This window comes from Actinoplanes sp. NPDC049802, assembly GCF_040656595.1.
Taxonomy (GTDB): Bacteria; Actinomycetota; Actinomycetes; order Mycobacteriales; family Micromonosporaceae; genus Actinoplanes.
In genome coordinates, this window is the sequence record NZ_JBFAMR010000044.1 from 1 (window position 1) to 55,810 (window position 55,810).

The following is a 55,810-nucleotide window of genomic DNA, read 5'->3' on the forward strand; positions in this document are numbered from 1 at the left end:
TCATGGGTCCTTCGCAAGAACCATGATCACGCAAGGGCTGCCCTCGTGATCGACCTGGGTCACATCGACGAACCCCGGCAGGTTAAACGGCAAGCTTAGGACGGTCGAGGTGAAGTCAAGAGCTAGATGATCATTACGCCCTTGCGGAGGTCGTGCGCCCCGGTCAGACGCTTGCCTCCGACGAGCCGTTCCTGTTCAAACTCGAGGTGGCGGCATTGCTACGTCGCCGACACCGCGATTGACGTCAATCCGCGACGCGCCACGTCAGGCTCGGATTCAACCCACCGGACCCTGATGTGGAGCAGAACGTGCCGGCGAGTGTACGTCGGGTAATGCGTCAGTGCTCGTGTCGGTGGAGCGCGCATTTATCCGGCCGAACGAACACCTCTTGAGTTGGTCATAAGTCCCGGCAATGGGTCGCCGGTGACGGTGGCCGGGCGGTTCGTATGGTGCCACGTCCGGTCCACGTTGATCTTGCAGGCGAACCGCTGGCCCTGATGTCGGGTCGGCGGTTCGTTGCAGCAGGTATGGTGCGGAGTGCTGAAGAGGTAGGTCCCGTCGCCTGTTCTGTGGGCGTCTTCGGGTTGTGGTGGCGCGGCGCCCTGGAGTTGTTGCGTGCGATCAGCCGACTACCAGTCGCTCGCCGCCGAAGTCGGCGACGATCTCCATTCGGCCGCCGAGTGCTGTGATGTAAGCGGCAAGGGTTCTCAACTCGCTCGCGTCGACCTTGGCGCGTTCGATGGCGGAGACCCGTTCCTGGCGTACGTTCATCCGTTCGGCGACCTCGGCCTGGGTGAGTCCGAGACGTTTACGCATCTCGGCAAGTCGGTGGGCTCGGCTGACGTTGATGAGGACCTGAGCGCCGGCCTCGACCTCAGCGCGATCCTCGGTGTCGGGAAAGAACTCAGCGAGGAAACCATCACGGTCGTACCCGTGGGTGCTGCTCATGACTCCTTCTCCTTCAGATAGGTCGCATACCTCGCCTCGGCGAGGGGAATCGCTTGCCGGTACCAGCCGGTCCACTGTCCGGCCTTGTCGCCGGCGACCAATAGGACCGCATTGCGCGCGGGATCGAAGATGAACAGGATCCGCATCTCTGTTGTCCCGGCCGAGCCGGGACGGAGTTCTTTGAGGTTGTGCAGGTTTGAGCCTTTGATCCGGTCGACCAGTGGTCTGCCGAGGCTTGGGCCCTCTTCGAGTAGCGCGGTTATCGCCTGGCCGACCAGGATGGCGCTGGCGCGATCGGTACGGCGAAGTTGATGGAGCCACTCCCGCACCTCGGTGACGAGTTCCAGGCGATAGGTCACGCAGGCCATGGTACCGGAGCGCAGTACTTATGAGTACTGAGAACCGGGCCGGATCCGGCGTCCACGGCATGCGTCCGCTATCGTCTCTCGGCGCTATCACTGGCCCGTGAGCTGGTCAAACGTCCCGGCAGTGGGCCTCCCGGGATGGCTATGGTGTGGTTCGCATGGTGCAACGTCCGGCCCAGGTTGATCTTGCATGCGAACCACCGCCTGGGTTCGCTGTCGTCGGCTGCTGGTGGAGCGGCGGAGGCGGTTCTCTATCCTGCGCGGGTGTCTTCGCTCAGTGATTCCGAGCTCGATGCCTTGGTCGCCGAAGCGGTCGTGGACTGCTACGACGAGCATGAGCAGCTCAGTGCCTCTTCGCCATAGTTGAGGACGACCTGGCGGTGCCGTTCGAGACCGAGGTTCTCGGTGTGCCGGTGGTGGTCCGGAAGGTGGATCTGCGTTCGTCGGGGATCGTGGCGATCTGTCATCGTGGCGGGCTGCGGCAGGCGATCGGGGTTCTGGACCTGCCGTTACCGGATCCCGCGCCGGAGGGTGCGCATTGGATCGAGGCGTACCGGTGGTGGGCGGGAGCGCGGTGAGCGAGTACCAGTATTACGAGTTCGTGGCGCTTGACCAGGCGTTGTCGGCGAAGCAGCAGGGCGAGTTGCGGGCGGTGTCGTCGCGGGGGCGGATGACGTGGTCGAGTCTGTCAACGACTACCGTGGGGCGATCTCAAGACTGATCCGGCGAAGTGGATGGAGCGGTACTTCGACGCGCACCTGTATCTGGCGAACTGGGGCACGCGGCGGATCATGCTGCGGTTGCCGAAGGAGGCATTGGCTCCGGAGACGGCGGAGGTGTTCTGTGTCGGGGAGTCGGCCGGCTGCTGGACGACTCGTACCCATGTGATCCTCGATCTTCGTAGTGAGGATGAGGACGGTGATGAGGAGTGGTGGGACGAGGAAGGGCGGCTCGCGGCGATCGTGCCGGTCGGGGCGGAGTTGGCCTGTGGTGATCGGCGGCTGCTTTATCTGGCCTGGCTGCTGTGTGTGCAGAACCGGGAACTGGATGATGACGTGCCGGAGCCTGCCGTCCCGGCAGGGCTGGCGAAGCTGAGCGGGCCGTTGCAGGCCCTGGCCGATTTCCTTCGTCTCGATCCTGATCTGCTGGACGCGGCGCCAGCGGCGAGCCGGCCTCTGGCCGGGAAGAAGCCCTCGGCCACCGAGTTGCGCCGTTGGGTGGCGGGTCTTCCAGGGGCGGACAAGGACGAGATGCTGCTGCGGGTGCTGCGTGGCGACGCCGGGTTGCTGCGGTCGGAGTTGCTGCGGCGGTTTCACGGTGCAACAGAGGACCCGCCTGCCGGCGAGCGGCGGACCGCCGGGGACCTGCTTGCTGCCGCTGAGGAACGCTGGGCGGCACGGCAGCAGCAGAAGCGGGAGCGAGAAGTGGCCGAGCGTCAGCGTCGTGAGGAAGCGGCCGCGGCGGCTCGCGAGCAGCGCTTGGACAAGCTGGCACGGAACCCGGTCCGCACCTGGAACCAGATGGCCGAACTGATTGCGACGAAACGTCCGAAGCACTACGACACGGCGGTGACACTGCTTCTGGATCTTCAGGCGTTGGCCGTGCGGGAGGGTGAGATCTTCGAGTTCGCGGAGCAGATGATCCGGCTGCGGGAGCGTCATGCCCGCAAGCCGAGCCTGATTGACCGTTTCGACCGGGCTCGGCTTGACTGAGTCGGCTGTCGGGCTTGCGGCTGCTGGCGTGTGAAGATTGGCCGGTGGTGTCCGTTGACGCGGTGACTGACGACGAGGTTGCTCGGCTGCGTCGTGAGCTGGAGCGGTTACGGACGGAGAACCATCGGCTGTCGCGTCTGCTGGAGTTGCGGGGCCAGGACACCACTCCGGCTCCGGAGCAGCTCGCCTCGATGGCCACGCCGGGGCCGGTCACGATGGCGTCGCCGGTGCCGGAGAAGCTGGCGTTCTACGCCAGCCTGTTCAGGGCGCGGCGGGATGCTTATGCGAAGCGGTGGGAGAACAACCGGGTCGGTACGTCGGGGTGGTCTCCCGCTGTGGCGGGTGGCTGGCGTAAGGGGATGGACCGGCGCACGGCGGCCCATCTGCCGCTCGCCCCGGAGGTCATTGCCGCCCATCTCGTCGGTGACGTGTTCATGGGCCTGTATCCGCTGTTCACCGACAACACCTGCCAGTTCTTGGTTGCGGACTTCGACGGCAGCACTGCGATGCTCGATGCGCTGGCTTACTGCAAAGCCGCCCGCGCCAGCGGTGTCCCGGCGGCATTGGAGATTTCCCAGTCAGGACGTGGGGCGCACGCCTGGGTCTTCTTCACCGACCCGACTCCTTCTGCTACGGCCCGATCGATGGGAACGGTCCTGGTGCATGAGGCCATGGTGCTCCGCGGCTCGATGGACCTGCGCTCGTACGACCGGCTGTTCCCGAACCAGGACGTCCTGCCCGACGGCGGCCTCGGAAACCTGATCGCGGCGCCGCTGCAGGGCCGGCGCCGCAGAGACGGCCTTACGCTCTTCCTCGACCTGGCAACCCTGGAGCCGTACGAGGACCAGTGGGCTTTCCTGTCAGTCCTCGACCGGCTCAGCCCAGGCGACGTGGAAAGAGTCGCCCGTCGTGCGAAACAGGCCGTCGTCGGCACCGGGGTGGCGAAGATGAGCAGGTCGGATGCCACCAAGGTCCACCCGCCGCTGCCAACGACGGTGCAGGCAGATCTCGCGGCGGGCCTGAGTATCGACACCTCGCAACTGCCGCCGGCCGCGTTGGCCACGTTGGCCACGCGGCCTCACTGGCCAATCCGAAATTCTACGAGTTACAGCGGCTTCGCAAGTCGACCTGGGACACGCCACGATTCCTTCGCGGGTACGACATCACGCTGGACGGTCGCCTGGTCCTACCGCGCGGATTGCGGCACGCAGTCGGACGAATTGTCGAGGATGCTGGATCCCGATTGGTGATCACGGATACGCGGGACGCCGGCAGGGAGATCGAGGTAGCTTTCACCGCTGAGCTGACCACTAGGCAGAGCGTCGGGGTGAGTGCGATGCTCGCCCACGACGACGGCGTGCTGGTGGCTCCGCCGGGCTCCGGCAAGACCGTGATGGCCTGCGCGATGATCGCCGAACGCGCCACCTCGGCCCTGGTGCTCGTCGATCGCAAAGCATTGGCCGAACAGTGGCGATCACGTATCGAGCAGTTCCTCGGCGTACGGCCGGGGCAGATCGGCGGCGGCCGGCGCAAGCTCACCGGTGTCGTGGATGTTGCGATGCTGCCCTCACTGGCCCGGCGTGCCGACGTCGCGGACCTCACCGCCGGATACGGGCACGTGATCGTCGACGAATGTCACCACCTTGCCGCCGCCGCGTACGACCATGCGGTCAAGCGGATCGGCGCGCAGTTCTGGCTCGGGCTCACCGCGACACCGACCCGCCGCGACGGCCTCGGGGAACTCGTGACCTGGCAGCTCGGCCCTGTCCGGCATACCGTGACCGACGAGGACCCGGATACGCTCGCCGCCGTCTGGCAGGAAGAGACCGGTCCTCGCCGCCTGTTGTTCGTGCACGAGACCCAGTTCCGGGCCGATGAGGAGGACCTGTCGTCACCGGGCGCACTGGCGGCCGTGCACCGATCCCTGATCAGGGATGAAGCACGAAACACCCAAATCGTCGACGACGTCGCGGCTGCCGTCGCCAAGGGGCGCAACTGTCTCGTGTTGACCCGTCGGGTCGCCCATGTCGAGACTCTGGCTTCGTCCCTCGCGGATCGCGGATATCAAGCACTTCTGCTGCAGGGCGGAATGACCACCGCGGATCGGCGTGCTGCAGTCGACCGGCTCGCCGAAACGAAGGCCGGCGACGGAATCCTGGTCATCGGCACCACGCCGTTCATCGGCGAGGGTTTCGACGCACCCGTACTCGACACCCTGTTCCTGGCCGGGCCGATCTCCTTCGACGGCCTCTTGATCCAGTGCGCCGGCCGGGTCATCCGCGCGGCGCCCGGCAAGGACGTCGCCGAGGTGCACGACTACCACGACCTGGCGACGCCGATCCTGGCTGTTTCGCTGCAGCGCCGAATGCCCGGCTATCGGGCGCTGGGCTTCGGCAAGCCGTAGCGGTTTTCGTATTTTTCGAATAGCGGTATGCTCGCTTCATGTCGAGCACCCTGCGTGAACGAACCGTTCTGCCACCCGACGACCCCGCCGACCTGGTGCGCTTCGCGCGGGGTCTGGCCGACGCCGAGGCCCCCGCGCGAGCGAAGCTGGTGGGCCCGGATGGATCGCAGCTCGACATCCCGGCCGAGCTCTACGAACTGCTGCGCGACGTCGTCGGCGCCCTGTCCCAGGGCATGGCCATCTCGATCGCCCCGCACAACACGATGTTGACCACCCAAGAGGCCGCTGACCTGCTGAACATCTCACGACCCACGCTTGTCCGCCTGCTCACCGACGGCGAGATTCCGCACAGTCTGCGCGGCCGGCATCGACGAGTCCTGCTGCGTGACATCATCGACTACTCCGAGCGCACCCGCACCGAACGCCGCCGAGCCTTGGACCAGATGGCCGCCGATGCCGAGGACGACGACCTGTACGAGATCACCCTCGACTCCCCGCCGTCGAGGTGACAGCCGGTCATGGTGGCGTTCCCGGCGTTCCTTGACACCTGCGTGCTCTACCCTGCCTACCTGTGCGACACGCTGCTTCGCCTCGCCGAAGCCTCCGCATACCGGCCGCTCTGGTCAGCCGACGTCTTCGCCGAACTGCGTCGCAACCTCATCGAGCGTGGGCTACCACCGGATCGGATCGATCGGCGGCTCGGCCAGATGAGCCGGTCATTCCCCGACGCCCTGGCACTGGTTACGAATCACTCATTGACGGTATGGCGAACCATCCGAAGGACCGGCACGTTCTGGCCGCCGCCGTACGCGCCAACGCCGAAGTCATCGTCACCTTCAACCTCAGCGACTTCCCCGAGCCGGCCCTCAAGCCGTACGACATCGCGGCCATCCACCCCGACGACTTCCTCCTCGACCAACTCGATCTCTACCCCGGCTTGACCATGGATGTGCTCCGCCACCAAGCCGCGTCCTACCGACGAGCGCCGAACACCGTGCCGGAGGTCCTCGTCCTTCTGCAGCGCACCGGTGTACCCAGATTCGCGGCTGAAGTACGACGCCATCTCGGCCTTCCGGCTTGGTAGCGCAGCCGTCCGAGGCGGCTGAAGGCGGGTGCAAATCAGGCTAACGGGCTGGCCGAATACCCCTTGAACTGGCCAAACGTCCCGGCAATGGGCCGCCGGTGACGACGGTCAGGTGGTTCGCATGGTGCAACGTCCGGCCCACGTAACACTTGACCTGGGCGTATGCGCGGGGCGAGTGAGGCATTGCGCGAACCGCGCCGGTGTGGCTCTGTGGCGCGGGGCGTTCAGGCGCTTCTGGTGGCGATTTCGCGGGCCCGGTCGGGCAGTTGCCTGTTGATGGCGGTGGCGAAATCCAGCATTCCGCAGTGCTCTGGAAGCCTGGTCAGGGCGGTCATCACGAGTATGCGGGCGGCTTCGATGCCGCCGCACTGGGTCAGCTTGACCACAGGCTGGCGATGGGGACGGCGAGGATCCGTTCGCTCAGTGCGAAGACTCGGGGGCCGGTGTGGACGAGAAGTCCCACGGTGAGCCTCGCGCCGAGCCGGTCGCGTAGCCATTCCAGGTGGCGGGCGTCTGCATGGGTGGGGGCCGCCGACGCCTTGATCTCGATCGCGATGATCTGACCGTCGCGTGCCTCGATGAGCAGGTCGATCTCGTGGCGACCGTTGGCGTCGCGTAGGTGGTACATGTCGGCGCCGACGACGCTGATGGCGCATTCGGCCCGGAACTGCGCGGCCACCAGGGTATCGAGGATCCGGCCTAGCAGGTCGCTGTCGCGAAGAGTGCGGCGGTGATCGACTCGCAGGAGCGGGCCGAGTAGTCCCGGGTCGATGAGGTAGCGCTTGGGCAGGCGTACTGCACGGTCCATGAAGTTGCCGGCCCAGGCCGGGACTCGTTGAGTGATCATGAGACTGTCGAGCAGGTTGTCGTAGTTGACGGCGGTGTTCCGGTCGATACCGGCCGCGTCGTAGAGCAGCTTGTGAGTCGGAACGCCACCGGTATTGGCAGCGATCACGTGCAGGTATTTCCGCATGCGACCGGGATCGCGCGCTACGCCGAGCGCGGGTGCTTCCCGGGTGACGAGATGGTCGACGTAGCCGGTCAGCCATCGGTCTCGCGCGCGATCGCCTGGCATCCGCAGCGCCTCGGGCCAGCCACTCGTGAGCGCTTCGTCCACGTAATCGTGCAGGTCCCAGTGGGACGTCGGGTTGCCGAAGGCATCGGCACCGTCGCTCAGGATCCTGTCGACCAGTGATGCCAAGGCCGGATCGCCATGGCGTTCCCGGCCGACGAGTGGATACATCGTCAGGCGGACGATCCGTCCGGTAGCAGGCCAGCCCGACGTCGTAAGGTCGGCTTGCGATGAGCCGGTCAGTACGAATCGTCCTGGCCTGGGGTCATCGTCCACGGCCCGCTTGACTGCGCCGAGAACCTGCGGAGCCAACTGCCACTCATCGATCAGAATCGGCTCGTCAAGTCCGCGAAGTGCGGCGTCGGGGTCGGCTGTTACCACGGCGGCCTGCGCGGGGACATCCAGGCGCAGGACCGAGCCCGTGTGACGTCGGGTCGTGGTCGTCTTGCCGCAAGCGCGCGGACCGACGACGAGGGCGGCGGGGTGGGCGGCCACGACCTCGCGAAGCTCCGAGTCGAGAAAGCGGGGCACATAGGCGGTCATCGAGGCTCCAATCCGCAACTAGCACAGCGAGCAATCACAAGATAGCACGACACCTAGACACGATTTAGCACAGCATCGGACCATGATCGAGCACATATAGCCGGACCGCGGGGGTCAGAGCGTCGGTGACCGTCTGCTCGTTGATCTGGTCAAACGTCCCGGCAGCGGGTCGCCGAGAATGCTGATGGGGCGGTTCGCATGGTGCAACGTCCGGCCCACCCCTCCGATGAGCAGGACGTTCGCAAAGGGCCGGGTGAACTGCGCGAACCAAGCGGAGGGCGGTCCCCGGTTACGGACGCCCTCCGCTGCTGTAGTGCGCCGTCACCGGTCGTCGTCGGTGCTGTTGAGGCTGGCGAGGTGCCGGTTGGTTTCGGTGAGATCGAACGGCTCGGGTTCTTGCGGATCGTCCTCGGACCAGTATTCGACGGGGGAGTCGCCGGAGAAGCCGGTGCACAGCGGGTAGGTGGTGCCGGGGTCGCGTTGCGTGGTCCGTTCCAGGGTGATCTCGTGCCACCAGCTCGCGCCGAAGTCGTACTCGTAGCGGATCTTCTTGGCCGCCCCGTTGAACACGTCCCGTAGCCGTACGCCGGATTCGTCTTGTTCGTCGCCGCCCAGGTCGAAGAACGGGTCGCTGTAGCGTTTGCCGCCGATTTCGAACTGGTGCAGGTGGTCGCCGTCCCAGCCGAACAGGATCTGGATGACGGCATGCAGGTAGTCGAGCGTGATGGTGGAGGGCGCCAGGATCCGCCGCCAGATCGGTGGGCGCCAGCGCATCAGTCCCACCTTGAGCTGGTAGACCTGGTTGATCGACGGGATGGCGCCCGAGTCCAGGAATGCTGTATCGCTGCGGTGACGCGGGCGGCGTCCGGGTGATCGAGGCCCGCCGCCATGTTCATGCGGGCTTCCAGGTCTTCTCCGGGGAGGCGGTCGAACAGTACGGTCAGCGCTTCGTCCGGGCCGGTTCCGTCCAGCGCGGCCGTGGCGAACTCGACCGCCAGCCAATGGGCATCGGCGGGCGTGATGGGCGGCTCTTCATCGGCGAGGGCGGTCAGGGAGACCCGGGCATGCGCTCCGAGGTTCGGCAGATGCGCCACCGTCTGCCAGATGGCCAGTGCCTGGTCGCCCAGGCTGTCGGTCACGTCGCCGGCTCCGATCCGGGCCGCTGCCGAGAGGCTGGCGGCTGCGGTCAGCAGTTCTCGGGCTGCGTCGGCCGGGTGCCGGTACTCGAGCCACCGCCGGGCCGCCGGCCACGGGTCCGTGCCGCGGTGCACATGGTCGGCCAGCACCTCGACCACTGCATCGGCCGGCATGTCGAGGGTGACGGTCCGCGGTCGGCCAGTCTGAGCCTGGGTCAGGGACCATCGGCCCAGCGCGGTCACCGCGACGGTCGTGCTGTCGTCGCCGGTCACCACGCCGAGCCGCCGGAGCAGGTCCACCAGACCGGCGAACGGATCGCGGGTCTCGTGATCCGTGTACTGGGTGAGCGAACGGACGTACCCCCATCCCAGCGGGTCCTCGTCATCCTCGCGCCGTTCGACGATCGCGACCACCCGGTTCCAGAGGCTGTCCGGGCCGGTGCCGTCGGGCATGGTCACCGCCTCCAGGAACGCGAGCGCCAAGATGAGCACGCTTCCTTCGCGCCGGGTGTCGGACTCGGCCGTGCACACCGCGCGGAACCCGGCCCACCACGCATCGAGGGTTTCGGTGTCCGCCGAGGACGACCACTGCTCCCATGCCGGCCCGGCCGTGGCGACCGAGCCGCTGATCTTCAACAAGCCTGAGCCGAGGGCGAAACTCCATGGCCGGTGCAGGGCCGGCACGTCCGCTGCCGTGCGCACCCTGTCCGGCACCGGAACTCCCACCGCGGTCCCGGCGGCAGCGACATCAGCACGACGTACCACCAGGCCGGCCGTTACCGTCCGGCCTGGACGGCCCACCCATCTGGCCAGTGCGCTGGCTTGCTCGGCCATCAGGCAGCCGAGGGCCAGGCGTGCCGCGCCGGCGACATCGACAGGAGTACTCACCGGGAATGGCTGCGAATCCATCCGCGAACGCTATCCGCATCGCGGCATCCCGCCGAATTCGGGATCCGAACGATGGACGTGAGCCGGAGTACCGATGAAGTCAGGGCAGCGGTGGATCGGGATGCTCGGCGAAGAAGCGGTCCGCGGCAGCACTGCCGATCAGCGATTCGTCGAGTAGCCACTCGACGGCCCGGCGGGCGGCCCGGGTGTCACGGAAGTCGTACCAGGGCTGCAAGAGGTGGGGGCATTCCTCATTGAGCTCGATCTTGAACCGCCGGAACGCGCCGCGACCGCTGATCGCATGGACGAGACGACGAGATGCTCGATCGTCGCTGACGAGGTCGATGAAATCCGCCATGTCCTGGTACCAGACGTATGACGGCAGGGGCCTGATCACGAGAAGATCCAAATCGTCGAGATCGACGGGGGTCGTGCCGTCGATCCCACCTTCCCGGGTCCACAGGACGATCTTTCCGGTGCCCGGGTCGATCAGATGCCGATGCTCGTCGTCGAGGTTCTGGTCCGACAATGCGAACGCGATCTCGTCGAGGTCGAATCGCTCGATCTCTAGCACTGCTCCTCCGTTCCTGCCTGCCCTACGCCGGTCACCCGCCCGGCCTTCCAGCGATCATCACGGTGGCGATACGGCGGTTGGCATCGGCGGGGCCGAAACATAGGGATCGAAGTTGGCGCCCTGCTCCAGGTCCAGCCATCGTCGTAGCTCGTGGTGATCAGGATGGCGTGGGCCGGCGAGCGCGTCGAGCAGTTCCTGATAGCCGGTGGTGCCGCCGCAGTCTTCTGGCGGGCAGGCGCGAGCACCGTCGGTGCAGGCCGGGTATTGCCCGGTCTGCTCGACAGGCAACAGCTTCTCCAGCAGTACCTCGTGTGTCCAGCTGTCGCCTGAGTCGTACTCGTACCCGAACGTGTCTCCCTCGCGGGCAGCCAGGTCGCGGAACGTGGCCTTGCGTTCGTCGCGCATCGGAAACCTGCTGAGGAAGCGGGAATGACTCAGTCGGCTGTCGCTCTGTTCGAGGCGGGCGGGACCGTGCCGACCTTGCCAGTGCTGGAGCGGTTGGCGACGCCAGATGGGAACCCACCATACAAGAGTATGGTAATCCTATGGCGGTAAAGAAGGTGACGGTGACGCTCCCGGAGGAGCTGGTCGAGGCCCTCAGTTCGGCGGCCCGCGAGGACGGGGTTCCGTTGTCACGGCTCGTGGCGAGCGCGGCGGAAAGTGAGCTCCGGCGGCGGGTGGGCCGAAAGGTCGTCGCGGACTGGCAGGCCGAGCACGGGGCGTTCACTCTTGAGGAGCTCGCGGCAGCACGGGCGGAGATGGCTGCGGCGGACGTGGAAGCCTTTGACGTCTCCGGGCCGGCGGCGGCGTGAGCATTCCGTACGTGTACGACGCTGGTGTGCTGCTGGCGATCGACAGCAATGATCGGCGGATGTGGGTCATTCATCATCTGGCGCTGGAAGAGGGGCGCCGTTTGCTCGTTCCTGCCGTTGTCGTGGCCCAGGCCTGGCGTGATGCTCGCCGTCAGGTGCAGCTGGGAAGGTTCCTGCATAGCTGTGAGGTGCTCCCGATAGGGATGGAGACGGCGAAAGCGGCTGGCGTGCTGTGCGGTAAGGCGGGGACCCGTGACGTCGTCGACGCCACGGTGGTAACGGTGGCACTGGCGTACGGGGCGATCGTGTTCACCAGCGATCCGGACGACATCACGCACCTGGGCGCCGCGGCCGAGGTCAAACCGGGATTGGTCGTACGCCGGGTGTGACCCGACGGCTCGGGCATTTGCGGCTATCGCTTCTCGACGCTGCCACTGGCGCGTGAGCTGGTCAAACGTCCAGGAAGCGGGTTGCCGGGAACGGCCGTGGTGTGGTTCGCATGGTGCAACGTCCGGCCCACTCTCAACAAGCGGCATTGAGCTGCGGCTTCTTGATGGCACGGGGATTACTGTGCGTGCTTGTCGATGCTTTTCCGGCGGGTTGTGAGCCCGAGGTGAGCCCGGCGGTGCGGTTGCCCGTCCGGCGGGGGATCAAACGGGCCGCCGCCTCAGCCGCTTCCCGCGCCACTTCCGGCAGAACACTGGTGTAGGTGTCCGCTGTGAGATTGAGCGTCGAATGGCCCAACATCTCCTGGACCACCTTCATTTCGGTGCCCGCCGCGAGGGCGATGGTTGCGCGCCGTGCCGGAGATCGTGCAGGCGGATCGGTGGCAGGCCGCTCGACCGCACCAGCCGGTCGAAGTGATCGGACAACCAGTCGGGTGGCAGCCATTCGCCGGTCGCCCGCGTGAACACCCGGCCGCTGTCCACCCACGCCTCGCCGGCCGCGAGCTGAGCCTTGCCCTGCCGGGCTCGATGCTTCCGCAGGACGGCGATCGTTCCCACGTCGAGGGCGACGACGCGGTTCCCGGCGTCGCTCTTCGGTGCACTCTCGCCGATCACGCCGCCGTTCTCCTCGACGAGCTGGGTGGCGATCGTGACGGTTTTCGACTTGAGGTCGACGTCCTCCCACCGGAGACCGCACGCCTCGCCGCGACGGAGGCCGCGCAGTGAGACCAGGTGGAAGAGTGCGTACAGCTCGCCCTTCGCGACGAAGTCAAGGAGGGTGAGAAGGCGAGGGAGGGAAGGGCGGGAGGGGGCATGTGGGCCTACGGCCCGGTCCCCCTCCCGCCACAGTGCACATCCATGCCTCTGATGCCTCAGCCCATCCACGGCCAGCTTCGGTGATCACGACAGAGCCAACCATTCGTACGGTGCGAGCACTATGCGACGGATTGGGTATACCGAGATCGCTCGCAGGCTTGCTTGACGACCAGGAGGACGACACGAAACGCCGCCAGTTCCTTGCAGGTACCGCCGGTGCCTCGGGGCTCGCGTTGATCGGCACTGTCGAAGGTGACGTTCCCGTCGAGACCCACGATGAGGAACGCCTTCTCACGATCCCGTCCGCCACCTACCGCAGGTTGGAGCAGCGGCTACCGTCGCGCACCCTCACCGCTCCGGTGACCGCGCACCTCGGCCTGGTCCGCCAGCTCGCGACCCGTCCCGGTCTCTCTCCGGCGCACACCCGCCGCCGCTTCGCGGTCCTGAGCGAGACGGCTGGCCTGGCCGCATGGCTGCACCTCGACATCGAGGACCGGGCCGGCGCACGGCGCTTCTACCTGCTCGCCGTCCGTGCCGCCGAGCGCTCCGGCCATCCGCTGCTGCCCGCGTACATGCAGGCCAGCATGAGCCAGTTCGCCGCCAACTGCGGAGACGCGGCGGAGAGCGTACGGCTCGTGGCCGACGCACGTCAGCGGCTGCCTCGTTCCGCGCCCCTCATCGCCGGGATCTGGATGGACGCCATCGAGGCGCTCGCCTTGGCCCAGGTCCGGGACCGCAGCGCCCTGACGAAGCTGGATCAGGCCGAATCCAGGTTGGCCCGAGCCGCCAGCGATGAGCCGGTCTGGCCATGGATCTTCCGGTTCGATGAGCGGAAGCTCGCCGGATTCCGAGCTCAGGTAGCGGGCAAGCTCGGCAGGCACGGCCTCGCCGCGAAGTCTTTGCTGCTCGCCCATGATCCCGAGCAGGCGCCGAAGCCCCGAGCCGTTGTGGACGTGCTCCGCGCCGATGTCCTCGCCCGCTCCGGCAAGGTCGACGAGGCGTGCGCCGTCGCCGTCGCAGCGTTCGATGTCGGGCAGACTTACGACTCGGAACGCGTGATCAGGGCGGTGGCCGGCTTCCGTAACTCGCTCGGCTCCCAGGTCGGCCGTGTGACCGCTGAACTCGACGAGCGGCTCTACGGCACCTACCGAGAGGAACTTTGATGCGCGTAGCGGTCAGCGGCCACCGCGGCCTAACGCCCGAGGTCGAGTCCTACGTCACCGAGGGGATCATGCAAGAGCTACAGCGCCTCCAAGCCGAAGGCCACGAGCTGACCGGCCTCTCCTGCCTCGCAGACGGCGCCGACCAGCTGTTCGCCCGCGCGGTCCTCAACGTCGGCGGGACGTTGGAGGCAGTCATCCCGGCCGACGAGTACCGCGCCAACCTTCCAGACGAGGCCAAGCCGGAGTACGACGACCTGCTGAGCCGCGCGGCCACCATCCACCGTTGCCAGCACCGCGCCTCGACGTCCGAAGCCCACATGGACGCCAGCCGCCTCATGGTCGACAAGGCAGACCGTCTGATCGGAGTCTGGGCGATGCCGTGACCGGCTGACCGGCTCGCGCCGTGGCGTGACCGTCGTGGGCGGGCCGTATCGCCATGGCCGAGATGCAGCAACGGTCGGTGGCTGCCGGTTCGCTACGGATCTGGGTGCAAGGAGCCCGGGAAAGTGAGTGCTGCGGGGTGCGTTGGGGTGCCGGCGTGCGAATCGGGATCGATCAGGGCGGGTCGGTTTACTGCCAGGGCCGGGGTGCGAGAACGAGCCCATCCACTTGCACGGCACCCCAGTCGTACAGTTGCCGGCCGACAGCGTGTAGCTGTGCGCCGGTGGTGAAGACGTCGCCTACGAGAAGCGCTCGGGCGCCTTCTGGATCTCGTTAGGTATCGCGGGTCATTCCCACTTCAGCTGCGTGCTGCTCGGCCGCGTTGATCTTCGATGTTAGCCGACACCTTGTCGTGCAGAGATGAGTGCATTTCAGAAGTTGCTGCTTGATTTGTCTGCCGACGCATCATGTAAGGCTTCCGCTGTGGAGGCGTCAGCCGGCAGGAACGCCTCAATCTTGAGTTCCGCGAGTGTGATGTCGGTCGCCGTTGCGAACGTCATCACGGTAGTTATCAGCTGCAGCCGGCCGTAGGGTGAGTCCAGTTGCAGCGGTACCGCGAACCCCAGCTGTCCGGAAGACGGTTCCAACTCGGGCACGTATTCCGACAGCTCGTCGCGAAGCTCCTGTGAATGTCCGAGGCGATCAAGAATGTGATGCCCCCATTCGGCGAGGTTGCGGATGCGCGGCGCGATGCCGTCCGGGTGCAGCGCCAGGCGATACACGTTACGACCAGGGCCGATCAAATCGGCTGAGGCGCCCTGAACAATCAGGCCGAACGCGTCGTTCGCCGCAATCATGGCCCCGGTACGGTCGACGATCAGAGCAGGGTACGGCTGGTGCCCGTCAAGGACGTGACCAAGCGCGGTCCGCACCGGTTCCAAGGCGACATCGTCCAGCGTCGACTGAGGGTAGGCGGGTGCGTACCCGGCCGCCAACAGCCACTCGTTGCGTTCACGCAGCGACAAACTCAGCGTTTCCGCGAGGCGTAATACCATGCTGCGCCCTGGAACGGACCGGCCCGACTCGATGAAGCTCAGGTGCCGCTGGGTGGTACCGGCCCGCAAGGCCATCTCGAGCTGGCTGATCCGCCGCTCGGTACGCCGCTCACGCAGCACCTTGGGAAAGTCCATGGGTCCGTTTCTAACCGCACCTGTGCCAGCCAGGCCATACCCTCCAGGGAATTGCTGAGTGGCTCGGCCGCCGGTGAGCATCATCGCCGTGGACATAGGTGTGCTTCTTCCAACCGGCATGGCACAGGGTGCCGCCGACGACCCGCGTGGTCTGCTCGCCTTCGGTTGTGAGGCCGAGAAGCTCGGCCTCTCCTCGCTGTTTGTCAACGACTCCCTGATCAGCCCCCGCGTCGAGGCCCTGACGATGTTGGCCGCGTTGGCCGCGACCACGGCCGACGCGACGTTGGGCACAGGTGCGCTGCTTCCCTTCCTGCGCCGGCCGCTACAAGCCGCACAGTCGCTGGCATCGATCGATCTTCTCTCCGGCGGTAGGTTGGCCGTGGCGGTCGGTGCCGGCTTTCCCGGCCGCTTCGGGCGACCGTTGTACACACTGTCCGACGTTCCGTGGCCGCGGCGCTTCGCCCGGCTGGATGAGACCGTCGCGCTGTGGCGCGCGCTGTGGGCCGGTGCCGTCAGTTTCCATGGCGAGTTCTTCCAGTACGACAACCTCCCGCCGGCGACACAGCCGTTCCGTGCAGGGGGACCGCCCATCTGGCTCGGTGGCGCCACACCTGCCGCCTTGGTCCGCACCGGGCGCCTGTACGACGGATGGTTGCCGTACCCGCCCGACGCAGCCGACTATGCCTCCAGCCTGCTTGAGATACACAAGGCTGCAACCGACGCGGGCCGCGCGACCGATGTGATCACGCCAGCGCTCTTCATGACCGCACTGATCGACGAAGACGAAGACAGCGCCGTCAAGGAGATGGACCAGTACGTCACCGCTACCTACGGCATGCCGCTCAGCGAGATCGAGAAGATCCAAGCCGTCGTCGCCGGCTCGTCCGATAGAGTTCGCGCGGCCGTCAAGCACTACATCGACGCCGGGGCCCGCCACATTGTGTTCCGTCTCGGAGCGGTCGGCCTACGCTCTCAACACAAGCAGCTGGAACGAGTAGCGAGCCTCGTCCCCGGGTGGAGGAACTACGCAGAGAACCGGCCGGGACCCATGCCGCGGAAGCAGTCGAGATCTAGCCTGCTGAACAGCGTTTGAACGCACTCTCGTGCCGCTGTCGGGCACGCCGATGATCTCCTCGGGCGCTGCGTATCACGTTGAGCGGTCAGTTCTGGCGACGATCGCGTCGATCGGCTGGTGAGGGCTGTTCTCCGCTTCGATCCAATCGGAGAGGTTGAAGGTGCTGCTACACAGGCCGCAGGTGGCCTGCCCGAATAGGTAGGTCAGCCCTTCGGCAAGGAGCATGTCGCCGCCCGTGACAGCAGTGTCGTGCATCCATCGGCCGATCCCGGGCAACTCCTCTGGTAGAGCCGGCTTCAGCGAAATCCGGTGAATGTCGCCGTCGTTGTAGTCGCGGAACGCCGAGTAGCGGCCGTACTCGCCGATGACGATCGCCAGGCGGGTGAAACAGTGGGGGCAGCCCACGTGGTAGTGCTCATCGGTGAAATCCAGGCTGATCGAAGCCCAAAAGGTGTAGCCGGCGAAGGCCAAGGTGTCCTGCAGCAGTGTGGTCAGCGGGAGGTTGCCGCTGTCGGTCAGGCGGGCTTGAGCGAGGCGGTGAAGAGCCGCTACAGCCTCTGAGTTCGCCCGGACCAGTTCGTCGTACAGGAGAACTCGAGAAGCGCCCGTCCGTCCTTGTTGTTGTTCTCCCAGTGAATTGGCCGGGCTGATCCGTGTCAATTCCTCCAGTTGCCCGCCGAATATTCATGCGTTGTTGTTGACGCTCGGGCGCCTTCGTATGTCGAAACAAACAGATACTCATCGCACTCGCGTCGGTTGGGGTCAATGGCTGGCACCCCGGGCGCTTGGCATAACTCGGCCCCAGGCGTCTAGGCAGACCTGTTGGGCTGTCGCGTTGTTGTCCAGCGGCCCATGTATCGGGTGAGCCTGGCAGGAGGCGACTTGCTGACGAATCTTGGAAACGTCCGGCCGGGCCTGTGTATCCCGTCGTAAACGTGAAGTTCTTCTTCCTGATAGGGGGTACCAGGAGCAGGGCTATTGCGTTCTGATGTAACTGCTGGTCACCGCGGTTATGAGGTCGTGTGATCGGCGGTTGGCACGTCGGTTGGCGCGGGCGATGTTGGTGTCGCCGTTGATGCGGTGCCAGCCGATCGCGGTGTTACGCAGGGTCGCCATGACGGCGGGTCCGGTGCCGGTCCGGGCCTGGTGAAGATCTTCACGGAAAGTCACGTCTCGCACGTTGTGGACCTGGTTCTCGATCAGCCACTCCGCTCTCGCCCATTTTTGCAGGTCAGCGGGTTGAGCGTCGGTGGCGGTCAGGGATGTGATCAGGTAGGCGGTCTCGCGGCTGGTCTTGCCGGCCACGGTGCGGGTCCTGATGATCCGGGCGGCCTGCTGGGCGTGTGGAAAGGCGATCCCGCCCGGGATGTGCAGGGTGACGGCCTTGACCGTGCGGGTCTCCTTGCGGCCGTGTCTGCGGTCGCGGGTGCGGTCACCGACCGGGATCTGCGCCCACGGGACGGTCTTGAGCTGGGCGTGAAGGGTGGGTTGGTTCCCCTTTGCCTGTAGGAGAAGGTGTGCTCCGCGGCTGGTGATCTGCTCGGCGTGGCCGGTCTGGGTGTGCAGCGCGTCGGCGACGAACAGGACCCCGGTCAGGGTGCCCAGCACGTTTTCGACGGCGTTGAGCAGGGGTGTGAAGGCCGGGATCTCGTTGCTCTTGGTGTCGACGGTGACCTGGGCCAGGACGATGCCAGTGCTGGTGTCCAGCGCGGACAGCAGATGCACCTGACGGCCCTCGGGCAGGCGGGCGGCCCGCAAGGTTTTGCCGTCGACGGCGATCACTGTCCGGTAGCGGCGTGGCCGGGTGGGTGCCGGAGGTGTCCGCGACCGCAGCCAGCCGGCCAGCACCGTGCTGACCATGTCGGCGTCGAGGCGGGTCAGTAGCCGCCATATCGTCGTGCCGGCCGGTACGCCCCGGGTGAATCCGAGCCGGACCTGGTCGTGCTCGTCGAGGTCGTACAGCCAGTCGATGATCGCGGCGAATGAGGTGGCGCCGGCCAGGACCGCGCAGACCGCGACGCTCAGCAACGCCACGAGGGGATATCGGGTCCCGTGGGGGTTTCGTGGGTCCGGGATCCGGCCCAGGGCTTCGGCGAGCCCGCGGTGTTCACTATCGGTTACCGGTGGTGCGGGCGTGTCGGGGCCGGGGGTTGTCACGGTCAGTGCGCAGATCAGAGATGATGCCATCGGCGGGTGGAGTTCCTCGGTGGTCGTGCAGCGTCAAGAACTCCATGATCACCTTGAGGGCTTCACCCGCTTCCACTGCCTCCACAGAGGCCACTCACACCACGAAATCCCAGCTCAGCTCACCGCCTCGCGAGAACGCAAGAGCCCTGGTACCAGGAGCGGCACTCAACTCCAGCTTCGGAATGTTGTTAGGGAAGACGGGGCCATGGTGTGCAGCATACCCAATAGCGCCCTTTGCCGAGTCAAAACAAATATCGGAACGTGAGAATTCGCCCCCCCCCGCCCGGAGCTGTCCTGCCTTCCCTGATACCGAACTCGAGATGCGTCATGACCTGCGTGTGAGTGATGAAATACGGTGCGATACCGGTGACGTCACGTTCACCGTGTAAACGGTGTCCGCGTTGTCCTGCCAATCGTCGACGTCCTGTTCGATGTCCGTGGCGCCGGAGCAGGTGACGTTCGAGACAGCCGTGCAGGCCGTCGAGATGCCGATGTACGGCTTGTCTTGGCTTGCTGTGACCTGCACGTTCCGTAGATTGATGGTGAACGACGCAGCGGGTCGTATAGACGTCGGCCACCATCTCCAGGCCGGGCATCGTGGCGATGTACGGATTGTGGTGTGTGGGGAGTCCCATGATGGCGGCCAGGGTCGCCGCTCGAGGCAGATCACGGCATGAGTCGACGGACACCCGCGCCCACCGTACCGGCCTTGCGTTCATGCTCTCCTGAACCCGACGGTTGGCGTCGGCGCTCTGGTGTTCCGGGTGGCTGGAGACGCCGCTCGCGAGCGGCAGATAGGCGGGATGAGATGAGAAGGAGCTGCCGGAGCCCAGACCTTCCACACGAAGATCGATTGCTCTCGTCGGGTGTGTTTCAGGCGCTCAACCGGCGGTCCTTACGCGCCGCGAGGATCGTGCCCATCACACCCATGCCGAGTACCGTGCCGCCGAAGACCGTGGCCCCTGCCGCACCGAGCACCGCTCCCCGGGCATACGCGCGGCTGTCGTCCCAGGGAAACATCGTTGCCTCGACGGTCGTGCCGACTTGGTCGGTGCCCTGGACGCTCACTGTGCGGGTAACTCCGTCCGAGGTGGTGAACACGCCATTGCAGGCGAGACCGCCGCGGGAAACCTTCCCGCAGTGCGACACGGTGAGCATGCCGGCGTCTCCCACCGCTGGTACCTGTGCGAGCAGGCTGAGAGCGCCGTGCCAGGTCAGAAATGCGCCAATGATCGAGAATGCGACTGAGCCCACGAGGAAGAGCGCACGGCGAGCCATCCGGCCAGCATAGTGTCCGGGGCCGCTTGCCGATCATGGGCGAGCGATGTCGATGCTGCTCAGGGCGGCTGGATTCGTACGCGCCACGGGCGGATGCCGAGGCTCGACGCGCTGTCGAGTTGTCGCGGTGGGTGGCGACGGTTCCTCCGTCGCATCGGCAGCCTTGCCGGAAGCGGCTCTGGGTGACCCGTACCCATGTGGTCATGGATCTTCGTATCGGGCTGGAGCCGAATCCAACGTGCCGGGGCGTCGATGGGTGCGGGTCCGTGCCGGAAGTCCTCGTCCTTCTGCAGCGCGCCGGCGTGCCCGGATTCGCGGCTGAAGTACAACGCCATCTCGGCCTTCCGGCCTGGTAGCGCAGCCGTCCGAGGCGGCTGAAGGCGGGTGCAAATCAGGCTAACGGGCCGGCAGAATACCCCTTGAATGGCCAAACGTCCCGGCAGTGGAACGCCGGTGACGATGATCGGGTGGTTCGCGTGGTGCAACGTCCGGCCCACGCTGATCTTGAATGCGAACCACAGCCGGGTGGTCGGTGCTGTCGGGTACCAATGTGCCGATTTCGTGGCGCTTGATCGGTCGCGGATCGCTCAGGTCGCCAGACCCCGGCGGTACGCGTACACCACGGCCTGCACCCGGTCGCGCAGGTCGAGTTTGGTGAGGATGCGCGACACGTACGTCTTGACCGTCTCGTGGCTGATCACCAGGGCGGCGGCGATCTCACTGTTGGACAGGCCTTCCGCAATGAGCCGGAGCACCTCCAGTTCGCGCGGGGTCAGCGCGCCACCGTCAGGGTCGCCGTCGACCGGTCGGATGCGTGCCGCGTACCTGCCCACCAGTTGCCGGGTCACCTCCGGGGCCAGTAGCGCGGCGCCCGTCGCGACCGTGCGGATGCCGCCGAGCAGCTGCGCCGGTGGGGCGTCCTTGAGCAGGAAGCCGCTGGCACCAGCGCGCAGCGCCTCGTAGACGTACTCGTCGAGGTTGAACGTTGTCACAACGAGGACTTTCACCGGCTCGGGGACCCCGGCGCCGGCCAACAGCCGGGTCGCCTCGATGCCGTCAAGTACCGGCATCCGGACGTCCATCACCACCACATCCGGCCGGAGCCGGGCTGCCAGGCCGACCGCCGCTTGCCCGTCGCCGCACTCGCCGACAATCTCCATGTCGGGCTGGGCGTCGATGATCGTTGCGAAGCCGGCGCGGATCAGCTCCTGATCGTCGCAGACCAGCACCCGGATCGGCGCGGTCACGACGGGTTCCCGGCCGGGATGCGGGCCCGTACGAGGAAGCCACCGCCGGTCTGCGTGCCCGCGCTGAAGTCGCCACCGAGGACGGTGACCCGCTCGCGGAGCCCCGCGAGGCCGCGCCCGCTGCCGCCCGGGGATGCCCCACCGGATCCGGGGCCGTCGGTGCTGATCTCCACGGTCGTCTCCCCTTCCCCATGATGAACGTGAACCCTGGTCCGGCTGCCGTGCGCGTACTTCATCGCGTTCGTCAGCGCCTCCTGTACCACCCGGTACGCCGTCGCCTCCGCGCTACCGGTGGCGGCCGCCGGCGTGCCCTTGCGGACGAACTCGACCGGCTGCCCGGCCTGCCGGGTCTGGTCGACGAGGGTGTCCAGGTCGCCGACGGAGGGCGTGCGCGGGTCGCCTGTGCTGTAATCCGGGTTGAGCAGGCCGAGCAACTGCCGCAGGTCGCCGACGGCGCGGCGGCCGGTGCCGGTGATCGCGGTCAAGGCCTGATCCAGCTTGTCCGGGGCACCGGTCAGGTAACGCGCCGCCTCGGCTTGCACGACCATCGCGGTCACGTGGTGGGTGACGACGTCGTGCAGCTCCCGGGCGATGCGCGTGCGCTCCGCCGTACGGGCGGCCTTCTCGACATGGCGACGGCGTTCCAACTCGGCGGCCCGGTTCTGGCGCAGCCACGCTCCCACGCCCCATGCGAACGCCGACAGCAGGTAGAAGGTGGTGAACCCGGCGACGCCCTCACTGGAGCCGAGCTGATCGAGGGAGATCGCCAGAGACAGGTATGCCGCCGAGGCCAGAACCACGGCGACCCAGCGGCGCCGTTCCATGTGGGCGCCTGCACTGACGAGCGCAACGGCCAGTCCCGTACCCGCGAAGGTGTGGTAACTACGGAGCTGATCGACGGCGAAACCGAGCGACACCAGCGCGACGCAAACGGTCGGCCACTGACGGCGGACGGCCAGCGGCAGGCACTCCATGAGGATCACACCGACGGTCAGCGCATCATACGGGCGGTCCGGCAGATCGCCGAGCTGTGTACCGCGCCGCTCCAGCGCCGGGACCACCGCCGCGACGGCGAAGGCGAGGGCGAGCGGGAGATCCCGGACCGTGAACGGCCACTGCCGCCACAGATCCGGGAGTCTCCGGAGCTTGATCACTGGGTGACTGTAGCCGTTGCCGGGGCCTGCGCCGTGCGGCGACGGCTCGCGACGATGTGCCCGCGGCGCTTGGCCAGCCACAGGAACACCACGGTCAGCATCACGCCGGCCGACACCGCGTACAGGCTGCCCTCCGGGCCGAAGGCGCCCCCGCTGAGCGCGACCGGGCCCGACGTCGAGGCCTCCAGCAGCCCCTTCGACTGGCCGTTACCCGACACCACGACACTGAAGATGCCGCCGGCGGCGATGTTCCAGCCGAAGTGCAGGCCGATCGGGATCCACAGGTTCCGGGTGGCGGCGTAGCAGGCGGCCAGCATGAAGCCGGCCTCGATCGCGATGGCGATCGCTCCCCACAGGCTGGCGTCCGGGTTCGCCAGGTGCATCGCGCCGAACACCACGCCGGTCAGAGCGAGAGCTGTCCAGGTGCCTGTACGTTCCTCGATGATCCGGAACAGCACCCCCCGGAACAGCAGTTCCTCGGTGACCGCGGCAGCCGCCATGAACCCGAGCAGACCCAGCGCTCCCGTCGGCGATCCCCAGCCCTCGACGTGGTATCCGTCCAGGAACGCGATGCTGGCGATGACTGACCCGAACATGGCGAAGCCGATGAGCATCCCGCGGCCCAGCTTCCCGCCCCAGCCGTCCAGGCCGAGCTCGGTCGGCTCCCGGCGCTCGGTACGCCGCACGAGCCACCGGTAGACAACCACGCCCAGCACGGCCGTCACAGAGCCGATCACCAGGGTGAGCAAGAAGCTATCCGCGACGGCGGCGACGCTCTGGCCGCCGACGACGGCGACGGCGGCGAGGGCGAGAAGCTGTTTGACCAATCGCATGATGACTCCTTCGCGGGCCGCGACCGGAGCGCCGCGGCTACGAAGAAACCTATGGATTCGCGACGGCACGATCATCACCGTGCGGTGGACACTTGCGGGTAGCTCGCACGGGGGACAAGCCGGGCCGTCGCGATCCGGGTGATGTTCGTGTTCGGCCTTTGGCCGCGGGCGGTGCTGCTGGTGGCGGGGAACAAGGCCGGCGACTGGACCCGGTGGTATCGGACGGCGATTCCGATCGCTCAGACCGCGTACGACGGCCGGCTCGCTGCGGAGAGGAAACGAAGGGAGAACTCATGAGCGAGTTCCACGACGGGGAGGATCTCCGTGCGGAGTCGCACGACGGGGACGACGAAGCCGTCGAGCGGGAGAGGACCCGTCCCGGCGCATCCCTCTCCACCTCGATGTCCTCAACAGGACATCGAACCCGATCGGTGTCCTGAGGCGGCGGCGCGCCGCCCCGCACCGGGCATACTGTGTACCGCATCGCCGTCCGAGGAGCCGCTTGTGCCGCTGCCCACCGCCCTGCCGGCGGCCGTCCGGCCGTGGGCCCGGCCGCTCCGGCTGCCGAACCAGGCCACGCTCTGGGTAGACGCGGTGATCGCGGCGGCGGTGTTCGCCGGAACCGCCCTGCCGGTGCTGCTCTCCGACGACGGCCAGTGGTGGCACGTGCTGGTGGCGGCCGCCGGATCGCTGCCGCTACTGTGGCGCCGCCGCTACCCGCTGCTCACCACGGTCGTGGTGGGTCTGGCGATCAGCGTTCTGGGGCTGGCGCACCAACTGCCGCCGCTGCCGTTCGGGCCGCTCGTCGCGACGTACACCTTCGCGCTGCTCAGTCCCTCGCCCTGGCGGCAGATCGCGATCGTGGTGCAGTCCGTGGCCGTCGTGGTCTCGCTGGTGGTGCCGGGCGAGAACCCCGCCACCTTCGGGTACGTGGGCATGGCTTACGTGGCGGCGTACAGCCTGGGAGCGGGCGCCCGAGGACGGCAGGACCGGATGGCGATGCTGGAGGAACGGGCCGCCCGTGAGGAGGAGGAACGTGTCGCCGCCGCGGCCCGGGAGCGCAACCGGATCGCCCGCGAGGTGCACGACATCGTCGCGCACACGGTCGCGGTCATGGTGGTGCAGGCCGAGGCCGGGCCGGTGGTGACCCGCAACGATCCGGCCCGGGCGGAGAAGACCTTCGAGGTGATAGCGGAGAGCGGGAGAGCCGCGATCGCCCAGCTGCGCCGCTCGCTGAAAGCGCTCCGCGAAGCCGACGCCGACGGCCCGGCGCGCCCGCTGCACGGGGTGGCCGACGTCCAGGATCTGCTCGGTGAGGCCCGGCGTGTCGGACTGGAGGTGGCGCTGCGCTGGCGCGGGCCCCGGCGGACACTGGCGTCCGACGTGGACGCCACCGTCTACCGGGTCGTCCAGGAGTCGCTGACCAACACCATCCGGCACGCACGGGCATCCGGAGTGGACGTGCTGATCGAGTTCAGCGCGAGCGCGGTCGAGGTCACGGTGACCGACGACGGGGTCGGCGCGATGAACATCGGCGGGGGCTACGGGATGATGGGCATGCGGGAACGGGTCACCGCGTGTGGTGGCGAGCTGAACATCGGGTCGGGGCCCGGCGGCGGCGGCTTCGTCGTCAACGCCGTCCTGCCCGCGGAGTGAGCCGTGGACGACCGGGGAGTGCCGTCGGAGATGTTGCGCATCGTGGTCGTCGACGACCAGGATCTGGTGCGTGGGGGATTCATGATGATCCTCGACGCCGAGCCGGACATGACCGTCGTCGGTGAGGCGGCCGACGGCCTCGACGCGGTCCGGGTGGTCGCCGGGACACAGCCCGACGTGGTGGTCATGGACATCCGGATGCCCGGCCCGATCGACGGCATCGAGGCCACCCGCCGGATCTGCGAGACCACCGGCGCCCGGGTGCTCATCCTGACCACCTTCGACCTCGACGAACACGTGCATGACGCGCTGCGGGCCGGTGCCAACGGGTTCCTCCTCAAGACCATGCGCCGGGCCGAGCTGGTCGACGCGGTCCGGGTCGTCGCCAAGGGTGAGGCGCTGCTCGCCCCGACGGTGACCCGCCGGGTGATCGCCGACCTGGTCCGCCGGCCCCGGGCGGCGACCCGTCCGCCGGCCCTGCTGGACGAGCTGACCAACCGGGAACAGGAGACGTTGCGGCTGGTCGCGCGGGGACTGTCCAACGCCGAGATCGCCACCCGGCTGTCGGTCAGCGATCACACCGTCAAGACCCACGTGAGCAACGTGCTCACGAAGCTCGGCCTGCGGGACCGGGTGCAGGCAGTGATCTTCTCGTACGAGGCCGGACTGGTCAGCCCCGGCGACGAACCGGACTGACCGGTTCTCACCCGCGCGGGGGAGAGCAGATCTCGCTCTCGTCGGCGATCCGCTCGACGACCCGGATGACCAGGCTGAAGCGGTATCGATCTTCTGGCCTGAGGAGTCCCGTGATGATCCGTGCCATCACCCGTTCCGCGCGCCGGCACCCCGCCGTCGTGCTCGTCATCTGGCTGGTGATTGCGGCCGCCGGCTTCACCGTCGGCAACGGCGTCTTCGCCCGGATGACCACGACCGTCGGTGCCGTCGCCGGCAGCGAGTCGCAGCAGGGCGCCGAGGCGATGGGCGACGCCGACCTCGCGCCACCCGTGATCAACGCGGTGGTCTCCGGTGCCTCGACCGACGACCCCGCTTTCCGTACCGCCGTCTCCACCGCGGTCTCCGACCTGCGCGGCATCGACGGGGTCCTGGCTGTCAGCGACCCGTTCGGTGAGCAGGCGCCGGTCGCCGCCGACGGCAAGGCCGTCCTGATCAACGTGGAGCTCGCGCACCAGGGCGACTTGCTGGCCGACCGGGTGCAGCAGCGCCTCACCGACATCGACGGCGCGACCGTGGTGGCCTCGGGCGGTCCGCTCACCGACCGCGAGTTCAACAACCAGGCCACCTCGGACACCCGCCGTGCCGAGATCATCTCCGCGCCACTTCTGCTGCTCCTGCTGCTGCTCGTCTTCATGTCGCTGATCGCCGCCGGGCTGCCCCTGCTGATCGCCGTGGTCGGTGTCGGCGGGACGTTCAGCGCGCTGCTGGTGATGAGCTTCTTCACCGACGTCTCGATCTACTCGATCCAGGTCACCACGATGCTCGCCATCGGCCTCGGCGTGGACTACGCGCTGCTGATGGTCAGCCGCTTCCGGGAGGAGCGTGCGGTCATCGCGGATCCGTCGGAGGCGCTGGCCGTGGCGGCTGAACGGGCCGGCCGTACCATCCTCTTCTCCGGTCTGACCGTCGCGGTCAGCCTGGCCAGCCTCGTTGCCTTCGCCGATCCGTTCCTGCGGTCGATCGGCGTGGCCGGCGCCGCGGTGGTGCTCATCGACATGCTCGCCGCGATCACCCTGCTGCCGGCGCTGCTCCAACTGCTGCGCCACCGGATCAAGCCGGCCCGCGGACGGGGCGAACGCGGGCGGGCCTTCGCCGCGGTGGCCGCCGGGGTGCAGAAGATGCCGGCGCTCACGCTCTTCGCGGTGCTGATCGGCCTGGTCGTCGCCGGACTGTCGGTGACCGACCTGCGGCTCGACACCAGCAACCCGAAGTCGCTGCCGGCCGACAGCGCCACCCGCCGGCTCACCGAGGAGCTGCGGGAGCACTTTCCGGCCCTGGCCGGACCGAGCGCGATCACCATCGTCGCGCACACCAACCCGGACAGCCCGGAGCTCGCCGACTTCCAGCGGCGTGCCGCCGAGGTCCCCGGAGTGTCGGTGGTCGACCCCGGCCGTAGCGGAGGCGGTCTGACCGTCCTACAGGCCACCCCGGACGAGCCGACGAGCAGCCCGGAGACCGCGGGCGCGGTACGTGCTCTCCGTGACCTGGAGGCGCCGTTCACGGTGCAGGTCACCGGTGACGCGGCCCGCCTGGCCGACTACGAGCAGCAGCTCAAGGAGCGTCTCCCGATCACCGCCGGGATCGTGCTGCTGGCCACCTTCATCCTGCTGCTGGCCTTCACCAGGTCGGTGCTGATCCCGCTCAAGGCACTGATCACCAACCTGCTGAGCCTGGTCGCGTCGCTCGGCGTGGTGGTCTGGGTGTTCCAGGAGGGGCACCTGGTCGGACTACTCGGCGGGGAGCGCATGGACGGGATCGACCTGACCGTGCCGGTCGTGGTCGCGGCGATCGCGTTCGGTCTCTCCACCGACTACGAGGTCTTCGTGCTCTCCCGGATCCGTGAGCGCCGGCTCGCCGGTGCCGCCCCGGACCAGTCCGTTCGAGAGGGTCTCCAGCGCAGCGGGGGCATCGTGACGGCGGCTGCCCTGCTCCTGGCGGTCACCTTCGCCGGCTTCATGACCGGGGGCTTCGCGCCGATCAAGGAGGTCGGTCTGGGCCTGGTGCTGGCCGTCGCGATCGATGCGGTGATCGTTCGGATGCTGCTGGTGCCGGCGACGATGACGGTCCTCGGGCGGGCCGCCTGGTGGGCGCCGCGTTTCCTGGGCGGCCGGCCGCCGGCCCTCTCCGCTTCGCCCACCAAGGAACCGGAGCCTCAACTCACCCTGACAGACAGGGCTCGACGGTGATCAGGACCTACGTCCCAGGCGGCGGTGGTGTGCCCTCGTACCCTTCTTCACCGGTACCAACCGGCCGTGCACGACTCGGAGAAGCCCGACCGCCTTGGCCCAGGCGCCCACGATCGCCAGGCGGGGAAGTTCGGCGCTGCTGCGGGTGCGGAACATCCGGGTCCGATCACCGGGTCGATCTCGTCTCCGGTTTCCAGAAGACCGACCAGGTGTCGGGCGTCGGCCATGGTCGACTGGCCGGTCTGGGTCAGTTTGCGGCCGGGGCCGAACCAGTGGCTCAAAGCGACCACCTGCCGTAAGGCGGGTGCCGATGCTGCTGCGGCGGCCAGGTCTTCTTCAGTCCTTCGGCTGGCGTGCTGTGCGGCAAGGCGGGGACTCGTGACGTCGTCGACGCCATGGTGGTGACGGTGGCACTGGCGCACGGGGCGGTCGTGTTCACCAGCGATCCGGACGACATCATGCACCTGGGCGCCGCGGCCGAGGTGAAACCAGGATTGGTCGTACGCCGGGTGTGATCTGGCGGCTCAGACATCTGCGGCTATCGCTTCTCGACGCTGCTATTGGCGCCGTGAAATGGTCAAACGTCCAGGAAGCGGATTACCGGGGACGGCCGTTGTATGGTTCGCATGGTGCAACGTCCGGCCCATGTTGATCTGCCGGGTCGGCCGTCGTTCGCGCGGGGTATCGCGTTCGGGACGACTTCATCGGCAGGCTGATGCCCAGTTCTGCCAGGCGGCGCGCCATCGGTCGTTGGCGGCTGCCCGAGTGCGGGGTTCGGCGTCGATCGCGGTGGCGCGCCGCCATTCGTCCTGGGCCGGCCGACTGCGGACATCGGTCTCCAGGCCGGTGCTGTAGAACAGGATTTCGGTGACGGCTCGGCCGCGAAGCTCCTCGTCGGTGCGGAACCATTCGTACTCGTGGAAGAGGCTGGCCAACTCGGATGTCATGGCGCGGACGGCTTCGGCGGCTTCGGCCTCATCCCGGCCGCTCAGTTGCATCTGGCGCTGCACCGCGGCCTGCCAGAGTGCGGACCACCAGGCGGGCAGTTCGGGTGCGGGACCGCCGTCGGCCTGCCAGGCGGCCTGCGCGGCTGCGTTGCGTAAGACCGCGTCGGCCAGGGCCCGGTGAGGTTCGCGGCGCAGGCCGGCGGGGAGAGGTTCCGCCTCGCGAGCCGGTGGGGCGGCTCGGTGGGCGGAGTGGCTGCCGCGAAGGCGGTCGAGGATGGGCACGGGATCGGCGACTGTCTCGACGGCGCACGATTCCGGTTGCCAGTCCCTGCCGACGACGGTGATCTCGATGCCGGAGCGCTCGCCTCGCAATACCCACCAGCGGTGACCTGCGCGGAGCTGTCGGGCGTCGACGCGGTGGCCGTCGACCAGCAGGGTGGCCGGGCTCTCGTCCCAGGTCAACGCGGAGAGGCGGTCCCCGGCGCGGCGAACATGGTGTTCCAGAGCCTCGCGAAGGGGAACGGGGCCGATCGGCAGATCGGTCCAGCGGGCCGTCTCCACGTCGGCCCACGGGCCGTCGGGTGTGGGATACACCAGGTGTACGGCGGTGACCGTGCCGTCGAAGGTTTCCAGTCCCCCGAAGTGTTCCTGGGCGGGCCGCGACCCTTGGGTGAGGGTGTAGAGGGGCAGGCCGCTGGCACGCAGTTCGGCGTGGATGCGCTCGGTCTGACGGGCGAACCGTTCGTCGCGCCGGTTCGTGTCCTTGAACTCCACGTCGTGCCTTCCTGGTGTCGGTGGTCGCGCCGTTCCATCGATTATTCCGTGTGAGGGACGTGCCGATGGTGCCGTACGGCGCCATCGGCCGCGTATCAGGTGACGGTCGCCGAAGCCGTCGGCGAGTGGGAGAAGCAGACCCAGCCTGCCTCGGTGATCGTGTAGCTTCCGGCGGGTCACGGTGGCGTTCGCCCGCCGTCACCGGCCGACCTGGACGGCCTACCCACCCCCAGCGCGCCGGGCTGCTCGGCCATCAGGCAGCCGCGGGCCAGGTGCGCAACACCGGAGACGTCGACAGGGCACTCACCGGGAATGGCTGCGACTCCATCCCGCGAACGCCGGCCGCATCGCGACGCCCGCCGAAACGGGGACCCCGGACGATGGACGTGAGCCGGAGCAACAGTGGAGTCAGGGCACTGGCGGGTCGGGATGCTCGGCGAGGAAGCGGTCCGCGGCGGCGTCGTTGATCAGCGATTCGTCGAGCAGCCACTCGACGGCCCGGCGGACGGCCCGGGTGTCGCGGAAGTCGTACCAGGGTTGCAGGAGGTGGGGGTATTCCTCGTTCAGTTCGTTCTTGAACCGGCGGAACGCGCCGCGCCCGTCGATCGCACGGGCGAGCCGGCGGGATGCCCGATCGTCGCTGACGAGGTCGATGAAGTCCTCCATGTCCTGGTACCAACGTACGACGGCAGGGGCCGGATCACCTGAAGATCCAGATCGTCGAGGTCGACGGGATTCGTGCCGTCGACGCCACCCTCGCGGGTCCACAGGACGATCTTTCCGGTGGCCGGGTCGATCAGATGCCGGTGCTCGTCGTCGAGGTTCTGGTCCGAAAGCGCGAACGCGATCTCGTCGAGGTCGAACCGCTCGATCTCCAGCACTACCCCTCCCAGTGAATCCGTTGCATGCCGGTCACCTGCCCAGCCTTCCGGCAAGGATCACTGTGGAGATGCGCCGGTTGGCCTCAGCAGGGTCGCCGGAGGCGGTTCTCTATCCTGCCCGGGTGTCTTCGCTCAGTGATTCCGAGTTCGATGCCTTGGCCGCCGAGGCGGTCGTGGACTGCTACGACGAGCATGAGCAGCTCAGTGGCTTCTTCGCCATGATCGGGGGCGACCTGGCCGTGCCGTTCGAGACTGAGGTTCTCGGGCTGCCGGTGGTAATCCGGAAGGTGGATCGGCACTCGTCGGGGGTCGTGGCGATCGGGGTTCTGGACCTTCCCTTGCCCGATCCCGCACCTGACGGTGCGCAGTGGATCGGGGCGTACCGGCGGTGGGTGGGTGCCCGGTGAGCGAGTATCAGTACTACGAGTTCGTAGCGCTTGATCGGGCGTTGTCGGCGAAGCAGCAGAGTGAGTTGCGGGCGGTGTCGTCGCGGGGGCGGATCACGTCGTCGGGTTTCGTCAACGACTATCAGTGGGGCGATCTCAAGGCTGATCCGGCCAAGTGGATGGAGCGGTACTTCGACGCGCATCTGTATCTGGCGAACTGGGGCACACGGCGGATCATGCTGCGGTTGCCCCGGGCGGTACTGGCTCCGGAGACGGCGGAGGCGTTCTGTGCCGGGGAGTCGGCCGGCTGCTGGGCTACCCGTACCCATGTGATTCTCGATCTTCGTAGTGAGGACGAGGACGGTGACGAGGAATGGTGGGACGAGGAGAGTCGGCTCGCGGCGATCGTCCCGGCCCGGGCGGAGTTGGCCGGCGGTGATCGGCGGCTGCTGTATCTGGCCTGGCTGCTGTGTGTGCAGAGCCGGGAGTTGGACGATGACGAGCTGGAGCCGCCGGTCCCGGCCGGGCTGGCGAGGCTGAGCGGGCCGTTGCGGGCTTTGGCCGACTTTCTTCGCCTGGACCCTGATCTGCTGGACGTGGCGGCAGCGGCGAGCCGGCCGCTGACCGAGAAGGAGCCTTCCTCCGACGTGTTGCGCCGCTGGGTGAAGGGTCTGCCGGTGGCGGACAAGGACGAGGTGGTGCTGCGGGTGCTGCGCGGTGATGCCGGGTTGCTGCGGTCGGAGTTGCTGCGGCGATTTCATGGTGTTGCGGAGGAGTCGCCTGCCGGCGAGCGGCGGACCGCCGGGGAGCTGCTCGCTGCCGCTGAGGAACGCTGGGCGGTACGGCAGCAGCAGATCCGGGAACAGGAGGAGGCCGATCGTCAGCGTGGTGAGGAAGCGGCCGCTGCGGCTCGCGAGCAGCGCTTGGACGAGCTGGCACGCAACCCGGTCCGTACTTGGAACCAGGTGGACGAGTTGATCGCGACGAAGCGCCCGAAGGATTACGACACGGCGGTGATCCTGCTTTTGGATCTTCAGGCGCTGGCGGTGCGGGAGGGTGGGATCTTCGAGTTCGCGGAGCAGATGGCCCGGCTGCGGGAGCGTCATGCCCGGAAGCCGAGCCTGATCGACCGGTTCGACCGGGCACGGCTGGACTGAGCCGGGCCCTGGTCAATCCCACCAGAATTCCCACTGTGCGGCATCGACCAGCTCGGCCGCATACTCCTGCAAGGATGCGGTGCCCTGGGTGATGTTGTCCGGGCAGAAGGCCAGATGCTCGGCCGCGACCAGAAGAGCATGGTTCAGATCCAGCGGCGGGGCGGCCACGCTGAGGATCATGGTGTCGAAGCCGAGTGTGATCAGCCGGGCGCCGAACCGGTCCTCCCAGCTCCGCAGTACCGCTGAGATCCTCGCGGTGTCGCTTTCATGATTCACCGGACCGGCCCAGCCGATCAGTGCCGGAATGTCGGCGGCACGTGCGCATCGGACCAGACCGAGCCGGGCGTCGGTGACTCGGTCGAAGTCGACCAGCAACTCGGCCAGCTCGGCGGCGTGCTCGTCCGGGTCGGGTCCCTCGCCGGGTGGGGCCAAACCCGGCCAACCGTCGAGGAACGGCGCGATGATCTCACCCATCTCCTCGAGTTCCTCGTCGGGCGGCACCTGGCCCTCGAACCACTCTCGGATCAGCGCGGCGGGATCGTGGTCGCCGGGATCGCTGCCGGCCCGACGGCGATCGAGTTCGTCGCTCTCCCAGGGGCGCAGCGGTGTCTGGGACGTCAGGCTGTTCAGGAACAGCGGCCACAAGCCGGTCCGGGCGTACTGCGCATGCACGGTGCTCCACCAGCCGGACTCGACGGGGGACCGGCTCACCCAGAGCAGATCCTGCACTGAACGCCACTTCCCGTCGGTCGGGTCGGTCTCCAACCGTGGGCTGCCGTTTCGCTTGAGGAACATGCGCCGAAACTAGACGAAGGGTGTGACAGTTTCTGTTCGGTGTCGCCGGGCCGTCCGGCATTTCCTGAAATGGTAAGACACCTGGCCCCGTCACGATGACGAGGACCTGATCGAGTTGCGGGCGCCGGCCCGGTCGCGATGCCGGCATCACAAGGCTGGGGTCCGGCCGAGCAGATCGCCGCGGAGCCGGCGGCCCGGGGTGTCGACCGCACCGACCCGGAGGCGGTCGACGAAGCGATGCGGAGACTCAACGCCGAACGCCTCGCTCGATATCTCACCGATCGATCACTCTGTTCGGCGGCATACGTCATCGACCTCCAACGCTACAATCCTGCGATGCGTACGGTTTTCGCGTTCCCGGCGTCAAGTCGGGAGAAGGCCATCGAATTGCTCACGGAACACCTGCCGGAGCGGAGCCGTCCGTGGGTGATGAACGGTGCCCTGTACATCGATATCGAGGATGAGGGCAACGGGACCCTCTACGTCGACTGGGAGCCGGAGGCGCTGGCGGTGCTCGATGCTGCCGCGGGCCGTCGCCCGCACTGGGCAGTGCAGATCGACATCTCTGGGCGCATCGACGGAACGGCTGATGTCCGGCAACTGCTGGAGTTGCTTCTTTCCGCCGGGGGCGTGGCGTTCGATGACTACACCAACCACGCATGGAGCTTGCCGGAGATCAAGAATGGATCGACTTTCTCCGGTCTGGGATTTTTCGACTTCAAGAACTATCGCGGCGGTCAGTGCTGACGCGAACCGGGAAAGCCGTTCAGCGTCAGCCGAACGCGCTCCCGGCCGGGCTTGACACACTGCCCCGGAATCCGGCCGCGGCCCGGCGGCCGGGAATCTCCCCGTCGCCGCCCGTGCCGGCGGGATCTCCGGTTCGCTGAACGTACGGTCGGTGGGAACGGATCTGGCGCGAGCGGGACCCGCCTGTGGTGATCGCGTGTTTTGCTGGTGTCGGTCGAGCCTCATCCGAGTACAGGAGTCGCCGTATGGCCCGGTTCACCGTCACCCAGGTGGTGCATGCGCCCGCCACTTCGGTCTGGGCCGTGATGGTGGACTGGCGGCGGCACGGTGACTGGGCGCCGTTGACGGCCGTACGGGTGACGACATCCCGGCCTGACGGGGTCGGTGCGGAGTTCGTCGCCCGGACGGGGATCGGTTGGCTCGCGTTCGACGACCCGATGACGGTGGAACTGTGGCGGCCGCCGGGTGGGAACGACCCGGGCGATGAACCGGGCCGCTGCGAGGTGGTGAAGCGGGGCCGGGTGGTGCTCGGCCGGGCCGGGTTCTCGGTGGTGCCGTTGGACTCCGGCCGGTGCCGAGTCGACTGGGACGAGGACGTGACCGTGACGCCTCATCGCGTCACACGATTCGCCGGGCCGTTGCTGTCCTTCGCCGGACGTGTCGGCTTCGGGGCGACCCTGCGAGCGATGGCCGGGGACGTGGAGCGGCAGTCCCGCTGACGGAGATCGGGTCGTCCCCGCGAACCTGTGGCGGCCGATCAGGAGGTTGACGACCCGCGTCGGCGCCCGTCACGGCGTGCCCGGATGGCCGTTGTACGTCCCGTCGGCCTCGGTCACCGACCTGATCTCGGTCTCCTGCGCTCTGGGGTGCATCGCTCCCTCCGGTGTTCCGGTGATGCCTTCTCCGGACGCCAAGATCGTCTCAAAGGTGGGGCGGCCACCGCTACGCCACGCTCGCATGGTGTGGTTTGAGAGGTATGTGCCCCACCCCGGCGCAAGGCGGGATCATGTGCTGTTTCGGTGACGGTCGGCACGGATCGTAAGGCGCTGCGGAATGGCGCCCTGCCCACACAACGCGCCTCTTCCGGTTTCTGACGGGAAGGCGCGTTGCGTGGTCGGGCGGTTGCCGGTCAGCAGACGTTCAGGGCCTCACCGCAACGGTCGGGCGGGCTACGGCACGAAGCGAGAACGGCGGCGGCGTCCGATCAGGTAGGCGGCGCCGCCGAGGAGCAGGAGCGCGCCACCGGCACCGGCCACGGTCCCGACGTCGGCACCGGTCACGGGCAGCCCGCCACCCTCGCTGCCGGGGGCGGGGGTGGCGGTGCTGGCGGAGGCGGTAGGAACAGGTGCGGTGGATGTGGCGCTCGGTGTGGCGCTCGCCGTCGGTGTGGGCTGGGACGCGCAGTCGAGTGCACGTGCCGCGTACAGGCCTTCGTTCAGGTAAAGCAGAAAGGCATCGACGGTTCCGTCGTCGAGCACCTTCTGCGCGGCCGCCTTCAGGTTGGCGCCGGCGCCGGTCAACGTCCTGGTGGCCGAGATCCGCAGATCCGCCGTCCAGGCGAGCAGCATGCCCTTCTTGAGGAAGGCCCGCAGGTCGTCCGCGGTGCCGTCCAGCCGCTCCTGCATCTCGCCAGGCAGGACGGGCAGCGAGTTGGCCTTGGCCGCGGCCAGGATCTGGTTGGCGACGACGCGGATCTCCACATCGGTGGCGGTGTCCAGGTCGATGGTGACCAGTTCGCGGATGTCCGTGTAGAGCTTGCGCTCGACCGTCTGGCAGGCCGCGTCGAGCCCGGGCGTCTCGGCTCGTGCCGCCACCGCCGGCGTCGCGGGGATCAAGAGGACCAGCGCCGTCAGGACGCCGGCCGGAATCTTCCGTCGCATGTGGTCTTACTCTCTGTTGAAGATCAAGAGATGGGAAATACTACCGTCGATGGGCGTCAGGCCGGGCGGGAGATCTCGTCAGCGCCCGGGTACCGAACGCGGAACGGTGGCGACGTCACCGGCCGGCGTGATGCGTTCCAGTGCGGAGCCGGCCGCCTCGGCTAGCGCGGTCAACCGGTTCACCTGCGCCTCGGTGGCTTGGTGGGTCGTCGCCCAGTAGGCGCCGATCGCCCCGAGCGGGTCGGTCACCCGGATCGGGATCATTGCCAGCGCGCGTACGAATGTGGGCCGGTAGGCGTGCTGCGGCACCCGTTCGTCGATGCGGATGTCGGGGATGACCGCCGGTGTGCGCTGCAGCATCGCCCATCCGCTGATGCAGTCGGTGATCGGGAAACGCTGGCCTTTCCAGAGTGGACTGATCGCGTCCTCGTCGGCGTAGAAACACTGATCGCCGTCGCGCAGCACGACGGTGGCGCCTTGGGCGTCAGCCAGTGCCCGGGCGTTGGCGCGCACGAGTTGCTGCACCTCTTCCAGGGTTTCGGCCCGGCTCAGCGCGGTGATCACATCGGCCAGCATGTCGTCCTTGCCGAGCATCCGTTTACCTCCATGCGCCGTTGACATACCGCGATGTCACTGTAGTGGCGGCCGTTCCCGGTGGGATGCCTGCCTCCCGCGAGGCCGGAGGCGACGGCATGCCGGCAGCTCGATCCGCAACGGTACGACGGGCATGATCACATGACGGTTGGCCGGCCCGGATTTGCCGTCTGAACGTCGGCCAGTCCTAACCGGTGCGACGTGACAGCCGGTCGAATCGCCATGACTCCATGCGACGCCGTCCCGGTATGTTCCACCCGACCGACTGTGATGGTTCCTAGGTCAGAGCGGTTCGACGGCGCCACGGGCGATTCGTCCCGGGTTGTCCAGAGGTGAGCGATGATGACTGCGGGGACGCCCGTTCGGCGCCTTGACGCCGGGGCCGTGCCGGTTGCCCGGAACGCGTCGGTGATGATGCGGTCCCATGGCCCGGAGCCTGCCCGGATTCGCGCCCGCGCCGCAACAGCCGCCCGGGAGGCGGCTCGTGCCGTGCCCGCCGAGCGACCTCAGGATTCGCTCGCCGCTGATCGTGGTCGTCGGCGCGATCGTGTCTGACCCCGAGCGCGTGTGCCGACACACGCGAAGAGAGAGAGAAAGATATGCGCAGGCGCGTGCTGACTGCCTTCGCGGCCGTTGTCGCCCTGACGGTCACCGTGGGCGGATGCAGCGAATCCGACGAGAAGACCGAGGTTGAAAAGCCGATCGTGGTCGGATCCACCCTCTCGCTGACCGGTGCGTTCGCCGCCACCGCTCAGCTCCACAAGATCGCGGGTGAGGAGTTCGTCGCACGGCTGAACGCGGGCGGAGGGCTTCTCGGGCGGAAGGTCCAGTGGAAGGTGCTGGACGACCAGTCCGACCCGGCCCGGACCGGCCGGCTCTACGAACAGCTGATCAAGCAGGAGAAGGTCGACCTGCTGATGGGCCCGTACGCCACTCCGAACATCATGGCCGCGATGGCGGTGGCCGAGCGACACGAGTGGGTGTTGCCCCAGCACACCGCGGTGCTGGCGCCGATGCTCACCTACGGATGCCAGTTCCCGGCCTGGTCGATCGGCGCCACGCCCAACTCGTTCATCCCGAACCAGTTGTTCGACGCGGTCGCCTCGCTGCCCACGCCCCCCAAGCGGATCGCGGTGCTGACCAACGAGAGCGGTTCGGCGGCGTTCGTCTCCGACGGGCTCGGCAAGGACAAGTCCGGGACCCTCAGCATCGCCAAGGAACGCGGCCTGAAGGTCGTGGTGGACGTGCACTACCCGCCGACCACCACGGACTGGGCCCCGATCGCCGCCCAGTTGCGTGACGCCGATCCGGATCTGATCATCGACAACGGTCTCGGGGTCGACCTGGTCAACATCATGAAGGCGATGAAGAAGCTGAAGTATCAGCCGAAGAGGATGTTCTCCCTGTTCCCCGCGCCCGGACCGCTGCTGGCGCTGGGCGAGCAGGCGGAGGGCGTCCTCTCGATCTCGATGTTCGAGCCCAACAAACCGACGCTGGACCAGCTGCCCCCGGAGGCGGCCGAGATCACCGCCGAGTTCACCGCGCGGGCGAAGGCGGCCGAACTGCCGTACACCGTGTTCGAATCCCAGGCGGCGGCGTCCTGGAACGCGTGGGAGATCCTCGCCGACGGGGTCGGTATGGCGAACAGCACCGACCAGGGCAAGATCTGCTCCGCTCTGCACGACGACGGCGCTGACACCACGTTCAGCGGTCACCTCACCTTCCGCGCCAAGGACCACAACTTCTGGTCCACCACGCAGATGCTCAAGCAGATTCAGAACGGCGAGTGGGTGACGGTCTGGCCCCCCGACCGGGCTGCCGCCCGGCTCGAATAGGCCGGCCTCGGTGAGATCGGCCGGCGCGGCCCCGGCCGGCCGATCTCACCGGGAGCGCGATGTTAAGACCTCTATGATCACCTGGCAAGGTGTCCCACCCGCACAGGTGACTTAAGCCCCGGCAGTCTCAACTGGTACGCGCGATCGTCCAACCGGTACGCCGCAATCGTCGGTCAAGTCGCCGTCGATCCGAGTGACGTCACGCCGGTATCTTCCCCCTTGATCAATTCAGCCTGTGGCGGTTTCCCAGGTCAGAGCGTTTCGAGGGCAGCGCGGACGCTTGTGTTCCACGCTGTCCAGAGGGTGAACGATGATGACTGCAAGGGAGCGTCGGCGTGTGCGGCCGTTCGGCGGCGTAGCGCGGACGCTGTTGTCACTTGCCCTGATCGCGTCAATGACGGTGCTGTACTCCATGGTGTGGCAGTCGGTCGGGGAGCAATCCTCGTTCGCCGAGCTGGAGCGTCACGGCGTCAGGTACCTCAAGCCGCTGGTACAGCTCGAGATCGCCTTGACGAACGCGGAATCGATCGCGGTCAACGGCGACGCGGCGCCGGCCGAGCCGGTGGCCCGTGCGGTCGACGCCGTCTCCGCCGTCGACAAGGAGCTCGGCGAGGAACTCCGCACCCAGGAGCGATGGACCGAGCTGCGGAAGAAGATCGAAGCTCTGCCCGCCCGGGGCACCCACCAGACGGTCACCGCCGCGTACGGCGACGCCGGCGACCTGCTGCTCGCGCTGATTGACAAGGTCCGCAACAACTCCAAGCTGATCCGCGACCCGGAGGCGGAGACGTACTACCTGGGGGACGGCGCGACCCAGGAGCTTCCGGCGGCCGTCGTCGCGGCCACCCGCTACACGGATCTCCTGGTGAACGCGGCCGGGTCGTCAGCCGCGGGCAAGGCCCAAGCCGTGGTCGACATCAGCGTCGCGCGCTCCGAACTGGTCAGCAACGCGCAGGACCTCTACGACAACGCGCGGCTCGCGGTGGAAGGCTCCGGCAGCCGAAGCCTCGGCGGCGACCTGCTGAGCAAGTTCGACCGCTTCAACCGATCGGTCGAGAAGCTGGTGCCGTTGATGACGCCGATGCTGGACGGCAAGGGCCGCGTCGACGCGGCACAGGTCGTCAGCGCCCGCGACGAGGCGCAGGACGCCGCGGCCGAACTCTCGGAGGCTCTCCTCGCCCAGATCGACGTCGCGCTGCAGGACCGGCTCTCGTCGCTCAGCCAGCGCCGCCTGCTGGCGACCGGGGTGCTCGCGGTGGCTGTGCTGCTGGCGCTCGCGCCGGTCGCGGCGGGCCTGGCGAGCCGGCGGCGCCCGGACACGGCGGCGGACGACGAGGACCCGAAGCAGACACCTCCGCCGGCTCCGGCCCATCAGCGAGTGGCTGCACCGGTGGCCGTTGCGTCGACCCCGTGGCCGACGCAGTCGCAATGGCCCGACTCCAGGCCGCACGGCGGATCCGACGTGAACTCCGGACGGCGGGAGCGTTTCGGTGTTCCTCAGTAGGCTCCGCATCCGTGGCAAGCTGACGCTGCTGGTGACCATCCCGCTGCTGGCGATGTTCGTCCTCGTCCTGCCCGTGGTCCGTGACCAGGTCACCAGCTCCCGGAAAGCGACCGACATCGACGCCGCGGCCACGGTGGCCGGACGGATCGGCGCGGTCCTGCAGGATCTGCAGCGCGAGCGGCTGCTCTCGGTCGGCTACCTGCTCGGCGTCGTGGATCAGAACGACGTCCTGCTGCAGACCGCGTCGGTCACCGACCGGGTGACCGACGTGCTGCAGGACCTCGGCGACAGCCTGCCACCCCGGGTACGCGAGGAGATCGACCGCACGCAGCTGATGAACCCGCTGCGCCGCCGGGTGCTGGCCAAGACCGTCACGCCCGAGCAGGTGGTCGACGACTTCGTGCCGCTGCTCGACGGCCTGATCGAGTCTCTCGAGCTCGTGCAGCAGGCCGACGCCACTCTCGCCTCCGGCCGGCACCTCATCGCGCTGGACGCGTTGCTGCGCATGGACGAGTCCAACACCGAGAGCACCGCCCTGCTCGCCATCATGGCCGGGGAGGGAGTAGGGGACCTGCCCGGCCGATATCACGAGGAACGAGCCGAGTACAACACCTTCTTCGAACGATTCTCCGAATTCGCCACGCAGAGCCAGCGCGACCAGTACGACCTGGTGGCGGACGGCTTCCGGCGCCGCGTCGGCATCGACTTCGACGTCAAGTTCGAGGCCGATCCGGTCAGCGCGATGGCGAAGCGGCCGATCGGCACCCTGTTCACCACCCTGGTGTCGTTCAGCGCTCTCGGCACCTTCGTCGAGAAGGACATCGTCGAGGAGCTCACCTCGTCGGTCGCCGATCAGCGACGGCAACAGCTCACCTTCGCGTACGGCGTGGGCGGCTTCGCCCTGCTCGTGCTGCTCGCGGTGCTGATCCTGGTGGCGTTCGTGGCCCGGGCCGTGGCCGTGCCGCTGACCCGGCTCAGCCGCTCCGCCGAACAGGTGGCGGAGGCCGGCGAGACGGAACTGCGGCGGGTCGCCGACGACGACAGTGAAACGGTCGATCCGGTGCACCTCGAGGTGCTCGAGGTGAACTCCAACGATGAGATCGGTGACCTGGCGCGCGCCTTCGAACGTGTGCAGACCACCGCGTCGAAGCTCGTGGAACGCCAAGTGCTCAGCCGGCGCAACGTCGCGGAGATGTTCGGCCACATCGGACGGCGTACCCAGAACCTGGTCGGCGGGCAGGTCGACCTGATCGACGAGCTGGAGAACGAAGAGACCAGCCCGGACCGCCTGGCCAAGCTGTACCGGCTTGACCACATCGCCAACCGCCTGCGGCGCAGCGCCGACAGTCTCGTCGTGATCTCCGGAGCGGAGCGGGAGGAGAACCACCCCTCGCCGGTTCGGCTGGTCGACGTGGCGCGTCTCGCCCTCGCCGAGATCGAGGAGTACACCCGCGTCGACCTCGACGTTCCGCTCGATCTGGCAGTGGCGCCCGCGGCCGTCAGCGACCTGGTGCTGATGTGCGGCGAACTGCTCGAGAACGCGACCAACTTCTCCCCGCCGCACACCCGGGTCACCGTCAGCGCCCGGGTCGTGCCGGGCGGCGCGCACCTCGTCGTGGTCGACCACGGCATCGGGATGCCCGACGAGCGGCTCGCCGAGGAGAACACCCGAATCGCCCGCCGGGAGCGGCTCGACCTCGTACCGACTCAGGTCCTCGGTCTGTTCGTGGTCGGGCGCCTGGCCCGGCGCCACGGACTGGGCGTCGCCCTCCAGCACACCCCGGGTGGCGGTGTCACCGTCGTCGTGAGAATCAGCGGCGCACTGCTGGTCAGCCAGCCGGTGAGCGCGTCCGCGACACCGCCGCCGTCCGCCGCCGAGCCGGCGCAGTCGTCCTGGGGTGGCCCGCAGCCTGCCGCGACCCTGCCGGCCCCGTACCGGTCGGCGCCGGAGCCCGCGCCGCGGAGTCCGGAGCAGTGGCGGCCGCCCACCGAACCGGACCCGATATCGCGGATCACCGAGGTGATGAACCACTCGACCACCTGGAACGGCTTCGAGAAGGCCCGCAGCCTGCCGGCGCCCCCCAGCACGCCGGCGCCGACGGTCACGTTTCGCGAGCAGCCCTCCGGGTCCTGGCCGCACGCCCCGGCGACGCCGGCGCTCGAATCTCCGGCGTACTCCTCGGCGCCCGAGCCGCACCGGCGCGTGCCGGGAGCGCACCCGCCGGCGGTGACCAGCGCCGCGCTGTCGGATCAGGCGTTCGTGGAGGCGTTCCAGGCCGGTGCTCGCCGCGCGCAGAACGCCGCGGCCGCGCCGCCGGTCATCCCGCTGCCGCCTGCCGCGGAACCCGCGCCGGCCTTCCGGCCGGGCGACGGCGCCGCACCGGCCTCCGTCCCGCGCGGCGCCCCCGGACCCGGGATCCGGTCGCTCAACCGGCGGCAACCGGGCGCGACCCTGTCCGCACCCGACCTCGCCCCGCGCCGTGCCGCCGATCTGCCGCCGATCGACCGCGACCCGGACGCGGCCCGCAGCTTCGTCGAGCAGTTCGAATCGGGCGTCGCGCGCGCGCTTCAAGACGACGAAGCCGCACAGCGAAACGGACTCTGAGAAGGAAGTAGCACGATGGACAGCTCACCCAACAGCCCCGGCAACACAGTGCCGGGATCGCTGCAGACACCGGTCGTGGAGATCAGTGCCGAGGCGAAGACGTTCAACTGGCTTCTCGGCTCGTTCGCCACCAAGACGGCGGGCGTACAGGATGCAATCGTGGTCTCGTCGGACGGCCTTCTCATGGCGAAGTCGTCCAACCGGGAACGGGCCGACTCCGACCGCCTGGCCGCGGTGGTGTCCGGAATGGCCAGCCTGGCGGTCGGCGCGGCCGAGTGGTACAACCTCGGCTCGCTGAACCGTGTCGTGGTCGACATAACAGACGGCTACCTGGTGGTGACCTCGATCAGCCGAGGGTCGTTGCTGGGCGTCATCGCGAGCAAGTCGGCGAATCTCAGCACCGTGGCGTACGAGATGACGCTGTTCGGAACCCGGGCGGGAGCATCCCTGACGCCCGGATTGATCGCGGAACTGAAGAACGTCGTCCAGATTTGAGCGGCAACGTATCCGGCGCGCCGGCTCCCGAGCCGATCGGCAGGATCCCCCCGTACCTTCGGGGTTCCCCGAACAGCGCCGCCCCGATCGAAACCCCGCACCGAGACGCGGGCAACACCGGTGAACAGCTCCGGCAGCCGGCCGACCGTTCCGCTTCGCTGCGCCCGTTCGTCCTGACCGGCGGCCGGGTCAACGCGGTGGATCAGGAGATCGACCTCGAGACCCAGGTCACCCTCCGGCCTCTCGACCCGGCGGTGGGGCGGATGCCGTTCGCGTCGCTAGGCCCCGAGATGCAGGCCATGGTGGCGCTGTGCGGCGAGCCGATCTCGGTCGCGGAGATCTCGGCCCGGCTACGCCTGCACCTGGGAGTGGCCAAGATCCTGGTCGCCGACCTGCGCGTCGCCGGCTACCTCGACGTACACGTCGCGGACACCCTGACCGCGCCCTCCTCCGAGATCATTCTGCGAGTGATGCATGGACTCCGTGCGATTTCCTGACACGCCGGCCCTGATGACGACCGACCCGCCGATCAGGAGACCCCCGGTCCCGGTCAAGATGATCGTGGCCGGCGGCTTCGGCGTCGGCAAGACGACCACGGTACGGTCGATCTCCGAGATCGCCCCGCTGACCACCGAGGCCGAGATGACGGCCGTGTCCGTCGGCATCGACCAGCCGCGTGCGGAGAGCCTCAAGACCACCACGACGGTCGCCATGGACTTCGGCTGCGTGACCATCGACCAGAGCCTCAAGCTCTACCTGTTCGGCACGCCGGGGCAGGACCGGTTCGGTTTCATGTGGGACAGCATGGTCCACGGCGCGCTCGGCGCCCTCGTGGTGGTGGACAGCTCGCGCCTGGACGACTGCTACCAGGCCGTGGACTACTTCGAACAGGCCGGGCTTCCGTTCGCCGTCGCGGTCAACATGTTCGACGGGCGACTGGCGTACGACCTCAGCGAGGTGCGCTGGGCGCTCGCGGTCGGCGACCGGATCCCGATCGTGAGCTTCGACGCCCGCCGGCGTACGTCGGTGCGAGACGCGCTCCTGGTGGTGCTCGAACAGGCGCTGAACCACGCCGAACAGGCACAGGACGGCTGAGGCCCCGCAACCGCCGCCCGGCAGGCCCGCATTCGTGGACGATGCCGCCGGGGCGGCGAGCCGGGCGATGGCCACGGATGCGGCGATCCCCGTGCTCCCCGGCCGCTGCCGGCCGCGGGGCCCGCCGATCAGCCGTGCGTTCCGCCGTGCATGACGGTTCCGCCGGGCATGGTGTGCGTCGGCGGCGCCTGGTCGGCGGTCCAGCCGAGAACGGTGGGGTCCAGCATTCCGAAGATCATGGCGATGTGCGCGACGACGAGGAACGCGCCGACCATCCAGGCATGGACCTTCCGGCGGGTGTCGTCGTCGAGGTCGGCGCCGACGGCACGGGTCTCCAGCAGGGTCATCCCGTACAGGGGGACCAGGCCGAGCAGGTAGAAGCCGACGGCGATCACGTCCGCCGGGCCGCGCCACCCGCCGTCGCGGGTGAGGGGGACGACCGCGTGCACCATCAGGTAGCTGGTGACCCCGAGGAAGTACAGCCCGGCGACCAGGCCCGCCCACCTGTTGACGAGGGCGGACCTGCGGGCGCCGCCGCGGCTGAACAGGACGGCGAGCTCGGTGACCGCGACCGTCTCGGCGAGCACGACCGGGATGGCCATGAACAGGATCAGGTTCCACGGCTGGTTGGCCGCGAGCAGGCCCATGTAGTTCGTCGACCCCATGTCGGGCCCGGCCGGCCAGGCCGGCAGGAACGCCGCGCCGGCCGCGACGGCCACGGACAGCCCGGCGACGACGGCGGTCCACGGTCGCTGGCCACGCGCGGTGCCGGAGGGCCGTACGAGTGTCGCGGTCATGGCGATCTCCCGGGGTCGAGATGTCACACGGGCGGGGCCGTCGTCCGCCCCGTGACTGACGGTGCCGGGGATGCCGTGACCGGGCATCGGTCCAAGGTCCCGTCCTTCCGGTAGGTTCGCCACCCGCGGCCCTTCCGGTCGGCCCCCTCGGCGCTACCCCCTGCCGTCCGGCCCTGTCGGGTAGGAGTAACCCCACGTACTTTGATCACCATGCCGGACCTCATCACCAGCGGAGTCGTGTTCACCACGCCGCCTTCGCTGCCCCGCGGACGGCATGATCTGAGCCGCGAGCAGGTCACCGCCGCTCAACGGGAACGGATGCTGATCGCCGCCACCGAGTTGCTCGCCGACACCGGTCACCGGGGTTTCGGTGTCCGGGAGATCTGTTCGCGTGCGGCGGTCTCCAGGGCCAACTTCTACTCCTGCTTCGCCGACAAGGACGCGTGCGTCTCCGCGGCGTACGACCGTTTCATCGCCGTGTGCCTGGAGCGGCTGTCCAAGGTGGATTCCAGCGGTGACTGGGCCGATTGCGTGCGGGGTCTGGTCACGGCGTACCTCGGCACGCTGCACAGCGACCTGGCCTCGGCGCGCGCGTTCCAGGTGGAGATGGACGCCCTGGGCCGCGAAGCCCGCGGCCGCCGCCGCGCCGCCATCGTCCGGCTCGCCGAGTTCGTCCGTGACCTGCGGGAACGGCGGTTTCCCGACACGGCCGGGCAGGTTCCCCTGAGCGCCTACCTCGGCGCGATCTACGCGCTGCGGCAGATCGCGTCCGACGTGCTGGACGAACGCGACGAGCCGGAGCTGCTCTCGCTCGTCCCCGAACTGACCGGCTGGCTGACCCGGATGACTGAACCCGCACCGACCATGGAGTGGACACGATGAGCACGGCGAACTGCTACGCCCCGGCCGACGAGGTGGCCCGCCTGGCCGCGCTGCGACTCCACGAACCGTCGTCGCTGGGTGCGATGTTCCTGGACCGGGCCGGGCGCACACCGGACCGGGAGGCGTACCGGCGGCCGGAACCGGACGGCTGGCACTCGCAGACCTGGGCCGACACCGGTCAGGCGGTCACCGAGATCGCGGCCGGTCTGCTCGACCTCGGCCTGCGCCCGGAGGACCGCGTCGCGATCCTCTCCGCGACCCGGGTCGAATGGATCGAGGCGGACCTCGGTGTGATGTGCGCCGGCGGGGCGACCACCACCGTCTATCCCACGTCGTCGCCCGAGGAGACGATGCACATCCTCACCGACTCGGGCAGCCGCTTCGCGGTGGTCGAGAACGCGAGCCATCTCGGCAAGGTGCTTGCCGAGGGCTCACCGGTGGAACGCGTCATCCTCATCGAGGCCGGCGCGGAGCCCGGCGAGCGTGCGATCACCCTCGCCGCCCTGCGCGCCCGCGGCCGTGAGCTGCTCGCCGCCACGCCCGCACTGGTGACCGAGGCCACCGCCCGGGTCCAGCCCGATGACCTGGCGACACTGATCTACACCTCCGGCACGACCGGTCTGCCCAAGGGCGTGCGCGTCACCCACCGCAGCTGGGTCTACCAGGGCCTGGCGGCCCAGGCGATGGACATCCTCGCGCCGGACGACCTCGGCTACCTGTGGCTGCCCCTCTCGCACGCTTTCGGCAAGGCCCTGCTGGCGTGCCAGCTCGCGGTCGGCTTCAGCTTCGCCGTGGACGGCCAGGTCAACGGCATCGTCGAGCGCCTCCCGGTGGTTCGGCCGACCATCATCCCCGCCGTGCCCCGCATCTTCGAGAAGGTGTACGCCGGTGTGACCGCCCTGATCCGGCGTGAGGGCGGGCTGAAGGCGCGCCTCTTCGACTGGGCCGTCGGAGTCGGTGGCCAGGTGTCCCGTCTGCGCCGGGCCGGCCACAGCCCGGGACCGTTGCTCGCCGTCCGGTATCACCTCGCCGACCGGCTGGTCCTCGCCAAGATCCGCGATCGGTTCGGCGGGCGGGTGCGGTTCTTCATCTCCGGGGCCGCCGCCCTGTCCACCGACATCGCCGAGTGGTTCGACGCCGTCGGTCTTCCGGTCCTGGAGGGTTACGGTCTCACCGAGTCCTGCGCGACCACCGTCTTCAACCGGATCGGCCGCCCCGAGTACGGCACCGTCGGGCGCCCGCTGCCCGGCACCGAGGTGGCCCTCGGCGAGGACGGTGAGATCCTGCTGCGCGGTCCCGGCGTGATGCAGGGTTACCACCGGATGCCCGAGGTCACCGACGCCATCCTGACCGACGGCTGGTTGCACACCGGCGACGTCGGTGAGATCACGGCGGCCGGCTCGCTGCGGATCACCGACCGGAAGAAGGACCTGATCAAGACCTCGACCGGGAAGTACGTGGCACCACAGGCCATCGAGACCCGGTTCAAGGCGATCTGCCCGCTGGCCGGCCAGATGGTCGTCTACGGCGAAGGGCGCAAGTTCGTGACGGCCCTCGTCGACCTCGACCCCGACGAGGCGCGCAAGTGGGCGGCCGAGCACGGCCTCGCCGGCGCGACCCATGCCGAGATCGCCCGATCGTCGCAGCTTTTCGACGAGGTCGGCGCCTATGTCGAACGGCTCAACGCGACCCTCAGCCCTTGGGAGACGATCAAGAGGTTCCTGGTGCTCGACCACAACCTCGCCGTGGAGAGCGGCCACCTGACGCCCTCGCTCAAGCTGCGCCGGCGGGTCGTCGAGCACCGTTACCGTGACCTGTTCGACGAGCTCTACGCGGCGCCGTAGGCGCCGGCCCGCCGACCGGTCATCGCGGCCCACGATCCGCACGGCCGGCCGGTAAACAGGTTGTCCGGCAGTGCTGCCGTCACCGAGGATTCAGCGTGCTCAATCTTCGGGGGGATGGCGTTGACTGACGGGGATGTGCGGGGATTCGTCCGCGATGACATGGCGGAAGTGCGCGCCGCGTTCGAGACCAACTTCACCGACGGCGCCGAGACGGGTGCGTGCTTCTGCGCCACCGTCGACGGCGAGACCGTCGCCGACCTCGTGGGCGGGTACGCCGACGCGGCGCACACCCGGGTCTGGCAGTGGGACACGATCGTGAACGTCTACTCGATCACCAAGACCATGGCGGCGCTGACCGCACTGCTGGTCGCCGATCGCGGGGAGCTCGACTTCGACGCCCCGGTGGCCCGCTACTGGCCCGAGTTCGCGGCCAACGGCAAGGACGAGATCACGGTCGCGCAGGTGATGAGCCACTCCGCGGGACTGTCCGGCTGGCGCGAGCCGTTGCGGCCCGAGGACCTCTACGACTGGGAGAAGGCGACCGGGTCCCTGGCGGCTCAGGAACCGTTCTGGAAACCCGGCACCGCTTCCGGCTATCACGTGGTCACCCAAGGCTTCCTGATCGGTGAGATCGTACGGCGGATCACCGGCCGGTCGCTCGGCACGGTGTTCCGTGAGGAGATCGCCGAACCTCTCGGCGCCGACTTCCACATCGGCCTGCCGGAGTCGGAGGAGTCCCGTGTCGCCGAGCTGATCCCGCCGCGGGTGGAGCCGTTCTCCGACGACGTGACGGAGTTGCAGGACAACGCGGCGCACAATCCCCGGGTGGACACGTCGGTGACCGACTCGCGGGCCTGGCGGGCCGCCGAGATACCCGCCGGCGGCGGCACCGGGAACGCGCGATCCGTCGCCCAGGTGCACGCCGTTCTCGCCAACGGCGGCGTCGCCCAGGGCCGGCGCTTCCTGTCCGAGGCGACGTGCCGCAGCGCCCTGCGTGTTCAAATCGAGGGACCGGACCTCATTCTCGGCATCCCGGTTCGCTTCGGTCTCGGATTCGCGGTCGGCGGCGACTTCATGCCCCATCCCAACACCCTGTTCTGGGGTGGCGCGGGCGGTTCGCTGGCCATCATCGACATGGACGCACGCGCGACGTACGCCTATGCGATGAACAGGATGGGCGGTGGCCGCACCGGCGACATGCGTGCCTTCGCACCGATCTCCGCGGCCTGGGACGCCCTCGCCCGCACCGGCGGTCACCACACCGGGTGACCCGGGAGCGCCCGGCACGGATGGGCCACGGGTTCGGTGATCCGATCCGGCCGGTGGTTCGTATCACCCGGTGTCCGCACGTGTCGACGGGACTCGATGAGCCCTGTTCGGCGCATCCGAGTGAGGGAGGTCTGATGTCCGTGTGGCGCCGCCTGTGTGATGCCGCGGTTCTCTCCACCGCATTGATCATGCTCGTGCCGGATCCGGTGCGGGCCGCGCCGGACGTTCCGGTACCTCCCGAGAATCTGCTGCTCGACCGGGGCACCGGGGAGATCTCCGACGCCGACCGGGACCTCGTCGTCAAGGTCCGCCTCGCCGGGCTGTGGGAGATCCCGGCCGGGGAGATGGCACAGCGGAAGTCGAACAGCGCCCGGATCAAGCGGATCGGCCGCAACATCGCCGACCAGCACGCCGCGCTCGACGAACTGGCCCGGGCCGCCGCCAAGGAACTGAAGATCGCGTTGCCGAACAAGCCGAACAGCGACCAGCAGGGCTGGCTCGACGAGATGGAGGCGGCGCAGGGCCCCGAGTTCGACGCGATCTACATCGACCGGCTCCGGTCCGCGCACGGCAAGATCTTCCCGGCGATCGCGACGATCCGGTCGAGCACCCGCAACGACACCGTCCGCAGGCTCGCGCAGCAGGCCAACCAGTTCGTCATGACACACATGACCCTGCTGGAGAGCAGCGGCATCGTCGACTTCGCCGCGCTGCCGGCCGCGCCGGCGCCGGCCGCCGCCACCGGCAAGGCGCCCGCGCAGGTGCTGTCCGCGGCCGAACAGGGCGCGAACGAGGACACGCTGGGCGGCGCCGACATGCCGCTGATCGCCGCCGCCCTCGCCGGTGGGCTGATCGCGGGCATCCTGGTGACCCGGCAGGTCGTCGGCGGCCGCGGACGGCCGGGCTACCGCGGGCGCCGCCCACGCTATTACGGCGGCTGAACAGGCCGCGGACGGCCGGGCTTCCGCGGGCGCCGCCCACGCTATTACGGCGGCTGAACAGGCCGCGGACGGCCGGGCTACCGCGGGCGCCGCCCGCGCTTTTACGGCGGCTGAACAGGCTGGGACGGCGGGCTTGCGCGGGCGGGTCCACAAGGGCGGCGGCCGGGCCCGGCCGCCGTCGGTGGTCCTTCCCGAAGCTGGTGTACGACCTGCGCATACTTGAGGGAGTTCGCCGAACCCGGGAGTGGCTGTGCGCGACGATCTCGATCTCTGGCTCGAGGACCTGGAGTCACCGGAAGCGGCCCGATGGGTGGCCGACCGCAACACCGAGACTCTGGCCGGATATCAGGACCCGGCCTTTGCCCGCCTGCGGGACACACTCCGCGAGGTGCTCGACAGCAAGGAGCGCCTCACCGTCCCGGGCTGGCGCGGCGACGGCCTCTACTACGACTTCCGGCAGGACGCCGACCATCCGCGCGGGCTGTGGCGGCGTACCACGGCCGACGAGTTCCGCCGCGACGAGCCGGAGTGGGACGTGCTGCTGGACGTCGGCGCGCTCAACCGGGCCGAGGACGAGAACTGGACCTGGAGCGACGTCACGGTGCTCCGGCCCGGCTACGACCGCTGCCTGATCAGTCTGGCCCGGGGCGGAGCCGACGCCGTCGTGGTCCGCGAGTTCGACCTGCGCGACCGGGTGTTCGTCGCCGACGGGTTCACCCTGCCGGAGGCGAAGAGCAGCGTGAGCTGGATCGACGCCGACCACATCTTCGTGGCGACCGACTTCGGCCCCGGCACGGCGACGTCCTCCGGCTATCCGCGGGTGGTGAAACGGTGGCGGCGCGGCACACCGCTCGCCGAAGCGGAGACGATCTTCGAGGGCGAGCCCGGCGACGTCTCGGTCCGGGCCTTCCACGACCCCACCCCGGGGTACGAGCGGGATCTGGTGGTCCGGTACTCGGACTTCTTCCACAGCGAGCGGCACCTGCTGCGGCCGGACGGCACACTGGACCGCGTCGAGGTGCCCGGGGACGCCGTGTGCGAACTGCACCGGGAGTGGCTGCTGGTCCGGCTCCGGTCCCCGTGGGGCGCCTTCCCCGCCGGGGCGCTGCTGGCCTCCCCGGCGGACCGGCACGACTTCGCCGTCCTGTTCGAGCCGGACGCGCGCACGTCGCTGCAGGGCTGGCAGTGGACCCGCGACCACCTGCTGCTCGTCACCATGACCGACGTGCGGACGCGGGTCGACGTGCTCACCCCGGGCTTCCCGGAGTGGAGCCGGCAACCGCTGTCCGGCGCCGACGGGTTCGACCACACCGGGATCGTCGAGACCGATCCGGACAACGGCAACGCGTACCTGCTGCTCTCCACCGGCCACCTGAGCCCGGCGGCCCTCACCCTGGGCACCGTCGGCGGCCCGGCCGAGGTGATCAAGCGTTCACCCGCGTTCTTCGCCGCCGAGGGGCTCTCGGTGCGGCAGTTCTTCGCCACCTCGGCGGACGGGACCCGGGTACCGTACTTCGTGGTCGGCGGCGAGCCCGGCGGCCCGGTGATGCTGGAGGGGTACGGCGGCTTCGAGGTGGCCCTGACCCCCGGGTACGACGGCGTCGGCGGGCGCGGCTGGCTGGCCCGTGGCGGCATCCGGGTGGTGGCGAACATCCGGGGCGGCGGCGAGTACGGCCCGGCCTGGCATCAGGCGGCCATGCGGGCGAACCGGCCCCGGGCGTACGAGGACTTCGCGGCCGTCGCCACCGACCTGGTGGACCGCGGCATCGCCACCCCGCAGCGGCTGGGCATCGCCGGCGGCAGCAACGGCGGCCTGCTGATGGGCGTCATGCTGACCCGCTACCCGGAACTGTTCGGCGCGGTCGTCGCCGCGGTGCCGATCCTCGACCTGCGCCGCTACCACCTGCTGCTGGCCGGGCGGTCCTGGGTGGCCGAGTACGGCGATCCCGACGTCGAACAGGACTGGGCGTACCTGCGGGAGTTCTCGCCGTACCAGAACGTCCGGCCGGGCCGTCCGTACCCGCCGGTCCTGTTCATCACGTCCACTCGCGACGACCGTGTGCACCCCGGGCACGCCCGGCGGATGGCGGCGCTGCTGCTACGGCACGGCTACGACGTCTCCTACTACGAGAACGTCGAGGGCGGCCACGGGGCCGCCGCCGACAACGAGCAGGCCGCCACCATCGAGGCGCTCACCATGGAGTTCCTCTGGCGGCGTCTCGGCGGTTCACCGGGAGGGGATGCCGTCGACGGCGATGCTGTCCGGGGCGTCGAAGCCGAACAGGCGGGTGAACTCGGCACGTAGTCCGCCGGTGCCGAGATGCGAGTTCGCCGGCAGATCCGATCGGGACGCCGCCGCACCGGCGGAGCGGATTTCCACCGGTGCGGGAAGAACCACCGCCGGCGACCCGGGAAAGATCGCGGAATCCTGGAACCCGGCATATACTCCGGTATGCATTTCAACCGCGACGCTCTTGAATCGCTCAAAGCCGATCCGGCGGCCTCGTCCATTCACCGGTCGCTCGGTTTCTACTACGGAAACGCGGAGCACGACGCGGCGCTGGACGCCTTCTACGCGCGGTTCGTGGCTCCCGGCGATCTGGTCTTCGACGTCGGGGCGCACGTGGGCGACCGGATCGGCAGCTTCCGGCGGCTCGGGGCGCGGGTGGTCGCGGTCGAGCCGCAGCCGCTCTGCCTGCGCGCGATCCGGGAGATCTACGCTGGTGACGACGACGTGGTGACGGTTCCCGCGGTGTGCGGAGAGTCCACCGGGACGGTCGACTTCTACGTCAACTCGGCCAATCCCACGGTGTCGACGGCGTCCCGCGACTTCGTCCGGGCGGCCGACGGCGCGGACGGGTGGCAGGGCCAGGTGTGGGACGAACAGTTCCGGGCCCGGTCCGTCACCCTCGATTCACTGATCGCCGAACACGGTGTCCCGGCATTCGTGAAAATCGACGTGGAAGGATTCGAGGAAACGGTTCTGTCAGGCCTGAGCCGATCCGTTCCGGCGCTGTCGTTCGAATTCACGACAATTGAGCGTGACGTGGCGCTGCGCTGTCTCGACCGGGTCACCGGGCTCGGTTTCAAGGAATTCAACATCGCGATGGGCGAGTCGATGTCGATGGCGTTCCCGCAGTGGGCGGGCCGGGCGGAGACGGCCGCCCACATCCGCGAGCTGCCGCACGAGGCGAACGCCGGCGACGTCTACTGCCGCTGAGCCCGACGGTCAGACGGTGGCGGCGGGTTCGGTCTCCAGGGATCCGCTCCACCAGGGGATCTCACGGCGCAGCGACTCCTGCCGCCACAGCCACCGGACGTCCTTGCCGAACGACCAGAGCAGCGCGGCGATGGTGACCGCGATGCACGCCTGGGCCAGCGGGATCGGCAGCAGGCCGGCGCTCGTCACCACCAGCACGGCGCCCTGCCCGGCGGCCACCACCTTGCGGGAGAACCGCGGCGGCAGCGTCCCGTTCAGCCAGGGCATCGGGTAGGACGCGAGGACGTACGCGTACCGGAAGAGGCCGATGCCGACCGCCCACCAGCCCAGCGTGGTGCCCAGGTAGACGCTCAGCGCGATGGCCAGGACCGAGTCGGCCTCCATGTCGAACCGGGCGCCGAACTCGGAGGTGGCGCCGGTGCGCCGGGCGATCTGGCCGTCCACGGCGTCGCACGCCAGGGACACCGCGGCCAGAGCGATCAGCGCGACGTGGTGGGTGTCGCCGGCGACCGCTGCGGCGGTGAGGGCGATCACCCCGCCGGTCAGGATCAGCCGGCCGAAGGTGACCGTGTCGGCGAGTCCCCAGCGGTGGCCGTGGTGCCGTTTCAGGGAACGGCCCAGCAGCGCCCACGTGCCGGCCGCGAAGACGATCCCGGCCGGCCAGCCGGCCGCCCCGAGCCCGACGGTCGCCTCCAGCAGGAGCAGGACGGCTGCCTGCGCGATGCCGCCGAGAACCAATGGGCGTGCCGGAACCGTCACTATTCCTCCTGTAGCCGCTCGTTCACCTGCCGTCGGGTAACACGGTTCGCGGCGACGGGCGGTTCAGCCGGAGATCTTGATTTCCGCGGCGGCGCCGAGACGATCCCCGATCCGTTCGGCGTACGCGGTCAGAAAGGACTGCCGGACGGTGCGGCTCTTCGAGTCGATCAGGTTCATGGCCCGGGCCGCCTGTGCCAGCAGGGAGCCGAACAGCAGCTCGGTGGCGTACAGACCGGTGACCGGGCCGGTGACCTGGACCAGGCCGAACTCGGGCATCCACTCGGCGTGGCAGCCGTTGGCCGCGGCCACCATCCGCAGCAGCAGCGCCTTCGGGCCCTCGTACGGGTTGTCCACCGCGATCCGCCGCCCGCCGTCGCGCCCGTCGCCGGGGCTCCGCCGGAGCAGCTCCTGCGCCGCCACGGTACGGTCCGCAGCCACCTCGCCGTCGTCGGTCGCTTCGGCCTCGGCCAGCAGTGCGCGTACCCGGTCGAGCAGTTGCCTGCCGGGCTCACCTGCCGGCGCCGGGCTGACCGGCCCGACGTGCGGCATGGCCGTGAGCAGGCGCAGCACCTGGACGATCGACTCGATCGCGGTGGCCCGGTCGAGCCCGTTGCGGTCCGCCCATTCCGGCAGGAGACAGGGGTCCAGCGGGCCCGGTTCGGTGACGAGCCGGCTGTGCCGGGCGGTGTGCTCCCGCCGGACCACCCGGACGATCTCGGCCGTCTGCCAGCCACGCTGCCCGGCCTGATCGAGCTCCCGGTGCAGGGCGGCCGCCAGGGCCCGGTCGATCTCCCGCGGGTCGGCGTTGTCCGCCAGCCGGCGGCAGGCCGCGGCGTCGAGGCCGAGCAGGGTGTCGGCGATCGGCCGCTGGGCCGGGATGCGGGGCCGTCCCGCCGCCAACCGCCTCACCTTGTGTCGTTTCCGGCTGTTCCAGCCCACGGGTCGGTTCACCTTGCTGTCGGGGTCGGGTTGCTCCGGTCACCTCACCATCCCGGACCGAACCGCCGCCGCGTTTCGCTCGTGAAGCACCCGATCGGGCATATCGGTCACCGGCTATCGCCCGGCCGGCTCCACCTTCGGGTGGACCGGGTGCGCGGCCGGCGCGGCGCCCGGCAACCGGCGGGCAACCTGGAGAGGACGTGCACGCCTCGCGGGGCCCGGAGACCCCGGGACACGCTCCCCGTTTGCAACCCATCTGCATTCAGCAAACCGTGCAGCAACCGACGCGGCCGCCGAAAGAGAGGTCACCCCCGAAAAGCAACCTCGAGAGAGGCGCCGAACACCTATGCGCAGCTTCCGCCTCCGCACCACAGCCATCGCCTCCTCCGTCCTGATGAGCCTCGGGCTTTCCGCGGTGCCCGCCCGGGCCGAGGGCAAGACTGCCGCCATGGCGATCACCTCCACCACATTGGCCGACCGCCTGACCGCCGTGCGGTCGGCCAAGTCGATCAACTACTACCCGTCGGACGCCGGCTGGTCGGCGATGTGGACCGGTTTCGACGCGGTCCGGATCGACGCCGACCTGGCCAAAGCCGCCGCGCTCGGCGCCGACAACGTCCGGGTGATCGTCTTCCCGCAGGCGTTCGGCTACCCGGCGCCGAAGACCGAGTACACCGAGAAACTGCGCAAGGTCGTCAGCATCGCCGCCGCGCACGGCCTCACCGTCAAGATCACCCTGTTCGACTGGTGGGCCGCCTACTCCGACGTCACCGGCAGCATCGCCTGGGCCAAGGCCGTGCTGGCGCCGTACGCGAACGACCCGCGAGTCATCGGCGTCGAGCTGAAGAACGAGTTCCAGCCCGGCGACGCGGCCGCGGTCACCTGGGTCAAGCAGCTCATCCCGGCGATCCGGACCGAGTTCCCGACCCTGCCGCTGACCCTGTCGGTGGACGGCGGCACCGGCGCGGCCGGCATGGCGAACATCAAGTCGTCGCTGACCGCCACCCCGCTCGACTACTACGACTTCCACTTCTACGGCAGCTCGGAGCGGTCGCTCGCCGAGATCCGCAAGGCGCAGGCCGCCGTCGCCCCCACCCCGATCGTGATCGGGGAGACCGGTGTCAGCAGCGCGGTCGTCAGCGAGGGGGAGCAGGCCGCCTACCTGGCCCGGGTCTTCCGCGCCGCGGTCGAGGCCGGGGTCGGCTCGGTGTCACCGTGGACACTCAACGACTTCGCGGCCGGCGCCATCCCCAGCAACTCGATCGTGTCGACGATGCCCGCCCAGTACAGGTTCGGCCTGTACCGTGCCGACGGCACCGCGAAGCTGGCCGCCACGGTCGTCCGGCTCGCCTGGACCGGCGCCCCGATCCCGAACAGCATCCTCAACCTGAGCTTCGAGGCGGCGGCCATCGACTCGCCGTGGCGGCAGACCAACACCGGCGCGGGCACGGCCGTGATCACCACCGGGATGGCCCGCACCGGCGCCCAGTCGGCACGGTTCTCCGGCACCACCCGTACCGCGGCCGGCCTGCCGGGCCTGGTCGTCTCTCCGATCACGCCGGTGCAGCCCGGCTACCGC

At 68.7% G+C, this 55,810-nt stretch carries 60 protein-coding genes (1 of these 60 cut by a window edge); 34 read left to right on the top strand and 26 right to left on the bottom strand.

Translation table 11 applies throughout. The annotated features are described in order from the left end of the window. Positions 1-621: 621 nt before the first annotated feature. Both AB0I88_RS26530 and AB0I88_RS26535 read right to left on the bottom strand, forming a co-directional pair. Positions 622-948: an XRE family transcriptional regulator gene (locus AB0I88_RS26530; RefSeq protein WP_361029972.1), complete on the bottom strand. Its 327-nt coding sequence runs from the start codon at positions 946-948 to the stop codon at positions 622-624. After that, on the bottom strand, positions 945-1,316 hold the full coding sequence (locus AB0I88_RS26535) for a type II toxin-antitoxin system RelE/ParE family toxin (RefSeq protein WP_361029975.1): 372 nt from the start codon (positions 1,314-1,316) through the stop codon (positions 945-947). The genes AB0I88_RS26530 and AB0I88_RS26535 overlap by 4 nt, the downstream gene beginning before the upstream one ends. 377 nt (positions 1,317-1,693) lie before the next feature. Here AB0I88_RS26535 and AB0I88_RS26540 point away from each other — a divergent pair, with 377 nt between their 5' ends. The 6 genes from AB0I88_RS26540 to AB0I88_RS26565 all read left to right on the top strand — a co-directional run bounded on the left by AB0I88_RS26540 (position 1,694) and on the right by AB0I88_RS26565 (position 6,513). Continuing rightward, positions 1,694-1,891, top strand: coding sequence for a hypothetical protein (locus AB0I88_RS26540; RefSeq protein WP_361029978.1), 198 nt, complete (start codon positions 1,694-1,696; stop codon positions 1,889-1,891). A 213-nt stretch (positions 1,892-2,104) separates the two neighbouring features. Next, on the top strand, positions 2,105-3,025 hold the full coding sequence (locus AB0I88_RS26545) for a hypothetical protein (protein WP_361029980.1): 921 nt from the start codon (positions 2,105-2,107) through the stop codon (positions 3,023-3,025). Positions 3,026-3,087: 62 nt separating this feature from the next. After that, entirely contained in the window at positions 3,088-4,275 is a 1,188-nt protein-coding gene (locus AB0I88_RS26550) for a hypothetical protein (protein ID WP_361029983.1), read from the top strand. An 86-nt stretch (positions 4,276-4,361) separates the two neighbouring features. Further along, the gene (locus AB0I88_RS26555) at positions 4,362-5,429 is read left to right on the top strand and encodes a DEAD/DEAH box helicase (RefSeq protein WP_361029986.1); all 1,068 of its coding nucleotides are present in this window, start codon (positions 4,362-4,364) and stop codon (positions 5,427-5,429) included. Positions 5,430-5,467: 38 nt separating this feature from the next. Next, complete coding sequence (locus tag AB0I88_RS26560; protein WP_361029989.1) at positions 5,468-5,938, top strand: helix-turn-helix domain-containing protein; 471 nt, start codon at positions 5,468-5,470, stop codon at positions 5,936-5,938. Between the two features lie 254 nt (positions 5,939-6,192). Next, complete coding sequence (locus AB0I88_RS26565) at positions 6,193-6,513, top strand: hypothetical protein (RefSeq protein ID WP_361029992.1); 321 nt, start codon at positions 6,193-6,195, stop codon at positions 6,511-6,513. A gap of 224 nt (positions 6,514-6,737) precedes the next feature. Here the strand turns inward: AB0I88_RS26565 and AB0I88_RS26570 are convergent, their stop codons facing one another. From AB0I88_RS26570 to AB0I88_RS26595, 6 genes are all read right to left on the bottom strand, one after another. After that, complete coding sequence (locus tag AB0I88_RS26570) at positions 6,738-6,899, bottom strand: hypothetical protein (protein WP_361029995.1); 162 nt, start codon at positions 6,897-6,899, stop codon at positions 6,738-6,740. Continuing rightward, on the bottom strand, positions 6,887-8,128 hold the full coding sequence (locus AB0I88_RS26575; protein WP_361029998.1) for a DUF4143 domain-containing protein: 1,242 nt from the start codon (positions 8,126-8,128) through the stop codon (positions 6,887-6,889). Before AB0I88_RS26575 ends, AB0I88_RS26570 begins: the two co-directional genes overlap by 13 nt. A gap of 321 nt (positions 8,129-8,449) precedes the next feature. Continuing rightward, positions 8,450-8,902, bottom strand: coding sequence for a plasmid pRiA4b ORF-3 family protein (locus AB0I88_RS26580; protein WP_361030001.1), 453 nt, complete (start codon positions 8,900-8,902; stop codon positions 8,450-8,452). Then, positions 8,902-9,717 carry a hypothetical protein gene (locus tag AB0I88_RS26585; protein WP_361030004.1) on the bottom strand — a complete coding sequence of 272 codons (816 nt, stop codon included), beginning with the start codon at positions 9,715-9,717 and terminating at the stop codon, positions 8,902-8,904. Before AB0I88_RS26585 ends, AB0I88_RS26580 begins: the two co-directional genes overlap by 1 nt. 535 nt (positions 9,718-10,252) lie before the next feature. Further along, positions 10,253-10,681 (bottom strand): UPF0158 family protein, encoded by a 429-nt coding sequence (locus AB0I88_RS26590; RefSeq protein WP_361030007.1) that lies wholly within the window; start codon positions 10,679-10,681, stop codon positions 10,253-10,255. A gap of 102 nt (positions 10,682-10,783) precedes the next feature. After that, on the bottom strand, positions 10,784-11,239 hold the full coding sequence (locus AB0I88_RS26595) for a plasmid pRiA4b ORF-3 family protein (protein WP_361030164.1): 456 nt from the start codon (positions 11,237-11,239) through the stop codon (positions 10,784-10,786). A 32-nt stretch (positions 11,240-11,271) separates the two neighbouring features. Here AB0I88_RS26595 and AB0I88_RS26600 point away from each other — a divergent pair, with 32 nt between their 5' ends. Then, positions 11,272-11,538: a hypothetical protein gene (locus tag AB0I88_RS26600; RefSeq protein ID WP_361030011.1), complete on the top strand. Its 267-nt coding sequence runs from the start codon at positions 11,272-11,274 to the stop codon at positions 11,536-11,538. Between the two features lie 11 nt (positions 11,539-11,549). Beyond that, positions 11,550-11,927 carry a PIN domain-containing protein gene (locus tag AB0I88_RS26605; RefSeq protein ID WP_361030166.1) on the top strand — a complete coding sequence of 126 codons (378 nt, stop codon included), beginning with the start codon at positions 11,550-11,552 and terminating at the stop codon, positions 11,925-11,927. 133 nt (positions 11,928-12,060) lie between these two features. Here the strand turns inward: AB0I88_RS26605 and AB0I88_RS26610 are convergent, their stop codons facing one another. Next, positions 12,061-12,303 carry a hypothetical protein gene (locus AB0I88_RS26610; protein ID WP_361030014.1) on the bottom strand — a complete coding sequence of 81 codons (243 nt, stop codon included), beginning with the start codon at positions 12,301-12,303 and terminating at the stop codon, positions 12,061-12,063. After that, complete coding sequence (locus AB0I88_RS26615; RefSeq protein ID WP_361030016.1) at positions 12,300-12,869, bottom strand: site-specific integrase; 570 nt, start codon at positions 12,867-12,869, stop codon at positions 12,300-12,302. Before AB0I88_RS26615 ends, AB0I88_RS26610 begins: the two co-directional genes overlap by 4 nt. Before the next feature lie 11 nt (positions 12,870-12,880). Between AB0I88_RS26615 and AB0I88_RS26620 the strand changes: the two genes are divergently transcribed. Further along, the gene (locus AB0I88_RS26620) at positions 12,881-13,963 is read left to right on the top strand and encodes a hypothetical protein (RefSeq protein ID WP_361030019.1); all 1,083 of its coding nucleotides are present in this window, start codon (positions 12,881-12,883) and stop codon (positions 13,961-13,963) included. Next, positions 13,963-14,346, top strand: coding sequence for a hypothetical protein (locus AB0I88_RS26625; RefSeq protein ID WP_361030022.1), 384 nt, complete (start codon positions 13,963-13,965; stop codon positions 14,344-14,346). The genes AB0I88_RS26620 and AB0I88_RS26625 overlap by 1 nt, the downstream gene beginning before the upstream one ends. A 429-nt stretch (positions 14,347-14,775) precedes the next feature. Here AB0I88_RS26625 and AB0I88_RS26630 read toward each other — a convergent pair whose 3' ends face one another. Beyond that, positions 14,776-15,534 carry a helix-turn-helix transcriptional regulator gene (locus tag AB0I88_RS26630; RefSeq protein WP_361030025.1) on the bottom strand — a complete coding sequence of 253 codons (759 nt, stop codon included), beginning with the start codon at positions 15,532-15,534 and terminating at the stop codon, positions 14,776-14,778. Between the two features lie 73 nt (positions 15,535-15,607). On the opposite strand from AB0I88_RS26630, the gene AB0I88_RS26635 reads away from it, so the two are divergent. Beyond that, positions 15,608-16,627, top strand: coding sequence for an LLM class flavin-dependent oxidoreductase (locus AB0I88_RS26635; RefSeq protein WP_361030028.1), 1,020 nt, complete (start codon positions 15,608-15,610; stop codon positions 16,625-16,627). Between the two features lie 54 nt (positions 16,628-16,681). Here AB0I88_RS26635 and AB0I88_RS26640 read toward each other — a convergent pair whose 3' ends face one another. From AB0I88_RS26640 to AB0I88_RS26670, 7 genes are all read right to left on the bottom strand, one after another. After that, positions 16,682-17,269, bottom strand: a complete 588-nt coding sequence (locus AB0I88_RS26640) for a hypothetical protein (RefSeq protein ID WP_361030031.1) — start codon at positions 17,267-17,269, stop codon at positions 16,682-16,684. A gap of 315 nt (positions 17,270-17,584) precedes the next feature. Then, the gene (locus AB0I88_RS26645; RefSeq protein ID WP_361030169.1) at positions 17,585-18,694 is read right to left on the bottom strand and encodes an ISAs1 family transposase; all 1,110 of its coding nucleotides are present in this window, start codon (positions 18,692-18,694) and stop codon (positions 17,585-17,587) included. Between the two features lie 427 nt (positions 18,695-19,121). Beyond that, positions 19,122-19,322 carry a hypothetical protein gene (locus AB0I88_RS26650; RefSeq protein ID WP_361030034.1) on the bottom strand — a complete coding sequence of 67 codons (201 nt, stop codon included), beginning with the start codon at positions 19,320-19,322 and terminating at the stop codon, positions 19,122-19,124. Between the two features lie 347 nt (positions 19,323-19,669). Next, positions 19,670-20,074, bottom strand: coding sequence for a hypothetical protein (locus AB0I88_RS26655; protein ID WP_361030037.1), 405 nt, complete (start codon positions 20,072-20,074; stop codon positions 19,670-19,672). Between the two features lie 587 nt (positions 20,075-20,661). Next, positions 20,662-21,321 carry a response regulator transcription factor gene (locus tag AB0I88_RS26660; protein WP_361030040.1) on the bottom strand — a complete coding sequence of 220 codons (660 nt, stop codon included), beginning with the start codon at positions 21,319-21,321 and terminating at the stop codon, positions 20,662-20,664. After that, positions 21,318-22,475 carry a histidine kinase gene (locus AB0I88_RS26665; protein WP_361030043.1) on the bottom strand — a complete coding sequence of 386 codons (1,158 nt, stop codon included), beginning with the start codon at positions 22,473-22,475 and terminating at the stop codon, positions 21,318-21,320. Before AB0I88_RS26665 ends, AB0I88_RS26660 begins: the two co-directional genes overlap by 4 nt. Beyond that, on the bottom strand, positions 22,472-23,308 hold the full coding sequence (locus AB0I88_RS26670; RefSeq protein ID WP_361030046.1) for a CPBP family intramembrane glutamic endopeptidase: 837 nt from the start codon (positions 23,306-23,308) through the stop codon (positions 22,472-22,474). The genes AB0I88_RS26665 and AB0I88_RS26670 overlap by 4 nt, the downstream gene beginning before the upstream one ends. A gap of 132 nt (positions 23,309-23,440) precedes the next feature. Here AB0I88_RS26670 and AB0I88_RS26675 point away from each other — a divergent pair, with 132 nt between their 5' ends. From AB0I88_RS26675 to AB0I88_RS26700, 6 genes are all read left to right on the top strand, one after another. Further along, positions 23,441-23,605, top strand: coding sequence for a hypothetical protein (locus tag AB0I88_RS26675; RefSeq protein ID WP_361030171.1), 165 nt, complete (start codon positions 23,441-23,443; stop codon positions 23,603-23,605). Next, a complete protein-coding gene (locus tag AB0I88_RS26680; RefSeq protein WP_361030049.1) occupies positions 23,602-23,748 on the top strand; it encodes a hypothetical protein in 147 nt (48 codons plus the stop codon). The genes AB0I88_RS26675 and AB0I88_RS26680 overlap by 4 nt, the downstream gene beginning before the upstream one ends. 64 nt (positions 23,749-23,812) lie before the next feature. Beyond that, entirely contained in the window at positions 23,813-24,964 is a 1,152-nt protein-coding gene (locus tag AB0I88_RS26685; protein ID WP_361030052.1) for a histidine kinase, read from the top strand. A gap of 30 nt (positions 24,965-24,994) precedes the next feature. Continuing rightward, on the top strand, positions 24,995-25,660 hold the full coding sequence (locus AB0I88_RS26690) for a response regulator transcription factor (RefSeq protein ID WP_361030174.1): 666 nt from the start codon (positions 24,995-24,997) through the stop codon (positions 25,658-25,660). Between the two features lie 113 nt (positions 25,661-25,773). Next, a complete protein-coding gene (locus AB0I88_RS26695) occupies positions 25,774-27,885 on the top strand; it encodes an MMPL family transporter (RefSeq protein WP_361030055.1) in 2,112 nt (703 codons plus the stop codon). 353 nt (positions 27,886-28,238) lie between these two features. Then, positions 28,239-28,400, top strand: coding sequence for a hypothetical protein (locus AB0I88_RS26700; protein WP_361030058.1), 162 nt, complete (start codon positions 28,239-28,241; stop codon positions 28,398-28,400). Between the two features lie 186 nt (positions 28,401-28,586). Here the strand turns inward: AB0I88_RS26700 and AB0I88_RS26705 are convergent, their stop codons facing one another. Beyond that, positions 28,587-29,606 (bottom strand): hypothetical protein, encoded by a 1,020-nt coding sequence (locus AB0I88_RS26705; RefSeq protein WP_361030061.1) that lies wholly within the window; start codon positions 29,604-29,606, stop codon positions 28,587-28,589. Positions 29,607-30,014: 408 nt separating this feature from the next. Further along, positions 30,015-30,272, bottom strand: a complete 258-nt coding sequence (locus AB0I88_RS26710; RefSeq protein WP_361030064.1) for a UPF0158 family protein — start codon at positions 30,270-30,272, stop codon at positions 30,015-30,017. A 337-nt stretch (positions 30,273-30,609) separates the two neighbouring features. On the opposite strand from AB0I88_RS26710, the gene AB0I88_RS26715 reads away from it, so the two are divergent. Together AB0I88_RS26715 and AB0I88_RS26720 are read left to right on the top strand one after the other, a co-directional pair. Next, positions 30,610-30,894, top strand: coding sequence for a hypothetical protein (locus AB0I88_RS26715; protein WP_361030067.1), 285 nt, complete (start codon positions 30,610-30,612; stop codon positions 30,892-30,894). Continuing rightward, positions 30,891-32,030: a hypothetical protein gene (locus AB0I88_RS26720; protein WP_361030070.1), complete on the top strand. Its 1,140-nt coding sequence runs from the start codon at positions 30,891-30,893 to the stop codon at positions 32,028-32,030. Before AB0I88_RS26715 ends, AB0I88_RS26720 begins: the two co-directional genes overlap by 4 nt. A gap of 12 nt (positions 32,031-32,042) precedes the next feature. On the opposite strand, the gene AB0I88_RS26725 is transcribed toward AB0I88_RS26720, so the two are convergent. Further along, positions 32,043-32,825: a DUF4253 domain-containing protein gene (locus tag AB0I88_RS26725; RefSeq protein ID WP_361030073.1), complete on the bottom strand. Its 783-nt coding sequence runs from the start codon at positions 32,823-32,825 to the stop codon at positions 32,043-32,045. Between the two features lie 138 nt (positions 32,826-32,963). Here AB0I88_RS26725 and AB0I88_RS26730 point away from each other — a divergent pair, with 138 nt between their 5' ends. Beyond that, complete coding sequence (locus AB0I88_RS26730) at positions 32,964-33,572, top strand: hypothetical protein (RefSeq protein WP_361030076.1); 609 nt, start codon at positions 32,964-32,966, stop codon at positions 33,570-33,572. Between the two features lie 245 nt (positions 33,573-33,817). Next, positions 33,818-34,291 carry an SRPBCC family protein gene (locus tag AB0I88_RS26735; protein WP_361030079.1) on the top strand — a complete coding sequence of 158 codons (474 nt, stop codon included), beginning with the start codon at positions 33,818-33,820 and terminating at the stop codon, positions 34,289-34,291. Between the two features lie 450 nt (positions 34,292-34,741). On the opposite strand, the gene AB0I88_RS26740 is transcribed toward AB0I88_RS26735, so the two are convergent. Further along, positions 34,742-35,452 carry an LPXTG cell wall anchor domain-containing protein gene (locus AB0I88_RS26740; RefSeq protein ID WP_361030082.1) on the bottom strand — a complete coding sequence of 237 codons (711 nt, stop codon included), beginning with the start codon at positions 35,450-35,452 and terminating at the stop codon, positions 34,742-34,744. Positions 35,453-35,530: 78 nt separating this feature from the next. Continuing rightward, positions 35,531-36,046, bottom strand: a complete 516-nt coding sequence (locus tag AB0I88_RS26745; RefSeq protein ID WP_361030085.1) for a GAF domain-containing protein — start codon at positions 36,044-36,046, stop codon at positions 35,531-35,533. A gap of 611 nt (positions 36,047-36,657) precedes the next feature. Between AB0I88_RS26745 and AB0I88_RS26750 the strand changes: the two genes are divergently transcribed. The 6 genes from AB0I88_RS26750 to AB0I88_RS26775 all read left to right on the top strand — a co-directional run bounded on the left by AB0I88_RS26750 (position 36,658) and on the right by AB0I88_RS26775 (position 43,580). Beyond that, positions 36,658-37,881 carry an amino acid ABC transporter substrate-binding protein gene (locus tag AB0I88_RS26750; protein ID WP_361030088.1) on the top strand — a complete coding sequence of 408 codons (1,224 nt, stop codon included), beginning with the start codon at positions 36,658-36,660 and terminating at the stop codon, positions 37,879-37,881. 394 nt (positions 37,882-38,275) lie between these two features. Then, positions 38,276-39,385: a hypothetical protein gene (locus AB0I88_RS26755; RefSeq protein WP_361030091.1), complete on the top strand. Its 1,110-nt coding sequence runs from the start codon at positions 38,276-38,278 to the stop codon at positions 39,383-39,385. Then, positions 39,372-41,990, top strand: a complete 2,619-nt coding sequence (locus AB0I88_RS26760; RefSeq protein WP_361030094.1) for a nitrate- and nitrite sensing domain-containing protein — start codon at positions 39,372-39,374, stop codon at positions 41,988-41,990. Before AB0I88_RS26755 ends, AB0I88_RS26760 begins: the two co-directional genes overlap by 14 nt. Positions 41,991-42,005: 15 nt before the next feature. Further along, the gene (locus AB0I88_RS26765) at positions 42,006-42,485 is read left to right on the top strand and encodes a roadblock/LC7 domain-containing protein (RefSeq protein ID WP_361030096.1); all 480 of its coding nucleotides are present in this window, start codon (positions 42,006-42,008) and stop codon (positions 42,483-42,485) included. Beyond that, complete coding sequence (locus AB0I88_RS26770) at positions 42,482-42,982, top strand: DUF742 domain-containing protein (protein ID WP_361030099.1); 501 nt, start codon at positions 42,482-42,484, stop codon at positions 42,980-42,982. Before AB0I88_RS26765 ends, AB0I88_RS26770 begins: the two co-directional genes overlap by 4 nt. 13 nt (positions 42,983-42,995) lie before the next feature. After that, complete coding sequence (locus AB0I88_RS26775) at positions 42,996-43,580, top strand: ATP/GTP-binding protein (RefSeq protein ID WP_361030102.1); 585 nt, start codon at positions 42,996-42,998, stop codon at positions 43,578-43,580. 128 nt (positions 43,581-43,708) lie between these two features. On the opposite strand, the gene AB0I88_RS26780 is transcribed toward AB0I88_RS26775, so the two are convergent. Further along, positions 43,709-44,377: a DUF6803 family protein gene (locus AB0I88_RS26780; protein WP_361030105.1), complete on the bottom strand. Its 669-nt coding sequence runs from the start codon at positions 44,375-44,377 to the stop codon at positions 43,709-43,711. A gap of 210 nt (positions 44,378-44,587) precedes the next feature. On the opposite strand from AB0I88_RS26780, the gene AB0I88_RS26785 reads away from it, so the two are divergent. From AB0I88_RS26785 to AB0I88_RS26810, 6 genes are all read left to right on the top strand, one after another. After that, entirely contained in the window at positions 44,588-45,259 is a 672-nt protein-coding gene (locus AB0I88_RS26785) for a TetR/AcrR family transcriptional regulator (protein WP_361030108.1), read from the top strand. Then, complete coding sequence (locus AB0I88_RS26790; RefSeq protein ID WP_361030111.1) at positions 45,256-47,103, top strand: long-chain fatty acid--CoA ligase; 1,848 nt, start codon at positions 45,256-45,258, stop codon at positions 47,101-47,103. Before AB0I88_RS26785 ends, AB0I88_RS26790 begins: the two co-directional genes overlap by 4 nt. Positions 47,104-47,262: 159 nt before the next feature. Next, positions 47,263-48,372, top strand: coding sequence for a serine hydrolase domain-containing protein (locus tag AB0I88_RS26795; protein ID WP_361030114.1), 1,110 nt, complete (start codon positions 47,263-47,265; stop codon positions 48,370-48,372). A 134-nt stretch (positions 48,373-48,506) separates the two neighbouring features. Continuing rightward, positions 48,507-49,313: a DUF4142 domain-containing protein gene (locus tag AB0I88_RS26800; protein WP_361030117.1), complete on the top strand. Its 807-nt coding sequence runs from the start codon at positions 48,507-48,509 to the stop codon at positions 49,311-49,313. A gap of 250 nt (positions 49,314-49,563) precedes the next feature. Continuing rightward, positions 49,564-51,618 (top strand): prolyl oligopeptidase family serine peptidase, encoded by a 2,055-nt coding sequence (locus tag AB0I88_RS26805; RefSeq protein WP_361030120.1) that lies wholly within the window; start codon positions 49,564-49,566, stop codon positions 51,616-51,618. Positions 51,619-51,765: 147 nt separating this feature from the next. Beyond that, positions 51,766-52,533 (top strand): FkbM family methyltransferase, encoded by a 768-nt coding sequence (locus tag AB0I88_RS26810; RefSeq protein ID WP_361030123.1) that lies wholly within the window; start codon positions 51,766-51,768, stop codon positions 52,531-52,533. Positions 52,534-52,542: 9 nt separating this feature from the next. Here the strand turns inward: AB0I88_RS26810 and AB0I88_RS26815 are convergent, their stop codons facing one another. Both AB0I88_RS26815 and AB0I88_RS26820 read right to left on the bottom strand, forming a co-directional pair. Then, complete coding sequence (locus AB0I88_RS26815; RefSeq protein WP_361030126.1) at positions 52,543-53,292, bottom strand: CDP-alcohol phosphatidyltransferase family protein; 750 nt, start codon at positions 53,290-53,292, stop codon at positions 52,543-52,545. Positions 53,293-53,355: 63 nt separating this feature from the next. Further along, a complete protein-coding gene (locus tag AB0I88_RS26820) occupies positions 53,356-54,192 on the bottom strand; it encodes a hypothetical protein (RefSeq protein ID WP_361030129.1) in 837 nt (278 codons plus the stop codon). A gap of 385 nt (positions 54,193-54,577) precedes the next feature. Here AB0I88_RS26820 and AB0I88_RS26825 point away from each other — a divergent pair, with 385 nt between their 5' ends. Next, positions 54,578-55,810, top strand: the 5' portion of a protein-coding gene (locus tag AB0I88_RS26825) for a glycosyl hydrolase (protein ID WP_361030132.1). The gene runs 252 nt beyond the window's last position; the window shows 1,233 of its 1,485 coding nt (coding positions 1-1,233); it begins with the start codon at positions 54,578-54,580; its stop codon lies beyond the right edge, outside the window.

Bases quoted from the DNA above. Each gene is read 5' to 3' on its own strand.
- AB0I88_RS26530 (WP_361029972.1), bottom strand. From the start codon at position 948: ATGAGCAGCACCCACGGGTACGACCGTGATGGTTTCCTCGCTGAGTTC.
- AB0I88_RS26625 (WP_361030022.1), top strand. From the start codon at position 13,963: ATGCGCGTAGCGGTCAGCGGCCACCGCGGCCTAACGCCCGAGGTCGAG.
- AB0I88_RS26735 (WP_361030079.1), top strand. From the start codon at position 33,818: ATGGCCCGGTTCACCGTCACCCAGGTGGTGCATGCGCCCGCCACTTCG.
- AB0I88_RS26765 (WP_361030096.1), top strand. From the start codon at position 42,006: ATGGACAGCTCACCCAACAGCCCCGGCAACACAGTGCCGGGATCGCTG.
- AB0I88_RS26655 (WP_361030037.1), bottom strand. From the start codon at position 20,074: ATGGCTCGCCGTGCGCTCTTCCTCGTGGGCTCAGTCGCATTCTCGATC.
- AB0I88_RS26535 (WP_361029975.1), bottom strand. From the start codon at position 1,316: ATGGCCTGCGTGACCTATCGCCTGGAACTCGTCACCGAGGTGCGGGAG.
- AB0I88_RS26600 (WP_361030011.1), top strand. From the start codon at position 11,272: ATGGCGGTAAAGAAGGTGACGGTGACGCTCCCGGAGGAGCTGGTCGAG.
- AB0I88_RS26775 (WP_361030102.1), top strand. From the start codon at position 42,996: ATGACGACCGACCCGCCGATCAGGAGACCCCCGGTCCCGGTCAAGATG.
- AB0I88_RS26755 (WP_361030091.1), top strand. From the start codon at position 38,276: ATGACGGTGCTGTACTCCATGGTGTGGCAGTCGGTCGGGGAGCAATCC.
- AB0I88_RS26710 (WP_361030064.1), bottom strand. From the start codon at position 30,272: ATGGAGGACTTCATCGACCTCGTCAGCGACGATCGGGCATCCCGCCGG.
- AB0I88_RS26800 (WP_361030117.1), top strand. From the start codon at position 48,507: ATGTCCGTGTGGCGCCGCCTGTGTGATGCCGCGGTTCTCTCCACCGCA.
- AB0I88_RS26670 (WP_361030046.1), bottom strand. From the start codon at position 23,308: ATGCGATTGGTCAAACAGCTTCTCGCCCTCGCCGCCGTCGCCGTCGTC.
- AB0I88_RS26545 (WP_361029980.1), top strand. From the start codon at position 2,105: ATGCTGCGGTTGCCGAAGGAGGCATTGGCTCCGGAGACGGCGGAGGTG.
- AB0I88_RS26740 (WP_361030082.1), bottom strand. From the start codon at position 35,452: ATGCGACGGAAGATTCCGGCCGGCGTCCTGACGGCGCTGGTCCTCTTG.
- AB0I88_RS26690 (WP_361030174.1), top strand. From the start codon at position 24,995: ATGTTGCGCATCGTGGTCGTCGACGACCAGGATCTGGTGCGTGGGGGA.
- AB0I88_RS26580 (WP_361030001.1), bottom strand. From the start codon at position 8,902: ATGCGCTGGCGCCCACCGATCTGGCGGCGGATCCTGGCGCCCTCCACC.
- AB0I88_RS26555 (WP_361029986.1), top strand. From the start codon at position 4,362: ATGCTCGCCCACGACGACGGCGTGCTGGTGGCTCCGCCGGGCTCCGGC.
- AB0I88_RS26585 (WP_361030004.1), bottom strand. From the start codon at position 9,717: ATGCCCGACGGCACCGGCCCGGACAGCCTCTGGAACCGGGTGGTCGCG.
- AB0I88_RS26790 (WP_361030111.1), top strand. From the start codon at position 45,256: ATGAGCACGGCGAACTGCTACGCCCCGGCCGACGAGGTGGCCCGCCTG.
- AB0I88_RS26785 (WP_361030108.1), top strand. From the start codon at position 44,588: ATGCCGGACCTCATCACCAGCGGAGTCGTGTTCACCACGCCGCCTTCG.
- AB0I88_RS26565 (WP_361029992.1), top strand. From the start codon at position 6,193: ATGGCGAACCATCCGAAGGACCGGCACGTTCTGGCCGCCGCCGTACGC.
- AB0I88_RS26680 (WP_361030049.1), top strand. From the start codon at position 23,602: ATGAGCGAGTTCCACGACGGGGAGGATCTCCGTGCGGAGTCGCACGAC.
- AB0I88_RS26630 (WP_361030025.1), bottom strand. From the start codon at position 15,534: ATGGACTTTCCCAAGGTGCTGCGTGAGCGGCGTACCGAGCGGCGGATC.
- AB0I88_RS26575 (WP_361029998.1), bottom strand. From the start codon at position 8,128: ATGACCGCCTATGTGCCCCGCTTTCTCGACTCGGAGCTTCGCGAGGTC.
- AB0I88_RS26695 (WP_361030055.1), top strand. From the start codon at position 25,774: ATGATCCGTGCCATCACCCGTTCCGCGCGCCGGCACCCCGCCGTCGTG.
- AB0I88_RS26780 (WP_361030105.1), bottom strand. From the start codon at position 44,377: ATGACCGCGACACTCGTACGGCCCTCCGGCACCGCGCGTGGCCAGCGA.
- AB0I88_RS26810 (WP_361030123.1), top strand. From the start codon at position 51,766: ATGCATTTCAACCGCGACGCTCTTGAATCGCTCAAAGCCGATCCGGCG.
- AB0I88_RS26725 (WP_361030073.1), bottom strand. From the start codon at position 32,825: ATGTTCCTCAAGCGAAACGGCAGCCCACGGTTGGAGACCGACCCGACC.
- AB0I88_RS26745 (WP_361030085.1), bottom strand. From the start codon at position 36,046: ATGCTCGGCAAGGACGACATGCTGGCCGATGTGATCACCGCGCTGAGC.
- AB0I88_RS26610 (WP_361030014.1), bottom strand. From the start codon at position 12,303: ATGAAGGTGGTCCAGGAGATGTTGGGCCATTCGACGCTCAATCTCACA.
- AB0I88_RS26730 (WP_361030076.1), top strand. From the start codon at position 32,964: ATGCCGGCATCACAAGGCTGGGGTCCGGCCGAGCAGATCGCCGCGGAG.
- AB0I88_RS26795 (WP_361030114.1), top strand. From the start codon at position 47,263: ATGGCGGAAGTGCGCGCCGCGTTCGAGACCAACTTCACCGACGGCGCC.
- AB0I88_RS26560 (WP_361029989.1), top strand. From the start codon at position 5,468: ATGTCGAGCACCCTGCGTGAACGAACCGTTCTGCCACCCGACGACCCC.